We start from the raw sequence: 57671 nt of genomic DNA, 5'->3' as shown, positions 1-57671 counted from the left end.
GGGGGCGTACTATGTGACAAATTAGGCGCTAAACCAATGATTTGTTTTGGCGTGCTAGTTAGAGCGCTCGGTTTTGCTAGTCTCGCTTGGGCACACGAACCGACTTGGTTATTTATCGCAATGATATTATCTGCTGTTGGGGGCGCATTATTTGAAGCACCGTATCAAGCAACGATTTTTGCGCTTACAACAAGCGAAGACCGTTCACATTATTACGTAGTGAGTAATTGGGTGGGTGGTGTTGCAACAACCATAGGGCCATTGATAGGTATTTTTTTGCTGCAATTTGATTTTGCCACCGTTTGTTTTGGTGCTGCGGCCTGTTTTTTACTTAATAGTCTTATTGCCCTGTTTTTACTACCTTCACTTAATACGTCAACTGAAAAAGGCTCGTCGTTGTCAAAACTAGCGCGTGTCTGTCAAAACAAGCGTTTTGTTTTCTTTACGGCGTTAATGATGGGCTACTGGTTTACCTCGGTTCAATTTAATTTAAGTTTTCCGTTGTGGGCTGAAAAGCTCAGTGGCTACCAAGAAAGTGTCGGGGTGATGTATGCGCTCAGTGCGTTTATTACCATTGCATTGCAATATCACTTAGTTAAGTACTGTGAACGCTGGCTTGACACTCGGCAAATCTTTTTAATCGGTATGTTGTTGATGTCGATTAGCAGTGCAGCGATTGGTTTTGTCCCCAGTTTTGAAAGCTTTCTGGCATGTGTCGTGTTTTTTAGTCTGGGTGTTCTTCTAACGCGTCCAACTCAACAGGCGTTAACTGCCGCACTTGCTGATGCTAAAGCCTTAGGCAGTTTTATCGGCTTTAGTTACTTAGGCTTAGCCTTTGGTGGTGGGCTAGGTAATTGGTTGGGCGGTTTACTTATTGACTATGCTAACCATCAACAATTGCCTGCTTTACCTTGGCTTGTCTATGGCATGGTTGGCATCACCAGTACATTCGCACTTGCACGTTTACTTAAAACCCCAAACGCTGACGTACAACCAAGTCATGTAGCCACTTAATAAACATAATTTTGAAAACAATATATACCTTCTTAAGGAGAAACATAATGCGACCACGTAAAAGGATTGCACCGCAAATTAGCGCACTGTGTATAGCACTGTCATCGGCGATGGCAAATTTTGCCTATGCCAATACTGACGGTCAGGTGAAGGCCATTGATGAGAAAGGCAACCAACAGGGCAGTGAAGAAAAAAAACGATCAGGGCAAGCGACCGAACGTTTAGTCGTACTTGGTAGCTCTATTGGCACACTAGGACTCAATGATAGCTCAAGCACTGCCAGTAGACTTGGCTTAACTGCGATGGAGACACCTGCGACAATTGAAGTTATTGATGCGCAATTAATGCGAGCCCGAGGTTATACCAAGCTATCGGATTCATTACAAAACTTGCCAGGTGTGGTAACGGGCAACCACCCAACAGCGCCCTCGACCTTTTCAATGCGCGGTTTTAGCCGTGGTCAAATTACCGTATTACGTGATGGTTTATGGATTGGTCCTAGCACTATGGTTATGCGTCCGCAGAATACCTTTAACCTCGAACGTGTGGAAGTATTGCGCGGAACCGCGTCCGTACTAAATGGTGTAGGGTCGGTTGGTGGTACCGTTAATGCAATCACTAAAACGGCTAAGCCTGGAATACAAAATAATACCAATGTGCAAATGGGTTACGGTAGTTTTAATTCAAGCCATGTGGGGTTGGGTAGTCAAGGTGAACTAAGTGAAAACCTATGGTATACCCTTGATTTAAGCCGTTACGCCAGCGATGGTTATGTTGATGATACCGATTCAGATTCTAATAACTTTACCGCAAGCTTGTATTGGCAAGCATCTGATGATCTGGGTCTTAAATTCAGTGCTGATTATTTGGAAGATAATGTCGGTAGCTATTATGGCACACCGCTAGTACCAGCAACTGTCGCTAAAGACCCACTGAAGGTGATCAAAACCGCACGAGGTGAAGTGATTGATGGCGCAATGCGCGATATAAATTACAACGTCGATGATGCTTACGCAAAGTCTGATCAATTGTTTTTACGGGCCGATGCGTATTGGCAACTGTCGGACAATGCTCGTTTAGAATACAGTGTCTTTAATTTTGGCGCTGATCGCGCTTGGCAAAACGCCGAGGGCTATGTTTACTGTGCGGAAGTGGTTGGCACCTGCACACAAGAGGGTGAAATACAACGCTATTATGGTTACTTTATCTTAGATCATGAACAAGATGTTTTAGGTCATAGAGCTACCATCAATATCAACAATGATATTGGCAATATGGAAAATCGCTTTGTCGCTGGTATTGAAGCGATTGATCTTGATTTTGTCCGTAGCCGAGGATTCAGACGACAGGTAGCGCAAGTCACTGGTGATGGTATCGATCCTTACCAACCTATCTCAGGTACTTATGGAGAGCGGGAATTGCGAGGTGTTAGCCCAACAGATATTAAAACCAGAGCCGCCTTTTTTGGCGATGCACTTAAGGTAACGCCTGATTTAACGCTTGTTGCCAATGCGCGTTATGAAGAAATGGCGCTGGTCCGAGAAAACTTCAACGCCGAAGGTGTTAATGAGAATAATGGTTTTGAGCGAGACTATGACTGGGTAAGTTGGAGAGTTGGTGGCGTATATAATGTCAATGAAGAAGTCATGGCGTATATGCAATACAGTGATGCCAAAGATCCGATTAACTCGAATATTTTATTGGTTAACGCCAATCAAGATTTCGACTTAACCGATGCTACCCAGTTTGAAGTAGGTCTTAAAGGCAGTTGGTTAAATGGCAGAGTAGAATCAACTTTCGCGTATTTTGATATTGAACGCGACGATATACTCGAGCGCTTTGCGCTAGACAGCGTGACCAATGTCGGTGGTCGAAGCTCTCAAGGTATAGAAGTGTCGAGTTCATTTTGGTTAAATGACGATTGGCGTTTGAGTGTCAATGCTGCGTATACTGACGCAGAATTTCAACGTTCAGCGAACTTTGAATCGTTTGCAGAAAATACGCCTCCTAATGTGCCAGAGTTGACCGCTAATTTATTCACCAGTGTTAATAATATTGCTGGTTTGCCAGTAGAAATAGGTGCCTCAATGCACTTTGTTGATGATCGGTTTGGTGATAATGCGAATACGGTGACCTTAAACTCGTACACATTAACCAACTTATTCGCGGTATATCGTGGTGACAATTACCGCCTGACATTAAACGTAGATAATGTTTTTGATCAGAACTACGTGCCATGGTCAGATGTTTTCTATTTGCATCAGGATAGCCCAGGGTTTATTTATGCTAATCAATTATTGTTGGGTGCACCGAGAAGTGCACGTTTAATGTTTGATTATCAGTTTTAGTTGTACAAGGAGATAGTACATGAAGGCCATTAATCGTTATCCCCGACAATTGTTAAATTTATCGCTGTTTGCAGCGCTGGTCAGCTCTCCTTTGCAGGTAAGCGCCAAAGCGACCACTCTTGAGCAAATAGGAGCAGAAACTTATAAACCTTTGTTTTTTAGTCAATACAGTCCGCAAACGGCACTGGATATGGTAACGCAATTGCCTGGCTTTTCCTTAATTGAAACCGATGATGATATTCGTGGCTTTGCTTCTGGAGCAGGTAATGTGTTGATTGATGGTCGAAGACCAACAACCAAATCTGGCGGTATACGAGATGCATTGTCGCGTATACCTGCCAGTCAGGTTGCTTATATTGAAATTATTCGAGGAACATCAGGAACGTCAGATGCAGCAGGGCAAGCGGTTGTTGCCAACATTATTCAGCATAAAAAAAACGCGGCTAAGCGTTGGGAGTTTGGTGTCGGTCAGGCAAGTAACGTAGAGCTTTCACCAAGCGCTGAACTATTAATATCAACACAGCTTGGTCGTTGGGAGAGTTCATTTAAGCTAAATGTTAGTCAGGAAAATCAACCGCGAACCGCGACAATCGACAATTATTCAGCCGATGGCCAGTTAAAAAGCCTGCAAATTGAAGATAGACCGAGCCAGTTAAATAATGTGTTTTTATCAAGTGATGCCGTTAAACAGTTTACTGATGGGCAGCGTTTAAGTATCAACGCTCGCCTTGGTTGGAGCCAGTTTATGCCAGAAACTGAACGAAAAATGTATGCAGGTGATGCGAATGAAAACCAAGCACCATTAAGCTTGTTTGGTAATCAGCGCGACAGTCAATACTATGCGGGGGAGTTGGGGATTGAATGGCAACAAGATTTAACTCCAGAATGGCAATGGCGAGTGCTTAGCATTAATAATGCGCAAAACTGGTTTGTTGATTCTAGCTCTCAGACAGTTATGCCATTAGATACTATGCCAAATGTATCAAGTTTACGCTTCGATGAACATAAATCTGAGCATGTTGTTCGCTCATTAGTCAGCCATGCAAGTGATAATGACATTGGGTTAATGCGACAAGAGTATGGCATTGAAATAGCGCTTAACCAGCTCGATAGTTGGCTTAAACTTTGGGATGGTGATAGCGCATTATCAAGCTCTGCAAGTCGTAATAGCTATTCTAATGCAAGAGAATTGCGCAGTGAAATGTTTGCTAACTTTGCCTGGCAATACGATAAGGTAACGTTAGAGACAGGACTTGCTGGCGAATATTCAAAAATTGAAGTCGATGGTGATAGTGTTAGTGAGCAGTCGCTTACCTACTTTAAGCCATCTCTAGCTGTAATTTATAATTTAAATGACAACACCCAATATCGCTGGGACATTAGGCGTTCTGTGGGGCAGTTGGATTTTAGTGACTTCGCAGCCAGTGCTGATCTCGTCGATGATCGTGAGTTTTCTGGTAATGCTCGTCTTAAACCTGACAGTAAAATACGTACCGCATTGGCTATTGATCATCGCTTTTCAGATAAAGGTGCGGCGACGTTGGTGGCTTACTATGAATGGCGACAAGATGTATTAGAACAAGTTATTTTACCGTCGGGGGATTATTCGTTGGGTAACGCAGGCGATGCAAAAGTAAAAGGGCTTGAGGGGGCTGTGAAAGTGCCTCTATTTACGTATATCAAAGGTGCTCAAGTTAATGTCGTCGCAAAGTTTATCGATGCCGAGTTTAACGACCCTTTGACGGGAGAATCTCGTGCTTTAAGTAACATCAATGACCCGACAATTAAAGCTGATTTTCGTCAGGATCTAGAAGATTATCGCATTTCTTGGGGGGTTGGTTATCAGGCTAACAGTGAGTATGAATCTTTCTACGTGAATGAATATAGTTACTTTAAAAATCAAGGACGGTGGAGCGTGTTTATTGAAGGATTTTTATTCAATGACTTCAAGATAAACCTTTCGATAACTAACCTTGGTGATGAAAATCAGCTTTGGAACCGCACCTTGTTTAACGGAACACGCAATGGTGCCATCGCAAGCCGCCAAGTCACTAAGCGCACTCGAACACCTTATCTTAGCCTTTCTATCAGTCAAGCGTTTTAGGTAGTAGTGGTAGTGCTCAGTAGGTTGCTTTCATTTACTGAGCACTGTGTTAGCATGTGACTAAAATAATAAAGAGAGAGTCAATAGATGATTTATGCTATGGCGGCCATGGTGCTGTTAACGACGTTAGTTGGGATTGTAACTGTAAAAGCTAGGTTTGCGAGCGTTAAACGCAAACAGGTTAGTGTGAAGTATTTTCAATTAATGGAAGGGCAAGAAGTCCCTGAATTAGTGGCAAAATCAACGCGTAGTTTTAACAATCAATTTGAGTTACCTGTCTTGTTTTATGTGGTATGTACGCTTTTTGTCAGCTTAGGGATTGAAAGTCAGTTTGCGTTAATCGTCTCATGGGTGTTTGTCGCATCACGTTACTTACATGCATACATCCATTTAACCTATAACAATGTTTTACATCGACTTTGGTCTTTTTGGGTTGGGTTTGCTTGTACGCTGATATTGTGGGTTGCGTTATTAGTTAATATCACTTAATTGCTTTATGATGAGAAAGGCGTCATAGACGCCTTTCTAAGAAAGACTAATGCCCAGAGCTTCCCGTTTCTTGGCTTAAATCGATGCCAGCAGCTCGAGTGACCGGGTAACCTAGATTTTGCCAACCAAAAATACCTTCCCAAAGGACAACAGTATTGTGGTAACCTCTGGCGTTTAGTTTACTGATCAGGTAGTCGGCTGCGGCTCGCGGACAAGAGCAGTAAGCAACAATTTGCACATCTTTTGGTAGGTTTTTTTCGAGCTTATCGAGATCGGTGTAATAGGGCAATGGGAATGATCCTTCAATATGAGCGGTTTGCCATACAGACGGAACTCGGGTATCGAGTAAGACCATACGCTTTTTCGCTTTTAGCTCAGCAAACAAACTTTTTGCAGTGACATAGCCTTCGTCATTTAAGGTAAAATTAGCATCCTCATTATCGGGGTTAATGACATATTCTTGAGGCGTTGGTAGCTTGTTTCGAATCGCTTTATTTTGCTTCCAGCCACTGGCTTTCGAACGAATAAACGCGGTGACATTATCGATGTCCTGCGCAGAGAGTTTATTAGCAAAGGCTTCCATTGGTGTGCCATCACGGCCATTCTCTATGGCATAGCGAATAAACTCATCGGTGTTGTGAGCTAAGGCACTTTGGTTCCCTAAAGCTGGCGCTGTTATACCTTCACCTTGCTTGCCATGACAACTTGCGCAATGTTGCTGATAGACAATTTCACCACGCTTAATGTCACCCTCGACAGGTTTCGTTGATAATTTCACGCGTTCAACACCCGATTGCCAGAACAACCAGTAGGTTAGATCCCATGTTTCATCGAGGGTCATAGGGCCACCGACTTCATCTAAGTAGCCCGCCATTGCTGTTCCTTGGCGCCCGTATGACATCGGTCTTAATATCGCGTGAGGAACTCCTGACTCAAACAAGCTTTTACTGCGCAGAGATGGCGCGTGATCATTGGCGTGCCCTTCACGATCTTTTCCATGGCATAAGGCGCAATATTTCTGATAATTGCTTGCGGCCACACGTTCCTGTTCAGGGGTGAGTTTACGTGGCGGCGGAAGTTTCTCTCTTTCGGTAGCGAAAGTTGAAGCGCTAAAACTTAGCAGTATCGCAGCGAAAAGGCTAACGGCCACAAGTAATCGATGCATCATCATTTTCCTTAAAAGCATTTACTTTTCAGATAAGTCTAGTCTATGAGTTACCATCTGATTAAGTAAGTAGAAATTTGTAACGAAAGTTAGCCTTGCTGGCAATTGAAACGAACCTTGCTTAAAGTAACGGGATGAGATCGTTAACCTAATTGATATCACCGTGCACGGTTTTGTTAATGCTAACCCTTGTGACTTGGATTAAAATCCAATAATGTCTGTGCACCAATTCCAGCGAAGTGATAAAAATAATGGATAAAAGAAGTTTCTTAAAAACATCGATGGTAACGCTTGCAGGTGGGTCAATCGCCGCAATACCGACAGTTAGTGCTATCGCAAAAGAAAGTGATTCTGTATTACCCCGCGTCCATATGAATGTTGAGGCAATTACCGTTGTTGAGCGTCAGCAACGTATTGCTAAGGCGCAAAAATTGATGCAAGAGCATGGCTTTTCGGCATTAATTTTGGAACCAGGTGCAGCCATGGATTACTTTAGTGGTATTCAATGGTGGCGGAGTGAGCGCTTAACCTGTGTGGTGATCCCAAAAGAAGGTGATATTATTGCTATTTGCCCATTCTTTGAAGAGCCAAGTGTACGAGAATCACTAGCCCTTAAAAGTGATATTCGCGTGTGGCAAGAGCATGAAAGCCCTTTTACATTGATCGCTCAGTTTTTGAAAGATAAAGGGCTTGATCAAGGGAAGCTGGGTTTTGAAAATTCGGTTCGTTATTTTGTGCTGGAACAGACGATGGCGCTATTGCCTAATGCCAGACATACTAGCGCAGAGCCGATAACCTTAGGTTGCAGAATGTATAAAACGGCCAATGAGTTACGTTTACTTCACAAAGCTAACGAAGTGACGCTGGCCGCTTATGGGTATGTGTTTTCACAACTTAAACAAGGCATGACTCAACAACAAGTTAAGTCATTAATGAAGTCAACTCAAGCAAAACTCGGTGGCAGTGGTGCGTGGTGTTTAGCATTGTTTAACGACGCTAGTGCCTATCCTCATGGCACCAAACAGCCACAAACGATTAAAGAAGGTTCTGTTGTGCTAATGGACTCAGGTTGCAGTGTCCATGGCTACCAATCAGATATCAGCCGAACCTTTGTTTTTGGTAAAGCAAGTAAAAAACAACAACAGGTGTGGGAAACGGTTCGTGATGGTCAACTGATCGCGTTTGAGAAAGCTAAAGTTGGCGTTAGTGCTGGCGCAGTCGATGATGCCGTCAGAGCCCATTATCAAACTTTGGGATATGGCCCTGAATATCAATTACCGGGACTATCGCATCGAACTGGCCATGGCATTGGGATGGAAGGACATGAAAGTGTTAATTTTGTTCATGGTGAACAACAGTTACTCGCGCCAGGAATGTGTTTTTCCAATGAACCCGGTATTTACCTGCCCGGTCAATTTGGCGTGCGTTTAGAAGATTGTCTTTATATCGGGCAAGAGCGTGCCCATTGGTTTACCAAGCCACCAGAGAGTTTAGCGCAACCGCTAGGCACACTTAATCCTTTAGTTGTGTAGTTATAGGTCAAAAAGACCACAGGAATGGAAGTAAAAAATGACCACTTATTTTAGTGAAGAATTTAACCCAAGATTTAGTGATACTGATGCGTTGGGACATATTAATAATACGATGGTGCCCGTTTGGTTTGAAGGGGCGCGTGATCCAGTGTTTCGTTGGTTTACCCCTGATTTAGATACCAATAATTGGCGTCTTATTCTTGCCAAAATAGACGTGAATTTTCATGACCAAATGTATTATGGTCAGCCAATGGAAATTCGCACCTATATTGGCCGCATTGGCGGGTCATCTTTTGATGTTTATCAAGAGCTTTGGCAGCACGATAAGTTGTGTGCTTCGGGCACCGCGGTTATGGTTCACTTTGATTATCTGGATAAAAAAGCGGTTAAATTACCTGAAGATATTGTCGTTAAAATGCAAGAGTATCTAAAAAAACAATGATTGATTCTGTCATAACCTTAAAAGCCTTTGGGCAGGAGCTTGTTGTTAATCCTGCTCTTGGTGGTAGCATCGTTGGTTATCATGTCGATATTGATGGAACTTCATACCCGATTTTACGCGATGCTAAAACTGCCGAACACGTTTCTCAAGTTAGTAGCTTTCCTTTGGTGCCCTATTCAAATCGTATTAAATACGGTAAGTTTGGTTGGCAAGACAAGACAATAGCGTTGTCGCTCAACTTTCCCCCTGAAACTGGCACTATTCATGGTCATGGTTGGCAAATGCCTTGGCAGGTAGAGCGTAAAGCTGAAAATGAGCTTGTCTTAAGTTATCTTCATCAGGCAAATGATTGGCCATTTAGTTATCGAGTGCTACAAACGTTTACGCTGAGTGAAAGTGGCTTAACAGTGTCGATGTCGGTGGAGAACCTTTCCAATGAAAATATGCCAATTGGCTTAGGTTTTCATCCATATTTTACCCGTACTGAACAATGTTGCTTATCATTGCAAGCGCAACAAATGTGGGCGGTGGATGAACAGTGTTTACCGACAAAACTCGAAGACGTACCACCTGAGCTGACAGAACATACAGGTACAAAGGTTAATGACCTAGTCCTTGATAATTGCTTAACCAAGTTTGGTCAACAAGCGACAATTCATTGGCCTGAATGGCAAGTAGAGACACAGTTAAACGCCTCGACACTTTGTGATTTTGTCGTTGTGTATTCACCTAAAGGAGAATCATTTTTCTGTGTTGAACCAGTGACGCATATCACGGACGCATTTAACCTATTACATCAAGGCAGGTTGGATACTGGCGCGAGAAGTTTAGCGCCTCATCAAACAATGGCTATTGAAATGCAATTAGCCACTAAAAAACGATAAAAACTGGGGCTGTTTGTAGTGAACAGCCCCTTGTCGCTTAACCTTCGCCAGCCAACATGACTTAGCGACTTTGTGCTAAAAAGTAATTGAGCAGGCCCAGTGTTGAACTGTCATGTTTGGGATTTATTTGACCTGTTTTTATTTCACTTTCTATCTTATTTGCTAAGCCCTTGCCAAGCTCGACACCCCATTGATCAAACGAACAAATTTGCAAAATAATCCCTTGAACAAATATTTTGTGTTCATATAAGGCAATCAGGCTCCCTAACGATTTAGGTGATATTCTCTCTAACAGCATAGTATTGGTCGGTCGGTTACCTTTATGAACTTTGTGAGGAGCGACTTTGTCGATATAAGTGTCAGTTCGGCCAACCGCTTTTAGATCCGCTCTAACTTGCTTTTCATTTACCCCTTTCATTAACGCTTCGGTTTGTGCAAAAAAGTTTGCCATCAAGGTTTCATGGTGGCCAATAACGGGTGTAATGCTTGCTACAGAACCAATAAAGTCAGCAGGGACGATGTTATTGCTCTGATGTAGGTATTGGTAAAAGGCATGCTGGCCATTAATCCCTAATTCGCCCCAAATAGAGGGCACTGTCGCGTAGTCGATATCTTCACCGAGCCAGTTGACTGATTTTCCGTTACTTTCCATTTCTGCCTGTTGCAGATAAGCGCTGAGCATGTGCAAAGGTTGATCATAAGGTAGAATTGCCTGAGATTGTGCGCCAAGAAAAGTGCAATTCCAAACACTGAGTAACGCGAGCATCACTGGTGCGTTTTCGGCTAATGGTGCCTGTTGAAAGTGCTGGTCCATTTCACGGGCTCCTTCGAGCAAGGCAAGAAATTGCTCAAAGCCAATATCAAGTGCAATAGGAAGACCGATTGCAGACCATAATGAAAAGCGACCACCAACCCAATCCCACATGGCAAAAATGTTTTCTTCATCAATGCCAAATTTAGTCGCATTCTCGACATTTGCGGTTACCGCAACAAAGTGTTTCTTCACCGCGTTTTGGTCAAATGACGCTGCCGTTAACCACTTCATTGCTGTGTTAGCATTTGTCATGGTCTCAATGGTAGTAAACGTTTTACTGGAAACAACAAATAATACTTTTTCTGGATTTAAGGGTTTTAGCACGTTAGCGATTTGCGTGCCATCGACATTAGACACATAGTGAACATTAATACTATTGTCACTGTATTGTTTTAACGCTTCAGTGACCATTTGCGGGCCAAGGTTAGAGCCACCGACACCAATACTCACAACGTCTGTAATGCGCTTGCCTGAATAGCCTCGCCAATGTCCTTGGCGAACTTTATCAGTGAAGGTTTTCATTTTATTGAGCGTTTGTTTAACTAACTCGCTAATGTTTTCACCGTCAACCCAAATGGCTTCGTCTTCAATTGCTCTTAGGGCGACATGCAAGACGGCGCGCTCTTCTGTGGTATTAATTTTTTCCCCGGCAAACATTTTCGCTCGCCATTGCGCTAGTTCACATTCTTTAGCAAGTTCGATCAGTAATTGTTTCGTTTCGTCAGTGATTAAGTTTTTGGAATAGTCGAGTAGCAATTGCGGCAACTTGATTGAAAACTTCTCAAATCGTTGAGGATCGGCTGCAAACAAATCGTTCATATGTTGTGACTTCATTGCTTGTGCGTGTCTAATTAAATTTTGCCAACTGGTAAGTGAGGTTCTGTTTCCCATGAATGATCCTGCTTAGGCGTCGATGAGGCGTTGTTGCCTGAGTACGTACTTGAATATTGTCATTATACTCATTTTCTATCAATACGCATGAACTCGCTGATTATCTAATGTATTTATTAAACTTTCGTGAATTGGAAATAACTCGTATATTACCGCTATTAGCTATCACTGGGATGGCCAAAAAAAACGGAGCGAGTATGGTCAACGAGCTTAACATTGTTAGCAGCCAAGACCGTGATGCATTTTCACAAGCATTAAAGGTTCGCAGAGCTGTTTTTGTGGTTGAACAAAGGATCCCTCGCCATCTTGACTTTGATGGGTACGACCAATATTCATGGCATATTCTTGCAAAATCTAACCAAGGAGATCTGATGGGATGCGCGCGAATTACACCTCATGATGGTATGGCTATTTTAGCGAGAATAGCGGTGGTTAAAGCGTTTCGCGGCAAAGGGATCGCAAGTGTATTAGTCAATGAAGCATTAACTTTAGCCAGTAAACTAAAGCTAACCAAAGTGGAGATTCATGCTCACGAGTATTTATTTAATTACTATCGTCAGTTTGGTTTTGAATATATAAAACCGGTGGAGGTCGTTGGAGGTCACCAATTAATCGCAATGGAAAAAGCAATTTCTTAGAAATCGCAAATTACCCTCAATTTTTTAGTGGTAGTACTGTCACAAAAAATATCAGGGTGATAGAATAACTCTCTTAACTGTAATTTGATAACGTCCTTTTTACGAATATTTTGTCGTACAGGGTAGGGACGAAGTCAGTAACTTCGGTTGCTGCAAGACTTTAGTAGGAAAATTTCATGGCCAGTCGTGGTATAAATAAAGTTATTATCGTTGGAAACTTAGGGCAAGATCCGGAAGTTCGTTTTATGCCAAATGGCGGTGCAGTGGCTAACTTTACCGTTGCAACATCTGAAACATGGAAAGATAAGCAAACGGGTGAGCAAAAAGAAAAAACAGAATGGCATCGCATTGTTATGTATCAACGTCTTGCTGAGATTGCTGGTGAATACTTGAAAAAGGGCTCTAAAGTTTATTTAGAAGGTCGACTGCAAACGCGTAAATGGCAAAACCAACAAGGTGCTGATCAGTACACCACAGAAATTATTGTTAATGATATGCAAATGCTAGACTCTCGAGCTCAAGGTGCTCAGTCAGGTGGCTTTGCGCCGCAAGGTCAACATAACCAGAGTAGCGGACAAGGGCAGGGTGGGTTTAATCAACCAATGCAACAGCAGGCATATCAACAAAGTGCTACGCCACAACAACCTGCTCAGCAAGGTGGCTTTCAGCAGCAACCGGCGCAGCAGCAAGGTGGTTTTCAGCAACAACCTGCGCAACAAGGTGGCTTTCAACAGCAATCACCCCAACAAGGTTACAACAACCCGCAGTCAGGTGGACAATCTTCAGCGAAGGTAAACCCACAAGAGCCAACTATCGATTTTGATGACGATATTCCGTTCTAGCAGTTAGCGACCATTATAACGAATATTAAAAAAGGGCTAGTGTAAACAAGCCCTTTTTTAATGTCATAATTACCAGCAAGTGTGTCTTGGCCAGACATTCATTTTATCGTGGGGGATCGATTTTATTGTCTATTGAGGTGTTGATCCGAAACCAACCGGCAATGGAGTAACGGTCTCGTGCAGCTGGCAGCACTTCATGTGGAAATTCTTCACTGAGAAAAACCACGACGGTACCTAATAGGGGCACAACTTTGATACCTTCTCTGTCTCGCTCATTAGTGTATAAAACCAACTCACCACCATCATTTGCCGTCCAACCCGAATTTAAATAGGTTACCACCGACAAGACACGGTTGGACTCCCCTTTAAAAGCATCATAATGTCTTTTGTAATAATCACCAGGTGCATAATGAGCAAAGTGACTTTCAAAGGAAAACAATCCTAGGAATAAGCGTTTATTTAAGTAACTTTGTAAATGAGCGGTCCAATCGAGCCATTGTTGGCCCGCATTTGAATCACCATTTATCCAACAAATTTCATCTGTTCGAACAAATTCATTATGTAAATAGTCATCTCCGCGCCCTATACCCGCAATGCTATATTTGTGTTCGCTGAGTTCATATTGGTGAGCAAGCAAACGGTCTGCTAGCGGTTCTGGTAGTGCATTAGGACGAATGCTGTAGCCTTGAGATTCTAAATCTTTGGCTATCAGGCTAAATAATGTTTCGTCGACAGTATGTCCGCCATCGGTTACGAATTTGAGAGAAGTATTCACTTAGGTAGTTCCTAGCTATATTCAAAAAATCAACATAGAGTGCTATGTCTAACAAGCTAGTGATAGTGCAGTAACCTAGTCTTAAGGTGCACCGCATCAAAAGCGGCTAAGTATCGTGCCAAAGCCGCTATCTGGCAAGCGTTTTTATTCAATTAAACGCTCAATTGTCGAGTGTCTAAATAGTTTATGAGTTAAGCGCCTCGATAAACTGTTCAAGCGTTGCAGGCATTTCAGCATATTGTCGGCCAACATCTTTACTAAGCGCATCCCAAGGGGCTTTCGAGTTGCAGCACAAATGCAGCTTTATACTAATGTCAATTGGGTTATCTATTAAGCCCATTGGCACCCAAAAATAAGGGAGCCCTCTTAATTGATTTGGCACAGGGCAACCACAATGCTGGCAAAAGTGAGCGGTAAAACCTGATGTTTTTTGCCAATGGCTAATGGCGTGCTCTTCTGATAACCAAATGAAACCAGTTTCCGTGACTATGGTAGCAGTATTTGACGTTGTACCTGACTGCTTTTGACATAGGGTACAATGGCATTGATACAGAGCTGATATTGGTTCAGTGATTTCAAAACGGATTTCTCCGCATAGGCAGCTTCCTTTCATATATTCTTTGTTTCAATGAGTTAACGAACTGCTATTTTCTGATCAGTAGCCTTATATTAGCAAGTATATTTTGATGTCGATAAAGGCTAGATCATCTAAATAACAGACCCTAGCGATACGAGATACTTAAGTTGAGATACGTAAGGCAAGATAGAAAAGCAAAGCCCCTGCTCAGTTAAGCAAGGGCTTTATAGAATGAGATTATAATAACTGACTAATAATAAGCGTCTTGTTGATTGTGCGCTTGAGGGTCTTCGATAATTTCGTCAAATTGTACTTCAAAATTATTATTGTCAGCGGTATTGGCCATATAAATTGTTCTGGTAGAGCCATCTATCCAGGTAACCGTTCCACTGCCTTTTTTACTGCCGCATTTCATACCTATGTGTATATCTTTAAACTCCATAGAGCCCCCTTACGTACGTCGAGTACTTCATTATAGACATAGCCCAATAGCTTAGATTTATTATTTTTAGATTAGTTCAAAATCTTGGCAAAAAGAGCACGTTTTTTCTACAGCGAACCATCCATTATAAGGACAAAACTGGGAATGACTAGCATAGAAAAGTGATTTTTTGATGCAGATTAAGGTAAAGTTCACCAAAGCCTTAACCTGGCTATCGTTGGGAAATAGAATTTTTTTTTATAAGCAGTTTGGTGATAAGTGAATTACCCGATTTTATTCGTGAATAAAATCGGGTGGTTGCGATGTTAACTTTTTGATTTGTATAGATATAACAAAATATCTTTTTAATACGATATTGAAAGGTTATTCAGATTAATTGTATAAAATATGTTTTTGTTTACATTGTCGCTTTAACAGAGGTATCACCAGTCGCGGCAATAAGCGCTTTTCGTGATCCTGATAATTCTTTCAGTCGCTGTGCAGCAATGGTAGTAAACTCAGCTTTGTATTTTTTAGCAATAGGCTCTGCGTCCGGTAACTTAACTGTGCGAGGATTTCGGTGCACACCATTAAGTAAGAATTCGTAATGTAAATGTGGCGCTTGCGACATACCCGTTGAGCCAACATAGCCAATTACTTGCCCTTGTTTAACCCGTTGACCTTTTTTCACCGCACGCTTTGAAAAGTGTAAATACTTGGTGACAATGCCATTGCCGTGTTGAATAAAGACGTAATGACCATTGTATTTGTTGTAGGTAGAGTGGGTGACTTTACCGTCTCCAGAGGCGACAACTGGCGTTCCGGTTGCAGCTCGGTAGTCCGTACCGCGATGGGCCTTCCAGCGCTTTTGAATAGGATGAAAACGCTTAGGCTTAAAGTTTGAACTAATATATTTGAAGTTAACCGGGGCTCTTAAGAATGCTTTGCGCATGCTATTGCCATCTGGTGTGTAATATTCGCCATCGGAAAAGCGAATTGCTTGGAATACTTCATCTTGGTTAACAAACTCTGCGGCAAGTATATTACCAGTGCCAATAAATTCGCCATCGACATACTTGTTTTCGTAAACTACGTGGAAGCTATCGCCTTTCCTTAAATCAATCGCAAAATCAATATCCCAACCAAAGACGTTGGCTAGGTTGATAATTTGATTATCGTTAAGGCCTGCTTCTATGCCAGCGTTCCAGAAGTTATTTTTTACGACACCATGAGCGATGCTTTCTCTGATCTCGACAGGTTTTTCTTCGAAACGAGATTGATAACCTTGGTCGGTTTTATCGATAAATAGCGTCTTGGTTTTAGAGAGCGGGTACTCTAACGTGACAATCTCATTGTCGTCGTTCGCCCCTATGTTCAGGGTATCACCCACTTGCAGCTTGACAAGTTGTTTACTGCCTTCGCCTTTAGCTTGACTAACCTTATAGGTGGTTTGGGCACTGTAGCCTAATCGTTTAAAAATTTTTGCGAGTGAATCACCGTTTCTAACTTTCGCTGTTTGCCAGTTAAGCTTGTCTTGAGCATCGGTTTGAAGATCTTCTACAGGCTCTATATGACTATTCGTTTGGGTGATGTGGTCGCTTTCTTGCGGAACAGGTAACTGATAACGTTGACCCACTTTCAATGCTTCGTCAGTGGTTTGACGGCTTGCGGTCGCTTTTTCAGAAGGAAATAAGATCAGCAAAAGCAGTATAATGCTGATTACACTAATAAAAATCCTATGTTGCTTTGGTAACTGTATGTATAAATTCTTTATATTATTCAAAAAGTTACTACCTTTACTGCGAAATTATCTACGAGGCCTATCGTTCACTATAACAAATTATTATGTAAACAAACAATATTAGGGTTTTAACCGCAGTAAAAATTACAGTAGAATTCGCGCTTAAACTGAAAATTTGTATTAGTGGAGCTAAGTAAATGACAGATGTCAGCCAAGCGTTTGCCGAATTAAAACGGGGTGCAGAAGAAATCTTGTTAGAAGATGAGTTACTAGAAAAACTCAAGCAAGGTAAACCGTTAAAAATTAAAGCTGGCTTTGATCCAACGGCTCCAGATCTGCATTTAGGGCATACGGTACTGATCAATAAGTTACGTCAATTTCAACAACTTGGTCATGAGGTTATTTTCTTGATCGGTGATTTCACCGGTATGATTGGCGATCCCACAGGTAAGAATGTCACACGTAAGCCGTTAACGAAAGAAGATGTTCTTGCAAATGCACAAACTTACAAAGAGCAAGTGTTTAAAATTTTAGACCCTGAAAAAACGACTGTTGCTTTTAATTCAACTTGGATGGAAAAACTTGGCGCTGCTGGTATGCTCAAGCTTGCATCTCGCCAAACGGTAGCGCGTATGATGGAACGTGATGACTTTAAAAAGCGTTATGCCAGCGGCCAATCTATTGCCATTCATGAGTTTATGTACCCATTAGTGCAAGGCTGGGATTCTGTCGCTTTAGAGGCTGATGTTGAATTAGGTGGTACTGACCAAAAGTTTAACTTACTTATGGGGCGTGAATTACAGAAAGGCGAAGGACAACGTCCGCAAACGGTGTTAATGATGCCGTTGCTTGAAGGTTTAGATGGTGTTCAAAAAATGTCTAAATCGCTAGGTAATTATATTGGTATTACCGATAGTCCATCAGATATGTTTGGTAAAGTGATGTCGATTTCTGATGATTTAATGTGGCGATATTACGAATTATTAAGCTTTAAACCTTTAGCGCAAATTGTCGACTACAAAGAGCAAGTTGCTGGTGGAGCTAACCCACGCGATATTAAAATAGCGCTTGCTAAAGAGTTGATTGAACGCTTTCATGATCAAGCCGCTGCTGATGCTGCTCATCAAGAATTTATCAATCGATTCCAAAAAGGTGCTATGCCAGATGAAATGCCAGAAATTGAATTAGAAAGCGTAGACGGTGAGTTGGCGATTGCTAACTTGTTGAAGGAGGCTGGTTTGGTTAATAGTACTTCTGATGCAATGCGAATGATCAAGCAAGGGGCAGCGAAGATAGATGGAGAAAAGATTTCTGATCCGAAACTAAGGCTGCCTTCTGGAACGAATGCCGTATTTCAAGTAGGTAAGCGCAAGTTTGCTAAAGTCACCGTGAAGTAGTTTGCATTTCTCGGTACAAAAAAATAAGGTAAGAGCCAACTTCGTCAGTTGGCTTTTTTATTCATAGCAATTGAAATAAATGGTTAACCAGAGCATAACGATGTCAGGATTGTAAGAACAAAACCAATTGATGCCGTTGAAGCATTGCCCATCAAAGAAATGATATTAAAATACCCGAAGAGGAAGGCGACATGATTAAATGGTTAGTGATCACAACAGTTGCGCTTAGCTTCTTCTTATCGATTATTATAGGTCTTGGCTATTTATTAGAAAATAATGAACAACAAACGCGGGCGTTAGTCACTGAATTAAACCAGCAACAATCCAGCAATTTGGCAAATGAAAGGCAAGATAATGTCACAAAGGTTGTTAGGGAGTCTGCGGTGTTAGCTGATAATTCGATTACCAATGAGAAAGTTAATCAATTAATATTGGATAACCTGACGTGTATCAGTGACAACCAATGTAAAGTTATTTATGTTGACAGCCAACATTGTCAAGTCGCGGTTAATTTAATCGGCGCGAGCCTAGTGAAAAAGTATCGTAATGAAAGCCGTCAAGCCAATATTTGTCAGCAATTACAATCAGCCACTCAAGCAGTTTGCCAAGATAATCTGTGCCAAATTAAACCAAGCTCGCTATAATGGCATTTTTCAGACTACGTGAATAAATCGATGAACTTTCCAAGTGATGATACAGGGCAGGTACTTGCAGAGATGCATGCCGCGGGTATTGATTTAACAAAATTACACCAAGTGGTGTTTTTTCAACTATTTGAATCAGAGCAACAGGCAAAAGCTTTAGTGGCGCATCTAGCGGATAAGGTGCCGGAAATGAAAGTAAGTATTCACCCTGATCAAACACCAAATGTTTGGGATGTAGATTGCACCGTGTCGATGATCCCAGATTATGATGCTATCGTTGCTCAAGAAGCTGAGTTTGAGCAGTTGGCAGCCAAATTTAATGGATACAACGACGGCTGGGGTATCGAAGCCTAAGGGCAGCTTTTATAATGTTCTTCTACTTGGTTATTGCTGACTCATGTGTAATAACCACATCGCATCAGCGCTGTATTGTATAAAAAACATCTTAAATTACTGCTAAAACAGCCTGTTGCAGAAAAAATAAAGATCAACAGATCCTAGCAACTTCCGTTATTTTGATGACTCTTCGTCGGCAATTTGAAAAGCCGGTAGCGACACCTTCCAGTAAATTGCCGCTAGGCGTAAGACAAGCGCACCGATAATAGCCAAGACAGAAGAGAGATTTTGCGCCAAACCAACATAGGTAAATAGCACGAATAAAGCTCCTCCTAACACCGCAGCCGTTGCGTAAATCTCTTGCCTCAAAATCATCGGAATGACATTACAAAGTACGTCGCGGATCATGCCGCCAGCAACGCCAGTGATCATGCCCATTAAAATCGCTACCGTCGTTGGTGCTCCCAAAGCGATAGCTTTTTGTGTGCCTAGTACAGCAAAGAGGGCTAACCCAAAAGCATCAGCCACTAACAAAAATCGCTTGGGTATGCGTTTCGGGCAGCGAATTAGAATAATGGTTAATACGGCCGTTGCCGTGATCACGTATAAATAAATTGGATTAATAGTCCAAAAGACGGGTGTATCAAGAATAATATCGCGAATAGTGCCACCACCAATGGCAGTGACAGCAGACAGCACGATCACCCCAAATGGATCAAGCTGATATCGGCCGGCCATCAATGCGCCTGAAAACGCAAAGACAATTACCCCAAAAAGATCGAGCCAGTAGAACAATTCAGGCATAGAATGATGTTTGCGCTTTACTAATTGTTTACGGTTGGCAAGTCTGCCTTTAACCAGCCTTTCATATCACCTTCAAGGTGTTTAACATTACTAAAACCATTGCTTAGTAAAATTTCCTCAGCGACTTGTGCACGACGTCCAGAGCGACAATGAACAATAACCAGCTTATCTTTATATGCGTCTAAGGTACCAAGTTTGTCGCCAATAGTGTCGTGACTAATATTGATAGCACCTTCAAGGTGCCGTTCGTTAAACTCTTCAGCACTTCGCACATCAACGATAACAAAGTCTTGTGACTGTGGCGCTTGGATTAAACTTAACACTTGCTGCTGCGATATTGTCGGTACATCACTAGCCAATGCAGAACAAGCAAAAATAACCAATAAATAAATGCTTTTGTATACTTGTTTGAGTAAATTTTTCATAGTAGTTCTCGTGGTTTAGCGGTTCAGTATGACTTTTGTACAATAGCATAGCGTGGTTTAACTCATATTGTTAGCGTAAGCGTCTTTTTTACAACAACTTATTGAGATAATAACTGAGGTAGTACGGCGCTAATAGCAACGAATACTAATAATATGCCACTGAAAATATTAATCTTTTTAAGTGATTGAGCACTGTTCAGGGTGTCGCTTGCTTCTGGTGCTCTTCCTGCTGCATTAAAGCTGACGCGTCTAAGCTTTTCTTGACCGTAAATTGCGACACCGCCAAGCTGTACGTTTAATACTAAGGCATGCAATGCTAGGAGAATGTTACTGGTTAACGAGAAAAAAGCAGAACGTGTTAATCGCCAATACAAACCAAGGGTATTGCCACTAATAGAAATTAGGTAGATAAGGTAGAATAGTCGACCAGGTAGCCAATTTAAGTACTGATAACAAAGAGCTGATGCTTTGCCAAATTCGCGATACTGTTCACGTTTACTATTCCAACTGTAATGCATTTCTAGTGTTAATCGATACGTTAGCGCGGCAATAGGTCCTAAAAGGATAAACCAAAAACCAACCGCATAAAGCCACTGTAAATTTTTCAATAGTTGCATTTCAATTGTTGCTTTATAAATACCCATAGGAGAAAGGGTTGATACGTCGCGTAGGACGAATGGTTTAAGCAAAGCCCTAGCGCCAAGCTTATCTTGTTGCTGACATGCAAGGACGATAGATTTGATATGCTTTGATAACGACATATCGCCTAAAGCAAAATACAATAAAACCGCTTGCCAAAGCCACTCGATAGCAATAAAGGCTTCAAATAACCCAATAATAGTGACTAATGGTAGCAGAGTAATTAAGAAGGCGATTAAGCCCGAAAGTTGTTGTTGATAGCGCGAGTTTTCAGCTTTATTGACCTTGTCAGAGAGGCGCTGACAATAAAAACGAAAATAAACCATGGTGTTATCTGGCCATGCCGCGCTGAGCAAATATTTGAGCAGCACGACACAGAGCAAAATAATAATGCTTTCAGTTAACGGCGGTAATTCGGTGATTAAAGTCATCAATAATTATGCGGTTAATTGCTTTCCTTTAAGACTTGCTAACATTTGGCAAACCAGCGCTGAAGAATTGACAGATGCGGTTTCTAAATAGGCTTCAAAAGACGTCGGTGATTCTTTACCGGCAATATCTGATAATGACCTGATAATGACAAAAGGGACATCAAATTGATGACAAGTATGGGCGATGGCAGCACCTTCCATTTCAACTGCACTCATTGTCGGAAAGTTTGCTCTTGCTTTGGCGATATCATCATCTGTAGTCATGAAGGTGTCACCGGTGGTGATCAATCCTTCGATGGTCTTTATATTTTCTAGCGATTGCGCACTTGATATTGCGGCTTCCACTAATGTCCGATGAGGAACATAAGCTGCTGGATTACCCGGTAACTGACCGATTTCATAGCCAAAAGCAGTTACATCAACGTCGTGATAACGAACCTCATTACTAACGACAATATCACCTACTTGTAATGATTGCTCAAAACCACCGGCAGAGCCTGTGTTGATAACATAATCAGGAGCAAAACGGTCAAGTAAGATGGCGGTAGCAAGTGCTGCGGCTACTTTGCCTATGCCTGATTGAACAATAACTACGTCATTACCGTCGATTTTACCACTGTAGAAGGTAAAACTTGCATGTTGTTCACTGTGAAGATCGGTAAGTTTGTCTTTTAAAATGGCGACTTCTGGCTCCATTGCGCCGATAATACCTGCTTTCATGAAAGCATCTCATGTTAGAAATATGTGGTACGCATTATAGCGAGGGCAAGATTAAAAATCTTGCCCTGTTCTAAATAAATTAATGGGGAAGTGCAGGCATTTTGGGGGCGGCTATCTTCGCATTTGCTCGTCTTGGAGTGGATAACGGCTTGGTTTTAATTGCTGTAGAGGGTAAAACACCGACGTCACTGTCTGTTGGACGAGGCCTTGCTTTCGTCATCATTGCTGGGATAACACGGCCTTTTATTTGGGGTTCAGGCGTTGGGGCAGGCCCAAACAGACGAGTTGCGATACAGTTTTTTATTTCATCAAGACTATAATTTGCTTTAATTTTGATACGGATATGGGGAATTCCAGCAGCTTCTAGGGCGCCACTGACAAACCAATCTTTCTTTACTTTATAACCTTTTCCTTGGGTATCGACTAGGTCGATAACACCGAGTAGTTTCATTGAGTTACGTTCACAGATGGCAAAATCCAAATATTTTGATTTGGCATTTGCAGCGGCACTTTGTCCTGCTCGAGTTGAAACACCATTTCGAATAGTGACGATATCTGAGAGTTTAACGCGGTTAACAACGCGATAATCTTCACCTAAAGCTTTTTCAACGAGGTTTTGAAAGTTCTTTTCTGCCGGAGTAAAAATGGTCGCTTTACGATCGAAGGGAAAAGGAAAGCTGTTATCGTTAAGCCTACTTGCAAGCAGAGCAACAACAACAATAAGGCTGATCATGGCAAATAAGATTAATTCCATAGTCATCTCCACAAGTTCAAATTATTGACAACATTTATCGTTGACTTGAAATAAGCAGAATTTATGCCATAGCTAAGAGAAATGGGATAATAAAAAAGTAAAAGATGGGGTGAGGAGTAGTCAGCGCTGCTCCTCTTATGTTTATAAGATTAGCTTGGGTAGTGATCTACTAAGCGTTGATAGAGTTGCTGTTGAAAATCATCAGCACTGGCATCAAGTTGATGAACAACTTCAGCGAGTACTTCATTGTCTTCTTTTCCGTGCCATATTTTGATATAGGTACCTTCTTTATAGCCATGATCTTGACGGAAAAAATTTAAAGTATTCTTGCCAACATATTGACGAAACAGTTCGTCCAAATCCATATTGATTAATCGTAAACAATCTGCAAAAGCCTGACCATTAAAGCTTTTTTCTGTAACTGCACTTGATGCTAATGATTCTAACGCAACCTTAAAGTCGCTTTCGGTAGAGTGCTTGTTAAGCTCGTTGGCCAATTGCTTAGCAATATCGTCAACACTTGCTCCAGTCATTAGACGTAAACTTAAGCCAAAGTGGAATATGTCGACCAACTCAAGTTGCACTTGCGCTACATCAATTTCCTGATGCTTCCACCATTTCCAGCCATAATGATCGAGCATTTCCGCACACTCAACCCAAATGGCCCGATACCATTCGTAGTTGTTTTCGCGCCACGTATCACTGACCCGAGAATTCATCGCATCTTGCAGGGTTAACATTTGTTGAATTTGATTGATGGCGGTGGATAATTGACTCATGAGCTTCCTAAATTCAAGTGTTATGAAAAATACGCTATAGTTTGCCCTTCACAGCAGGCACTGACAAGTGTTTAATAGTGACAGTTGCAAATAAATCACATAATCAACATAGGAGCGTTAACGCAGTTTAATGAAGCATTTATCTAGCGCGATCCTCTTGATGTTGTTATCTGCCTGCGCTAGGCAGGTCAGCATCACTAATGCGAATGTTGGTGAGTCGTTACATACCGAAATAAGGGAAGATGGCTCAAAAATATTTGAATTTTCTGCTTTTCTATTAGATGCTCCGAAACCCATCGCAGGAGAGTTATCAAATAAGATTCAACGAGTGATTGCATCGCAGCGGGGGCGAGGTTCAATAAATCGTTTAGATCGACAATCACGCCTTACGCTTCAAAACACACTGTCGAATTACTTTGAACAGCGCTTGGCAGAGTTGTCGATTCTTGAACTTTTTTGTCGTGATGGCTACTTTGTTTTAGAGCAGTTCGATACGGCTAACGAAAAGCGCATTAAAGCAGAATGTCATGATGGCGCATCAGCGGATGATTACCAACGTTTTAAATCAAAAAGTTAAAACTTTTCCAACTGTTAGACAATCGCGTTAAGCAAAGGATAAAAAATGGCTGTTGCCCAACGCTGCTCCATCGTCTTTAGTGGTCTATTTGATACTTTTTCTGCTCTTTGACAAGAGCGATAATGGGGACAACAGATATTACCGTTAGTAAAAGTGCAAACGCGATATAGCCGATAATGCCAACATATAAAAGAGCTGAAATAATCAAGAAGGCTACACCTGTATTAATCAGGCTTCGCCCTATTGCTTTGATAAATGCTTCAGGGTTAGACAATGATGAAAAATCGACGCCATTGATCCAATGTTTTTTTTGATTGACCGAGAGTTGGTAACCAAGAAAGATAAATACAATGGCAGTTACAACTGATATTGCTAAACAAAATAGTAATGTTTCACTTGGTGACATGATGACTCCTTCAATGTTTGAATCGATATTCTTTAAGGCTCTGCTAGTTTTTACCTTACTTCGACTGTGTCCTTACTTTGCAATGCCGCGATAAGTAATGTTGGGACAGCGGCACATAGCAACGGGTTGAGTGCAAAACTCATGGATAAGACTGAAACCAGTAAAAACAGCATGATTGGCAGCGTCAAATAAATGCAATTTTGTTTAGTGAATAGGGTAAAACCCTTTTGCATAACCCATAAAATAACGAGCGCTAACATACTTGAAAATAAGACAATTAGCGTATTTGAATAGTATGAAATTACCAACTCGCTATAAGGTTGAAGAAATTCAGGTACAGGTATTGCTGCAACAATACCTGTTAGCCATACAAATAGATAAATTAAACAGCAGCCTATCATAAACGAAATAATATTTTTATGAACATTGGTCACTAGAGATCCCTTCCTTGTCAACACGTGATTTCTTATCGTAAAAGCTAACTGAATTGATGATAAATCTATTACAATAGCTATTTTGGTATATTGTATTTTATGTGGTGTTTTTTTATTTATCAAGGACTGACGAACTAAAAACTAAGTGCAATAAGTCGCGTGGTTAACTCAAAGACTGAGTGCTAAAGAGAAAGTCAATGATGTTTCCTCTTTAGTCAGTCGAAAGTTGTCATATAAGGCCGGCTAATTTCTCGCTGTTCTATCGACAAGTAGGGGTTACATTAACCATTTTGCTCTTAACCAAACATTACTATTGTCTTGATGTTGACCAAAGAAAGAGTAACCTTTATCACCAAAAAAGACGTTAGCACCAGCGGCAAATTGTAACTTATCGCTGTAACGGTAACTCACCGACGGTTTGATATAACCATCTTTATCACTGGGTGAATAGAAACTAAACCATGAGTAGATCAGCTTTTGTTGCATTGCCATATAGGTTAAACGAACAGTTAATAACTGACGAGTTTCATCAACTGCCTGCTCAGCAAATGGATGACGTGCAATAAAGTTTGAATAATTACCGGTTTTTTCAAGATAGAGTTGGCCACTGGCTGTTAAGTTTTTAATGATTTCGGTTTCATAACCGAGTAAAAGTCGTTGCTGATCATTGGCAATTAACGGGTTGCTGCCGTTACTATCATCAACACTGTTGTAGCGGGAATATTCAGCGTTGAACAAGCCTCCTGCCAATGGCATTCTAATACTTGCTCCCCAAGAGTTTAGCTTCGGAAAGTATGCTTGTCCGGTAGGTGTCATACCAACAGGGGTTGTCCAAAAGCCTTTATATCCGTATAGCGCATATTCAATACCGTCTTTATTGGTGGCGATACGTGTTGCCCATTGAGCATCTTTGGTTTTTATCACAGCAAAGTCGTTTGCTGGCGCTACCTGTTGTTGTGCTAGCGGTGAAAAAAAAGAAAATCGCTCACCAGTGATATACTGATCACTAGTAAACTCGGGGGTATAAGCAAGATCTATTGACAATCCATAACCATACCATGTTGTTCTAATGCTGTCAGAAGGTGCTTTTAGGTATTCATCATCTCGACCAGAAAAAAACGCTTGCCAGTCTTTAGGGAAGAGATCATTTAAAAATAGATAATCTCCTGTACCCCATGTTAGTACCTGTCGCCCCAATTTGACGTCAAGACTTGTGATTGGACTAAAGGCTATATTTAGTTCGCGGGTATCCCAAAGCGATTTTTCTAAAACATCGTCGTAGCGAAGGTCACCTTTGGCTGAAATATCAAAGTGGTCATGTTGATAGTCTGCTCCCAAGCGCAGCGTAACCTCACTTAATGACGTTGTCGATTGCACGATATTATCGTGCGAAAACTTGCCAAAGCCAACTTCAAGGTGATGACTGAAGCGCCAAGGTGATGGCTTAATTTCGGTATCCCAATCATCACCCCATAAATCGGTTTCATCGGCTGACTGCTGTGATTTTACTTTGCTGCCCTCTTGCTGCTCAGCATGTTCCTGAGCGAAAACAGCGGGAAAAGCAGTAAACGCTATGCTAAGCAATAACCACCGAGGTAAGAATGTGTTCACCATATTATCTTCCTATTGCTAAGGCTTACTTACGCTAAAACTTAGTTTAACCATTGTCTAGGAGGTGTTCTCAAGCTGCGCTCGGAGAAAATATCTTCTGGCAAGCCGATATTGTATTGCACACCGCGAAATTGCATTTCGGTAAAACTGTTATCGTTCAAATCACTGATTTTAGAGTGGATCACCGTGGTAAATCCATCAATCACTTGTGTTTTTAATACTTCCATTTCACGAATGGCTTGGTTTTGTTGATTAAAATAGGTGACCTTCATTGGTAAGAAGGTTTCTTGGTCGATATGCACTCGATACCAGCTAAACTCAACGGTATTTGGATCTTTAGGTGTTGCTTTTATTTGGTAATGGCCGTTGTCACTATTTTCTAGGACAAAGTTGTCTTCATTTGGGTTACGACCTGAAACATCTTCATAGAAAAAATGCGCACCAACAAACGAAGTACGTTTATCACCGGCGGAAATGCGTTTAACTAAATCAAGTGCCGGCAAATACAACCAACGGTCATCATCACTGGTAATTTTCTTAGTGACACGAAACACCGTGCCACTAACATCACTCGGGCGAGAGAAAAAGACGAGCATTTGTTGGTCACCCAAATCCTCGGTGTCTTTACGTAGAATGGTAAACTGTCGCATTTGCTTATTACCTTGGCTATCGACAATAACCATTCGCGCTTGGGCACGACCGTCATCGCCGGCGTAATAGGATGCCAAATTCGATTTTTCGATAATTTGGTTTACATCGGTTAGCTTATCAGCTGCATATGTACTCGCTGAAGTAAGCAAAGCGATAATTAAACTGTTTAATAAAACTTTCATAAGTCTCTCCTAGCTGACTTCTTATTAAGAAGCCTTTGACAATGACGTTAGTAAACTCGGTAACAAAACCAAAGTGACAATTGCCGATAGTGCCATAATTGAAGCTAAGAAAAAGCCAACGGTGATATAAGGTACTAACGGAGAAAGTAACAGTGGGGTAAAACCAATGGCAATAACGATAGCATTTCGAGCAATCGCTCGGCTTGGCTCTTGAAACATCAAGGTTAATGCTTGCTTTAGGCTATTGGTTTCTTTTTCAAGTTCGCGTGCACGTTGTAAAAAATGAATGGCAAAGTCTATTGATAAACCTAAAGTTAATGCAGACAATACGGCTATCGGCATGTCGTAGGCTTTGCCCGTCCAGCCAATTAAGCCGTAAATAACGGTGATGGTGAGGGTTAATGGCAGCATTGCCAAAATGCCGTATTTAAATGAGCGAAATAAGGCAATCATCATGATAAATACAATGACGAATGAAGACATTAAGCTGCTCATCATGCCGTTAACCATAGCGTCCTGCCAAATAATATTTAAGTATGATTTTCCGGCCCACTCAACCTCAATTTCTTGCGGCGCAGGGTGCTTGGCTAAATAATCATTGACCCATTCAACAACTTTAGTGGTATGTTGATTGTCGCCACTGGTCATTTGTAACCAAATTAATGATTGTTGATAGTCTTTACTAACAAAGTGCCACAAATCATCTGGTCGATGTGATGATTGATATTGTAAAAGCGTTTGAGCAACGCCACGAGCTGATTCGGGAATAACAAAATCTTTTGCTTCGCCTGAGTTAAGTTCACGGTTAACCGTTTTAACAATATCAGCAAGGCCATTAGATTTGCCAACAAACTCGGTTTGGTTCATTGCGGTTTGTAAGTTGGACAACCAATTTAGCATTGCTGGTTGAATAAACAGTTTATTTTCATTAAAACGCTGCTCAACAAACTCATAAAGAGCAACAAGTTCATCTTGATGCTTAGCGTCAGCTGCAAAGCTCAAGTCATCGAGTAAAATTAGCAATTCTTGACTAAAAATAGCTTGCTCATTGGCAACATTACCGATGTGTTTTTCTATGGTTGATGTATCAAAACCTTGCGCTTTAAGCTGTGCTAGTTTTTCTTTAAGTGTTTGGTTGTGCGCGTTAGCCGTTTTATTTGAGCTATTTAACACCAACCAAATATCATAGGTGCCGGCAAAGTGATTGTTTAATGCCTTATCGGCGATGCGTATCTCGTGATCTGCTTTGAACCAGTTAACGGGGTTATCGTTAATGATAATTTTGCTTACACCATATGCACTGACAGCAAATAAAGCGAGGGCGCTAATTAAAATGAATTTAGTACGTGTTGTAGCGAAGACACCCATTTTTTCTAATGCATTGGCTAAACGGCCTTTTTGTTCCATGCGAGCAATAGCAGCTTGTAACTTAGTTAAATTACTCTCGCTTAAACGCGATAGGTAAACGGGCAAGTAAGTTACTGTTAATATAAAGGCTAACAAAATACCACTGCCAATAAATGCACCAAACACTTTAACAGGGGGAATGGGTGTTAGTAATAACGAGAAAAAGCCAACAGCAGAAGTTATCGAGGTAAATAACATCGGTGTATATAGGTGCTTCATCACTTTGCGAACTACTGCTTTTGGATCATCTCCAGGTTTGTAGGTTTCTGCAAACTCAGACAGAATATGCACCGAATCAACGACAGCAATCGGCATTAAGAAAATTGCAATCATTGACGACATAATGTGAACAGTAAAGCCCATACCAATAAGACTACCCATGATAATTATAACGGTAGCCATGGCGACAATCATCGGTGCAATAATCAATGATAAGTTTCTGAAAAAATACCACAGTAATAAAAAGATGGCTAAGCCTGCAAGTGGCGCCGCAACGCCCATTTGTACAAACATTTCATAGCCAAATTGGTCTTCTGCAATAGGAAGGCCGGTGATATGAAAATCAAGGTTAACCGATAGGCTAGCGGTGATTTCTCGGATCCTTTCGGCAACATTATAGCTAAGGTCTTTTTGAGTTAAAGGGACGTAAATGGCGATAGCTTTACCATCGCCAGATACTAAAGTATTTTCTAACATCGGCAGGCGATTAATTGCTTGCTGTAACGCTAAACTTGCTTCTAATGTTTGTGGCGCCTGTTTCATTAAATATTCAAAACGTATGCCGCCGTTTGGTTCTTGCGTTATATTGTCAACTTCACTAAGTGATAATAAGTCTTTTGTGATCACGCCCTCGATCGTGAGGATTTGGTCAGAAAGTATTTTGAGTGAATTGAGGTTTTCAGGAGTGAAGATAGAATCGTTACTTACCGCACCAACGACGATCATATCGTGCATATTAAATGCAGCTTTAGTTTGGTTGTGAAATACCCGAGCATGATTATCACTGCTCAACATGTTTTCAGGATCGGTATCGATCAACAAGTTAGGTATCATCGCGATACTTGTTAGCGTCATCAACAACACAATTGCATAAATGAATTTTGGTCGATTTAATGCAAAAGTTAATAGTTTTGTGTAATTCACACCACACCTCATGTTATATTTTAATATTAGTGTTATCTAATTTATAATTATATTAGCACTTGCTAATATATATGCAAGTGAATTTTTAGTTGAGCAAGCTTATGAAAGAACAAGTTGATATAGATATAGCCGAGATGCGCCAACATGCAACTAAAGCCGCAGAAATGCTAAAAGCGATGAGTAATGAAAACCGCTTGTTAATTTTATGCCATTTAGGAAAACAAGAGATGTCGGTGACGGAGCTAAATGAACAAATTGATTTAAGTCAATCGAGTTTGTCTCAACATTTAGCGAGATTACGCAGTGATGGCTTAGTGGAAACAAGACGTGAATCTCAAACAATTTACTATCGTATTGGTAACCCTTCAGTCTTAACACTCATTAATTGTTTGCAAAAAGAATTTTGTCAGTAAATGTCGAGTTTAGCGATTAATATAAATCATGACGACTATTGGATTAAACAAAAAACAGCGGCGCTAAAGCATGTCGTTAGTCGCTACTAAACAGCTTTTTTCTTACCGTTGCGCGATAGTCACGAGGAGTCACATCAAGCTCTTGCTTAAATAGACGCGTGAGCTGCCCTTGATCTTGATAACCGACTTGAAAGGCAATTTCTTGAATAGATAAGTTACTTGAAGACAGTAGTTCTTTTGCTTGTTGAATTTTTAGACGCTGCCAATAGGTTATCGCGGTCACTCCTGTCGCTGCTTTAAAGCGACGAGTCAAGGTACGCAAACTAATACCAAATTGCTTGGCAAGCTCAGCCATGGATACTTCAGCATTTAGGTTCGTTCTCATCCAAAATTGTATTTGACTGATCAATTCATCCGGATGACGGTCAACCGCTCCTTCTAGATATCGTTGTTGTTCGTAAGGCTTTCTAATTTCATGAGAGAAGTTACGTTCTACGTGTTGTGCAGCGTTCTTGCCGTAAATTTGAAAGATGATATGAACGACGATATCAGCCAAGGCATTTAAACTTGCTGCGCAGTAGATGCGATCTGATTGGGTAATAAAGAAATCTGGCTTTAATTCAACTTTTGGGTAGCTTCGTCTGAACTGATCGACGTAATGCCAGTGGGTTGTGGCACTGTGATGGTCTAAAATACCTGACTCTGCTAAAAAACACACTCCTGTGCCGCTGCCGATAATGGTGGCTCCTTGATACCAAATATCACTTAGCCAACCTATAAGCTTGGGATTGCTGACAATCGCTGGCCTAGGATTGCGCCAAAGACTCGGGATAAAGGCATAATCTGGCGTAGTCGCATGAGCAATGTCACTATCAGGAAGCAGTTTAATAAGTGAACGGGTTGAAACGGCTTGTTGTCTTTCTGCGACCATTTGAATGGATAGCCGAGGTGCGTGTTTATTTTCTTGGATCGCTAAAGCTTCTCCCGCCCGCAACATCTCAACGGGTAGGCTAACACTTGTTGCCAGCATATGGTCATAAAGAACCAAAGCGATGGTTATTCTGTTTCGTTGAGCTTTCATGACGTCATCCCAAACGGCTTGAATTACATATTTGGCTATAATGGCATAATTTTTGGCTTTTTATAACAATAAAATATCAGCTGTTAAGCATAAACTAGCCTTAATATTGAGTTTTTATGAAAGAGATATCTAAATGACAGCATTACCAGTAATTGTTGGTATGGGTGGCGTCAACGCTGCAGGCCGCACATCATTCCATCAAGGGTTTCGTCGTGTAGTAATTGATAAGCTAAATGCCGAAGCCAGAGAAGAGACCTTCGTCGGTTTAGCGACATTAATGAATTTGGTTCGTAGTGAAAATGGTCAGTTACTCGATCAAAACGATAATGTTTATAGTCGTTCACAAATTGAATCTGTTTTTGGTGAGCAGATTATTGCTGGTACCTTAATTCGTAAAATAGAAAATGAGCATTTTGATCCTGATGCTACGCCATGGCAGCAAACGCTCAATATGGAAGCAAGTGATTCAAATATCTGCTTTGAAGCGTTGAAAAAAGAATTACCTACGCCGTTACCAAGAACATGGCATCTCACTGAACTTGATGAAAAAAGAGTTAAAGTTGAAATCGCCGGAACAGTGCAGGTTAAGCATGACAGTGTTAGAAATAATCCGATTAAAAGTGCAGGCCAGTTTCCGACAGGCTTTGAACCCGCTAAGCTATATAACTCTCGTTACCAACCTCGAGGCTTGCAAGCGACAATTTTCGGTGCTGCAGACGCTATTCATTCAACTGGTTTTAGCTGGCAAGAGTTAGCCAGTAAAGTGAGTCCTGACGAAATTGGTACTTATTCCGCATCGGTTTTCGGTCAAACACAAGCTGAGGGTGTTGGTGGTATGATGCAAAACCGCCTTAAAGGTGAACGCGTGTCAACGAAAAACCTCGCCTTAGGTTTAAATACTATGTCGACAGACTTTATAAATGCCTATGTAACAGGTAGTGTTGGGACGACATTTACCTCAACTGGAGCCTGTGCAACTTTTCTTTATAATTTAAAAGCGGCAGTTAACGATATTCAAGCTGGACGTATTCGTTTAGCGATTGTCGGTAGTAATGATTGTGCAATCACGCCGGAAGTCGTTGAAGGCTTTGGCAATATGAGCGCCTTAGCAAATGAAGAAGGTCTTAAAAAGCTTGATAACAGCGAAACGGTTGACTTTCGCCGTACCAGTCGCCCATTCGGCCAAAACTGCGGTTTTACTATCGGTGAAGCGGCACAATTTTTAGTACTGATGGATGACAGCCTCGCTTTAGAGCTAGGTGCTGATATTTTAGGTGCTGTCGCTGATGTTTATACCAACGCAGATGGTATTAAAAAATCAATTACTGCACCAGGTCCGGGTAACTATATTACCATGGCGAAATCGGTAGCGTTAGCAACACGTATTTTAGGTGAAGAAGCGGTGCAAAAGCGGAGCTTTATATTAGCTCATGGTTCAAGTACTCCACAAAACCGTGTGACTGAGTCTTTAATTTATCATCGTATTGCAGAAAGCTTTGATATCACGTCATGGCCTGTTGCAGCGCCCAAAGCCTACTTAGGCCATACTATTGGCCCAGCTAGTGGTGACCAAGTCGCATGGGCTTTAGGTGTTTTTTCACACAATATTATGCCGGGAATAACAACAATTGATAAGGTTGCCGACGACGTTTATGCCGAGCGTTTAAATATTGCTACTGAGCATTGGCAATGCCCTGATATGGATGTGGCCTTTATCAACTCTAAAGGGTTTGGCGGTAATAACGCCACGGCAACGGTATTCTCTGGTAAAGTTTGCTTAAACATGATGGAAAAGCGTTATGGCAAATCAGCAATGACTGCTTACTTAGACAAACATGAGCAAGTTAAAATTGCTCAACAGCGTTACCAAGAACAAGCCGATTTAGGTAATTTTGAGTTAATTTACCGTTTTGGTGATGGTCTTGTTGAAGAAAGTGAAATCGAAATCAGCAAAGAAAAGATTTCTTTACCAACATTTGCTCACAGCATCGATTTACCAACCCATAACCCTTTTGAAGATATGGTTTAACCTTTTTTCGGGTTAATTCGACAACGATAAATGGTGGCTGATAATTGCCACCATTTTGTTGATTAAACGTTTACTTGCCTTCTTCTTTGTGATGCTAAAGGGCTTACTTTTACCCAGTAGAATAAGTACATCATCACAATTTTGGTTATCGCGCTAGTCGTAGCCAATATTATTAAAGGCCATCCTTGGGCGAATCCCATGGATAGGGCAAAGGCGAGAGTCGAAAGATCCATTAGGAAAATGAACTGACTCATTTTCAAATTGACGGCGCCAGTCTCTCCTGCTTTTAAAATGAGTTTTGCTTGATGAAAGTAACCTTGCGCAATAAAAGCAGAAACCACCAAGATAATTATTGTCGAGATGTTTTTTCCATGATCGGTGTGGACGTCTGCGAGCACTAAACCAATTAGACTTACGATTAGTGACAGTAAGGTCAGAATAAACACGGATAATGTTAAAAGGGATTTTCGATCTTTCCATATCTCCCAAATAATCAAAAATACGAGTAAAGCGGCAATCAAGCGTGGCCAAACAATATAGTGATTAAACGGTGCGATAGAATAACCATATATAAAGAATGCTAAGTAGGCAAAGAAACTGACACTAAATTGGTTCACAGATAACAGCGCTGTATGCCCGTTATTGCCAAGAACTTGCAGCTTTCGCTTATAAATAGTTTTTAGCTGAGCATAGATACCCAGCAAGCTAATAAAAATAAATAGGGTGTTTATCGTGCCAAAAATATTGTAGTAAGCCATTAGTTGCTTTAATTGTTGATTATTGTCGACAATTATAAGCACTTTCTTGTGGTTTTAATATTTTATCTGGTTATTTCTGTTATTATTGTCGACAATGGGGGTTAGAATATATTCCACTTCTTCTTTAATGTCGCTAAGGTGCCATTATTGACCAGTACATTGAACGCTTGGCGATATTTATTAACGAGAGCATCATCTGTTGTTAAGCTAAAAGCAATACTGAGATTATTATTTAACTCGGTCGCTTCGTTAAGTTTGATCAATTGATTAAAGTCGAGGTTAAGACGTTTAGCCCGCGTTTTAACAGTAAGCTCGGTAGCTACAAGCATGTCGACCCTGCCATTAAAAAGCATTTGCATATTTTGAGCTTCTTTAATCAAAATATGCACGTTTGGAAATCCTTTCTGCGCTAAATAATCAGCAACATTAGAGCGCCTTGATGCAGCAATGGAGTATTGCTTTAATTGTTCTAGATTATTGATGCTTTTGGGAAAGCGATTCTTTAGTGCCCAAAAATAAAGTTTTTCTTCGGTTAAATTACCTATCCATTTGAATTTGGATAACCGCTCTGGTGTTTGGGCCATAGAAAAAATCATCACATTCGGCTCGGTTAAAGCAATTTGGTAGGCTCTCGCCCATGACATCACCTCAATATTAGCCGTTTCATTTAGTTGTTCGAACATGGCATTGACGACATCAATAGAAAAACCGCTTAGGTGGCCACCTAAGGTTTGCATTTGATAGGGCTCTAAAACTTCAGTGACAACGGTAATTGATGCTTTACTGAAACAGTTTGCGCTTAACGTAAGGTAAAGTATGGCGGCGAGCAGATATTTTGAACATGAATTTAACATCGAATATCTTGCCTTCCTTTATTTCAATTGGTACAAGTGTCGTATGAACTATCGGCAATTATAACAAATTTAAAACAAGCGACCATCTATTTAATGGCGTCTTTATGAGTTTTGATAATGCGCATTTTTTTAGAGAATTTGATATCTATTTTATCATAAAAATCAACTGCTTTGCTGAAGATATTATACTGTCATCGAGTTCATGAATATCAGCGCTGGTCTTTTCAATGAAAACGTTTTCTAACCATGTCTGTAAGTCTAATACCAAGGAGTAAACGATTTGTTTAGCAAAACCTTGTTCAAGTAGTTCGGGAGATTGTTTTAATGACGACACCAATTGCCCGAGCACGGTTGAGATATCAATAAATTCGTCAATAAAAAAGACCACATTAGCAAACTCTTGTATGTCTGCAAGTGCCAAAAGCATATACTTTGAGCCTTCGTTATTTACTTGTCTTGCTAGCTCTATGTGTGATACGCACTCATCGATAATGTCTTTTAAATTATCGATATCATCGGTATTTGTGACGCCTAACTTGGAATACTCTAGCGCTGAAATTTTAGTACGAGTATGATGAACTGGCATAACGCCCATTGGCTCATCATCACAAAAGAATAATTCATCGTCGTATATTTCCTTATGTTGCTCGCTTCTCAAGCTTTCTGAAAACAAGGCCATATTGGACAGCTCTTGCTGAGTCAATACATTTGTTTGTTGCTTAACGTTATTACTAACCTGCTTATACTCTTTGTTATGTAGAAACTCATTGAGAAACTCTCTAAATGAGTGAGTTGTTTTTGATAAACGTAAGAGTAAATTTTTTAAAAAGGTTAAATCCATCTGTACAGATAGGTAGCCTATAACATTTCCTCGTTGATTTACGATCGGATTTATTTTCCATTCAACATGATACTCACTGCCATCTTTTCGATAATTTACTGTAGCGCCAATAAAGGAATTACCAGCGCCTAGACACTCGCGTAGTCGATTAATTATATGCGGGTTGGTTTTATCGCCCTGCAGGATTTTAGGGGTTTTACCCAGCAACTCTTCTAAGCTATAACCAGTTAACTGGCAAAACTTAGGGTTAGCATATTGAATTTTGGGGGAGCTTATAGTGGCAGAAGTGATAATCACAGCGTCAAAGCTATCACGAAATAACAATTCAGCGTTTTTCACTATCGGGTGATGAGGTGTGTCAATGTTATCGTGCTCACTAATTTCTATCATCGGGAAATAAGCTTTTCACTTTAATTTCAATGTTATTGGTTAGTATAGACAAGGATTTGAACAAGGGAGAAATTAAGATAAGTAAAGCCCGATAAGTTGCTTTAATAGTTATCGGGCGATAACGTTTTACACGCCTTCGTCTGCTTAGGCTTGGGTAACAAAATCTAAAATGCCAAGCGCAGCTTTACGTCCTTGATCAATAGCGGTAACGACAAGATCTGAACCTAAGACCATATCACCACCAGCAAAGACATTGTTTTTACTGGTTTGAAGAGCAAAGTTAGATTGCTCTGATGCAATAACTCGTCCTTTAGCGTCTATTTCAACTCCCGCGTCAATCATCCATTTTGGGGGGCTCGGTAAAAATCCAAACGCGATAACGACTGCATCGGCAGGCATAATAAACTCAGAGTCAGGGATAACTTCAGGGTTTCTTCTGCCATTTACATCGGCATCGCCTAATGTAGTTTTGACAAATTTTACACCAACCGTCTTGCCACTATCATCAACAGCGATGTCGAGAGGTTGTAAGTTAAATTCAAAATTTACTCCTTCCTCTTTAGCGTTTTGCACTTCTCTTGGTGAGCCAGGCATATTGGCTTCATCACGACGATAAGCACAAGTGACATGTGCGGCTTGTTGACGAATTGAGGTTCTAACACAATCCATCGCGGTATCGCCGCCGCCGAGTACAATGACGTTTCTACCTTCAAAATTGACATAGGGTTTGGCATTGTCGGTTATGCCCATTAACTGTTGGGTGTTACCGATAAGAAAGTCTAAGGCGTTGTATACGCCTGGGGCATTTTCATGTTCAAACCCTCCCGTCATATCTTGATAGGTTCCCATTGCTAAAAAAACCGCATCAAAGTCTTGGCTTAACTTATCAAAGCTAATATCTTGACCAACATTGATATTTAAACGGAACTCGATGCCCATACCTTCGAAAATAGCTCTTCGGCGTTTAATCACCTCTTTTTCGAGCTTAAATGACGGAATGCCAAAAGTTAATAGACCACCAATTTCAGCATGTTTGTCGAATACAACAGCATCAACACCATGACGAGTTAACACGTCCGCACATGCTAAGCCGGCAGGTCCTGCACCGATAATTGCGACGCGTTTACCCAACTTAGTCACTTGTGAAAGATCCGGTGTCCAACCTTGGGCAAAAGCGGTATCGGTAATGTATTTTTCGATATTGCCTATGGTGACCGCGCCGAATTCATCATTTAAGGTGCAGGCCGATTCGCATAGTCTATCCTGAGGGCAGACACGACCGCACATTTCAGGCAAGCTATTGGTTTGATGACATAGCTCTGCTGCCTCGAATATTTTACCTTCAGTGACTAATTCTAGCCACTGAGGGATGTAATTGTGTACCGGGCATTTCCATTCACAATAGGGGTTACCACAATCAAGGCAACGATCGGCTTGCCCAGTACTTTGGACATTACTCATCGGTTGATATATTTCAACAAACTCAATTTTTCGCGTATCAATCGGCTTCTTTGGCGGATCAATACGTTCGACATCGATAAATTGATAAACATTCTTACTCATTGTTTACATCCTCAATTCGCATTCAATTTTACTATTGTGCTTGAACGCGAAGTTCAGCAGATGAACGACTACGATGACCTAACAAGGTTTTAACATCAGTCGCTGTTGGTTTGACCAGCTTAAATTTACTGGCGTACTCATCGAAATTGGCGAGAATATGTTGAGCTCTTAAACTGCCAGTTTCTTCAAAGTGTTGATTAATGATCCCGCGCAGATGCTCTTGATGTATGACCAGCTCAGTTATATCGATACTTTCGATAGACGAGTTGTTGAGTCGTACCTCGAGATCATCAGATTCATCAAGTATGTAAGCAAAACCGCCAGTCATGCCTGCACCTACGTTAACACCAACTTGCCCTAAGATAGTTACAATACCACCGGTCATGTACTCGCAGGCATGATCGCCTGTACCTTCAACGACTGCATGACACCCAGAGTTTCTTACCGCAAAGCGTTCACCTGCTCGACCACTGGCAAACAGTTTTCCGCCGGTCGCGCCGTACAAACAAGTATTGCCAATTATCATGGTGTGATGGCTTTGATAAGCAACGCCTTTTGGTGGCATGATGGTAATTTTTCCGCCCGTCATTCCTTTACCGACGTAGTCATTGGCATCACCAGTTAAGGTTAGCTCTAAACCACCAGCATTCCATACACCAAAGCTTTGGCCAGCGGTGCCTGAAAAGTTCATTTTGATAGGTGAGCTACTCATGCCTTGGTCTCCATGATGACGAGCAATTTCACCTGATAATGCCGCCCCGACGGAGCGGTCAGTGTTGTGAATACTAAAACGATAACTGCCACCAGTGCTGTGTAATACTGCCTCTTGTGCAGCCGACAACATTTTCTGATTCAGTTCACCTTGATCGAAAGGGTGATTGTTTTCTGTTTGATAAAGCGCTGTATCATCACCTGCGATAACAGGGGCAATAATCGGGGATAAATCAAGTTTTTGCTGTTTTGCGCTGATCCCTGCAAGCGGCTCTAATAAATCGGTACGACCAATTAAGTCGGTTAAACTTTTAACACCGAGTTGAGCTAATATCTCCCTGACGTCATGCGCAATAAATTTAAAATAATTCATGACTTGATCAGGCAGACCTTTGAAAAACTTCTCTCTTAATACTTCGTCTTGAGTTGCGACACCTGTAGCGCAATTATTTAGGTGGCAAATACGTAAAAACTTGCAGCCTAAAGTTACCATTGGAGCGGTACCAAAACCGAAGCTTTCTGCCCCTAAAATGGCCGCTTTGACAATATCCAACCCGGTTTTTAAGCCACCATCAACTTGCAGACGGACTTTATGACGCAGACCATTTTCTACTAGCGATTGATGAGCTTCAGCTAAACCAAGCTCCCATGGGCATCCAGCGTATTTAACTGATGTTAGCGGGCTCGCGCCCGTTCCGCCGTCATAACCTGAGATAGTGATAAAATCAGCATATGCTTTTGCAACACCAGAAGCGATAGTGCCAACGCCTGGCCCAGAAACCAGTTTTACTGATATTACCGCAGTTGGATTAATTTGTTTTAAATCGAAGATAAGCTGGGCTAAATCCTCGATTGAATAAATATCATGATGAGGTGGTGGCGAAATTAAGGTCACCCCTGGTACTGAGAATCTTAATTTTGCTATCAGGGGGGTTACTTTATCGCCAGGTAACTGCCCACCTTCGCCGGGCTTAGCGCCTTGAGCTACTTTAATTTGCAATACGTCGGCATTGACTAAGTAGTGGGGGGTTACACCAAATCGACCCGAAGCGATTTGCTTAATTCGAGAGTTTTTGACGGTACCGAAACGACGCTCGTCTTCTCCGCCTTCACCTGAATTCGAAAAACCGCCCAACCGGTTCATGGCAATGGCTAGGGCTTCATGAGCTTCTGGGCTTAATGCGCCGATAGACATTGCCGCACTATCAAATCGCTTAAACAATTCGCTATCGGACTCTACGTTATCAATTGAAATCGGTTGCGTGTCAGACTTTAGTTTCAGTAAATCGCGAAGTGCAGCGATAGGACGGTTATTTACCTCATTGGCAAACACGCGATAGTCACTATACGCTCCAGAGCGCACCGCTTTTTGAAGGCTTGTTACGACATCAGGATTGTACGCGTGGTATTCGCCACCATGGACATATTTTAGTAAACCACCATGATTAAGTTTCTGATGAGGCAAATAGGCTTTACGCGCTAAGTTAATATTGTCTTGCTCAATATCTTCAAAGTCTGCGCCTTGAATACGGCTAGGAATATCAGGAAAACACAATTGCATGATATTTTGGTGTAAGCCGATAACTTCAAATAGGCCTGCACAACGGTAACTGGCAATTGTTGAAATCCCCATTTTTGACAATATTTTCAGCAAACCTTTATTAATACCATTTCGATAATTTAATACCGCTTGTCGTGCTGTTAAGTTAATTTGGCCTTGCTCTACTAATTGTTCAACAGTCTCGTAGGCAAGATAAGGATAAACAGCGGTTGCTCCTAAACCAAATAAAACTGCAAATTGATGTGAATCCCGTGCAGAAGCAGTTTCAACAATAATGTTAGAATCACAACGCAGACGGTTGTTGACTAAATGTTGTTGGACGGCACCAACCGCCATCGCTGCTGGAATCGTTAGTAATCCCTTGTCGATATTACGATCAGATAAGACCAGTATGACGGTATTTCTATCTTTAATGCTTGTTTCTGCTTCTTGGCATAAATTTATGATCGCCTGCTTTAGTCCAACATCTGCTTGATAATGTAGACTTAGTGTTTCACTTCGGTAATGCTCAGGATCGAGCTCTCTGAGCTGCTTCAGCCCGGTATACATTAATATCGGTGTTTCAAAAAGAATGCGATCAGCATGCCCGGTCGTTTCATTGAATACGTTATGCTCCCGGCCGATACAAGTGCCAAGTGACATAACATATCGTTCACGCAAAGGGTCTATTGGGGGGTTGGTGACTTGTGCAAATTGTTGTCTGAAATAGTCATATAAGGTTCTGGGCTGGCTTGATAATACTGCCATCGGCGTATCATCACCCATCGAGCCCGTCGCTTCTTGGCCATTTTCAGCCATGGTTTTGATGACTTGCTGTATTTCTTCATAGCTATAGTTAAATAGTTTGTGATACTGAGCAATGGCGTTATCGTCAAAAATTCTCTGGCCGATAAGCTCAGCATCAAGCTGCTCAAATGGCACTAATCGACGTATATTATTGTTAAGCCATTCGCGATAAGGATGACGTATTTTAAGATCATTATCGATATCGCACGAGTGAAATACTTTTCCTGTATAGGTATCTATGGCAAGCATTTCCCCTGGGCCAACTCGACCTTTTTCTACAACTTCATCTTCGCCATAATCCCAAATACCAACTTCTGAGGCCAAAGTGATAAAACCATCTCGGGTGATAACGTAGCGAGCAGGGCGCAAGCCATTGCGATCTAAGTTACACGCTACGTGTCGACCGTTGGTCATGACAACACCAGCGGGGCCGTCCCATGGTTCCATATGCATTGAGTTAAACTCGTAAAAGGCTTTTAAGTCATCATCCATTAACGGACTATTTTGCCATGCCGGCGGCATTAGCAAGCGCATCGCGCGAAATAAGTCCATGCCTCCAGCTAAGAATAGCTCGAGCATATTATCGAGCGACGATGAATCAGATCCAGACTCATTAACGAAAGGTGCTGCGTCTTGCAAATCTGGTAACAGTGGTGATTTAAAACGATAAGTACGAGCTCTGCTCCATTGACGGTTTCCTTTAATGGTATTGATTTCACCGTTGTGCGCCAAGTAACGAAATGGTTGTGCAAGATGCCATTGGGGAGAAGTATTCGTTGAAAAACGTTGATGAAAAACACAGATCGCGGTTTGCATACGAATATCCGCCAAATCTAAATAAAAGTTTGGCAGATCCACCGGCATCATCAACCCTTTGTATATCGTTACTAAACAGGAAAGTGATGCGACATAGAACCGTGGGTCGTCAATACGTTTTTCTGCTCGACGTCTTGCCATATATAGACGACGCTCTAAATCTTTATTTCGCCAACCTGGAGGAGCATCGACAAAGACTTGCTCTATTTTGGGTAAGTTTGCTTGGGCAATCGGCCCTAAAATGGTTTGGTTAATCGGAACATCGCGCCAGCCGATCAGCGTTAGCGTTTCATTAGCAAGTTCTTCTTCTAGTATTTTTTTGCTTAACGTGGCTAGTGCTGGATCAGGATTGAGGAAAATCATGCCGACGGCATATTTTTTACCTAAGTTCCACTGGTTTTCTTGCGCAATCGCTCGGAAAAATGAATCGGGCTTTTGCATAAGTAAGCCACAACCATCACCTGTTTTACCATCGGCGGCAATACCACCGCGGTGTTGCATTCTATCTAAGGCTGAAATTGCTGTTTTTACCAGCTTATGACTGGTTTCACCTTGCTGGTGTGCAATTAAACCGAAACCACAGTTGTCTTTTTGATAATTATGATCATAAAGCTGCATTGATGCTCTCCAAGTAACTAGGCCACATAATTGAAAGAATAAATCCATGCTTTTAGTGCATAAATAATCTATTTTCAGGCCAAGAGGAACAATCAACTCTAACGACATATCTGATAAAGGTCAATCAAAATAGAGTATTTGCTCGTAATAAAATTACATTTTTTTTGCGTGTTAAAATGTCTGTAATGGGAATGCGCCCATATAATAAGCTATTCTTCTTAAAATATAGGGTGATTTAAGCCTAATACACGACTTATATCAAATGATTTCTTGTAATTAATTTACATTATGTTGAGTATAGTTAAAATTTATGAGTAAAAGTTACATTCAATTTTTATTCATCTTTGTTGAAGAGGAGGGATAATATGTTTAATTAAAAAAGGCCGATAATGATCGGCCTTTACACTAGTTACATTGTATCGGGCTAGGGTTGATAACCACCAGCGATCCCTTTAGTAGCGACGCTAACGGCATCATGAGCATGAAGAGATTCTAAGTGATTTATTTTAAGCCAAAAATCTTCGAAATCATGATTAATTAGCATGATGTGTTGCAGTCGTCTGGCAGCATCTTCACAGAACATTAGGTTTTGACCATTTAAACGAGCAAACTCTTGCTCGTCTTCACGTTTAACTGCTGCTTGGACCGGAGTTTGTAATGCAGCTTCTATTGCGTCAATAATGTCAGTAATGGGTAGCTCATTCACGTTTTTTGCGAGCATCACCTTGACCTCTGCTACTGAACGCTGACTGTGAGGGGTTGCAACTATACCATCTGTAGTACCAAGCCATTCGTGGACATCACTTAGGTTCACAGTATCTTGTTCAGTAAACTTTTCCTTGAAAGCTTGTTGAATGAGTTGGCGAGCCAGTGCAGCAGAGCAAGGGCAAGTCGATGAATAACGAACATCAACGGATAATTCAATGTTTAAGAGCCCTTTGTTTAGGCGACCTGTTATAGTGACCGGATAGGCTTTCCAGCCTTGTTTACCACTAATTAACGATTTTCTGCGCAAATGATAATCAAATGTAAATTTGACCATAGCGTTGTCACTTAAATCTTGGTGTGAGCTAATAAAGTTATCAAGCAAACTTACTAAGCTGTCATAATTGAGCACTGAGCTGGTAGATAATTCGTCTAATAATAAATATAGACGAGACATATGAATGCCTTTGGCTTGTGGTTCTTTTAAATTCACAAATGCGTCAACATAAGCTGAAACCATGCGCTCTGATTCGCCTTTTGCTGCAAGCATAATTGGCATTTCGATATTGCTCATACCTACCCAATCTAAGGTGCCTTCAGTTTGCGCTGTGGTATGATTAGCGATATCTGGCATTAATGTTGACATTATTACTCCACTCTAAAGTTGGCGCGACATCATTTCAATAACTAAAAGTTGATGTTTGCCTACCGTATAACTTGATATTGAGGACTTTACGTAGCTAGCTTGAAAACGGATTACAGAAAAGTCTCTTCAGGGTCTATTTTTAAGGGCGTGTATTTTGAATGAAAAGTGCTCGAAAATCAATATTTCTAAGGTCTGCAAATAAAGTTGTTAATCTTTGCTTTACCTCCGGGGCTAATGACATCTAAAATGACTTTGTTACAACGAAGTATAAGATAAAGGAATAGGGGAAAGTTTTGAGCGAAAATAATCAGTTAGATATTAGCTTATTGCAAGGGTACTTAGATAACCTAGGTAAGGATGTTGTTCAACAGATGCTTGACTTATATAAACAGCAATCTGTTGTTTATCTTCAAGATATTGATTCCGCTTTGCAAGAAGAGTCTCAGGTTAACTGGCAAGAGTCCTGTCACAAAATGAAAGGAGCGACAGGTAGTGTTGGTTTGATTGCGGTTCATCGTCATTTAGTAGAAATTGAAAAATCTACTGCTCCATGGTCTGAAAAAACGCTGGCGTTAAAGGAACTGAAAGCGTTAAATGAGCAGGCTAAAAACGAATTTACGCAATGGTTAGTGCAGCAATAAAAAAAGCCGCAAATTTTGCGGCTTTTTTAGTAAATTCTCTGATCAGTAATGTAAAATCGTAACGATTAACGGTTGCGCATTGTTTACTAAACTAGCTATCTACAGAGCCAATGAAACGATAGCCTTCACCGTGAATTGTATTAATAAGCTCTGGCGAGTCAGCAACAGATTCAAAATGTTTGCGTAAACGACGAATAGTGACATCTACGGTTCTATCATTAGAGCGTAAATCTCGCCCGGTCATTTCTTTAATTAGTTGTTGACGAGTAACAATTTGACCAGCATTGGCAATCAGTAAGCGCAATGCACGATACTCACCACGTGGAATTGATATAACTTGTCCATCAGGTGCGGTCATTTTACGAGAGTTGCCATCCAGTACCCAGCCATTAAACTTAACAATAGCATCATCTTTTTCATTAGCGCCGCTATTGATACGATTGAGGATGTTTCTCGCTCTAATCGTTAGTTCTCGAGGATTAAAAGGTTTTGTTAGGTAATCATCTGCACCGATTTCTAAGCCAAGGATTTTGTCAATATCACTGTCTCGGCCCGTTAAAAAGATTAAGCCTAGCTCGCTATTGTTGGTGAGCTCTCGAGCCAAAAGAAGTCCGTTTTTACCAGGTAAATTGATATCCATAATCACTAGATTTATCGCATTGTTTTGCAATTGTTGATCCATGCTAGCACCATCAATTGCCTCAGATACGTTATAGCCTTCAGCTTCAAACAAATTGCGTAGGTTAAAACGTGTTACATCTTCGTCTTCTACGATCAGTATGTGAGGTTTCTGCATGTCAGATTATCCAATATTTCTGTTTTGATATTAATAACGTCCTAATTCTTTATACACAACAACTAAAAGGCCGATTATTTTTTGTTTACATTTGTTAATATAAGATGTTGTTATGTTATATATCAAGAAAATAAAGCGTTTTTATCAAATTTTTACGACTTTCGCCTATTTTATTCGCTAAATGCTATGACTTCCAGAGCTAAGCGGAAATTTAATTTCAAATTTTGTTCCAATATTCTGCTTACTTTCTATTTCTATATTGCCACCGAGCGCCTGAGTCACCAAGTTATAGACAAGGTGCAGCCCTAAACCACTACCGCCGGAGCCTCTTTTCGTGGTGGTAAAAGGTTCAAAGATCTTATTTCTGATCGCTTTATCTATGCCTTTGCCATCATCCTGGTAATTAATGTTCACGATATTCTCTATAAGTTCGACATCAATAGTAATCACACCAGTCTCTCTGCCTTCAAAGGCATGAAGCATCGAATTTAGAATTAAGTTAATCAATATTTGGTTGATTGGCCCAGGCTTGCTCCAGATAAGCAGATTTTCCGGGCAATGTACGTTAATTTGATAAGGACTATTTTTGATTTGAGGCGCTAAGGTAAGCAGTACTTCATTAACCAACTCATTCATATCAAATTGTCTAATGTCTTCACTGCTTTGGTCGACTGCGACTTTTTTAAAACTTGAGATTAATTCAGCAGCACGTTTTAGATTTCGATAAATAATACCAACGTTTTCTTGTCCTTCGTTGAAAAACTTTTTCAACTGGCTAGATCTCAGAGTTTTATTATCGAAATGCTCCTTCATTTCATTTAGCCTATCAGCGAGCAGTGTTGATGCTGTTACGCCCAAGCCAATAGGGGTGTTAACCTCATGAGCTACACCCGCAACCATATCACCTAAAGAGGCCATCTTGCCACTTTCAACCAGCTGGTCTTGAAATTGATGTAGCTTTTCTAATGTAGAGAGTAGTTCTTGGTTGGACTCTTTTAATGCTGCTGTTCTGTTGGTAATTTTTTGTTCGAGTTCTTGGTTGCGTTTTTCACTTTGCTCCTCCGCTTGTTGTAGCTTAGCGATATGCTTTTCTAAGCGATTGAGCAAGGTGTTTAGGTTTCGCGCAATTACATCGGCTTCTTGATAGGCCATTACCGGCAAGCGTTTAGTGAAATTTTTACTTTTCGATATCTCTTGAATATGAGCCGTTATCAGCTTTAGTGGTGAACTTATTTGAACTTCTAATCGACTGAGCACCACCCAAATGACAATAAACATGAGCATAAAAATAATCGAAATGGTGATCAGAAGTTGGTTATTCTGGCTTAAGCCTGAATATCTGTTTGCTTGCAGATAAATATTACCAACTTTTTCTTTGTTGCTATTTAGAATAGGCAAAAATACTTCAGCATAATTATCGGTGATACGAGGAGATGCTAGTTTAATTCGCTCTTCTGTTGTTAATTGGACTTCAGGTATTGAATTATTAAAGTTAAAGGTACCTTCATGTTCATAACTTAAATATAGTGTTTCAACTTTATCTTTGGGGCTATATGTGTAGATATCGACAACGCGAATCAATCTTAATGGTGAAAGTTGCTCGAGCTTTTCGTAAAGGTCACTTTTTAATTTTAGATCACTTTGGGTCGTTTCAACGAGATAAGGGCTACTTAAAATTGAAATGTACTGAGCCCAGTACATTAAATTTCGCTCTGTTTGACGATCGCTATCATCAATGAATGTTTTACTGATATAGAGGGAAGATAAGATAAAGAAAAAGAAGATGACACCCATGACTAACGCCAAAAGAATGCGCTTTAACGATTTTACGTTGGTCACTGTCATCATTATGTCAATCTGATCCGCAAGTGAATAAATGCTCTTGTATTGATAATTGTAGAATTTGGCCAAGATTGCAATACATGAGTTGGCTTTTAATCATTTATTTATGCGCTCTATAAACCGTAAAGCCATTCTGCTGGCAAATACTTTCAATCGCTTTAAAGTGATTCTCCATCAGTGGGCGATATTGTAAAAAGCTATTGGCAACCAGTAATAAACTGCCGTTCGTTGCAATGTGATGGTGAATACCACTTAAAAATTGCTCTGTCGCCTGATAGTTTGTTTTGATGCCTTGATGAAAAGGAGGGTTAGATACCACATGCTGATAGGTTTTATCGATATGAGATAGACTGTCAGTAGCAAAAACATCACCGCTCAAATGGTTTAACGCTAAGGTTTTTTTCGCCGATGCCAATGCCATGGCGCTAACATCAGTTAATGACACGGTAACGTCTTGGTACTTTTTTGCAAGTAATGTCGCGATAACTCCCGCGCCACAGCCAAAATCCAAACATGACCCTGACAGATCATCCGGTAGGTGATTAAGTAGTACTTTAGTGCCAATATCGAGCTTGTTTTGACTAAAAACGCCAGGCAACGCAGCAACCGTTATTGATGTATTACCGATATCTAATGGATAGAAAGTAAACCAGTCATCAACAGAAAACGAAGTATCGGTATTTTTTAATGATACATCAAACAAAATACAGTGTCTGGCAGCGTCGATCTTTTCACAATAATTCAATAGCGATTTGGCTTGCTTGGCTAGTGATTTAATGCCGCCATTGTTTTCACCGACGATTAAAACTCTTGAATCGGGCGTGATATTTCTATTAATCATTGCCAAGGTGTAACGTAATTCTTGTTTGCTTTTAGGGAAGTAAATGATCACCAAATCGTGAATTTTTTCTGATTGATAATAATGACTAAATTGACAATCTGCGTCGTCATTAGCTAATGATAAATGGGCACGGTGTTGGGCAAAATTATTATCAAAAAAACTTAGCTGACAACTTGGGTTAATGGTTTGTAAGTGTTTTGCGAAATCATCGCTGGGCATATTGACCAATAAGGGTGCCTGGGCACTGAGAAAATCTTCGTTGCGCATCAGCAACTGACATATATTTGTTAAGTACATACGTGTTGATACGCCCTGTGCCTAAGCCAAAAAATTTTCGATATTGTACTTGAACAACCCCTTGTTGACCAAAAAAAGTGTCTTCGCTTTGATAAAAATAGTTCAATTTGACAATAGCGGCTCTATTTCTAAGCCGTTTGCGTTTTGATGAGTTGTGGGCTGAAGTCAGGTAATTAGGGGAATTGTTGAGGGGGTAAATGTCGAAAAAATTGTTGATGATATTGCTTCTGGTTAGAATAAATGTTCTAATAGCGTCGTCCCTTATTCCAGTTATTCGATTTATAGCGTTTATTCAAAGCAAAATCGAATAACTAAAAGGGCCAGAAGAGGAGCGTTAACTAGGTAGCTAACTGGAAGAGATCAAACTCTGATGAAAGTTAGTGATGGAGATTAACGCCGAGGCGATTACTTTTTTGGTGAAGTAATTGTCGGTTGTTTAGGTTGAATCCTAGCAATTGTCACCTGTGCTTAACATATAGTTAAGTGAACGTTATGGTGGAGAGCTTCTGGCCTTTGCGAGTTGCTCCCCATGTCTAGGGCTGTAGCTATCGCAAATGCCTATAAGTTCTCCGAACGAAATGAGTTCGAGAGACATGAATCAATCAACGTCATCTATAAATGAATATCAAGTCTGGACAGCGTTAGTTACGCCGCTGCACCCTGATGGTACCGTCGACTTTGATAGCCTGCGCGAAAATGCCTTGCTTCAGAACAAAGTCGGCAATGGTATATTGTTGTTGGGTAGCACTGGTGAGGGGTTAGCGTTAAGTCAGGCTGAACACAAAGCTATTGTCGATTTTGTCTGTCAATTGGCGTTAACTTCTCCGATAATGGTTGCTGTAGGCGGCTATCAACTCAGTGAGCAAATCGCCTGGATAAATTATTGCAATAGCCTCTCTATCAATGGTTATCTTTTAGGTACACCTATTTACGCTAAACCAGGTCCTGCTGGGCAAACTCAGTGGTTTAAAGCGTTACTCGATCAAGCTAAGTTCCCATGCATGCTATACAACGTGCCATCGCGCAGCGGTGTTGGCCTATCTGTGACAACTTTAGAGCAGCTTAAAGATCATCCCAATTGTTGGGCATTGAAAGAAGCCAGCGGTGACTTAACAACATTTCTAGCGTTTAAACAACGCTGCCCGAATGTTCGTTTATATAGTGGCGAAGATGCAATGATGCCCTATTTAGCAGGTGCAGGAGTATGCGGTTTAGTATCGGTGTCGAGTAATGTTTGGCCTGAAGCTGCAAAACGCTATGTAGAGCTTGCCATCGCTGGTCAACCGCAAGGATTATTTCCATTATGGCAAAACGCCGTTGATGCGCTATTTCAAGTTGCTAGTCCGATACCTGTTAAGGTTTTGATGGCGAGTAAAGGAATGATTGCTCATTCAACTCTGCGTCCCCCTCTTACAGAACAAGAATTGGCTGCCAATGATGGTTTAGCCGAACAAGACAATCTTATTTCTCAATGGCTGCAACGTCAGTCTCAAGCATTATCTGGAGCAAATTAATTATGAATTGGCAAGAAGTTTTAGATCAATTAGAAGCAGGTACTATTCGCGCGGCAAATCAGGATCAACACGGTAACTGGCAGGCAAATGTAGAAGTCAAAGAAGCGATATTAGCCGCTTTTAAAGCCGGTGAAAATGAAGAGTTTGATGGTATCTATCAAGGGTTTGTTGATAAGCATAATTTACCAGCACGGGCGTTCACTCGCGATGATGCCGTGCGTTTAGTGCCCGGCGGTTCTTCTGTTCGTCGAGGTGCTCATGTCGCTCGAGGTGTCATTATTATGCCACCAGCCTATATTAATGTTGGCGCGTTCGTTGACACTGGTACCATGGTTGACAGTCATGCGTTGATCGGTTCTTGCGCGCAAATCGGTAAAAATGTCCACGTATCTGCTGCCGTACAAATTGGTGGCGTACTTGAACCTATTGGCGCAAGCCCTGTGATTATTGAAGACGATGCTTTTTTGAGTGCGGGGGTAGTCATCGTTGAAGGTATCGTTGTTAAGAAAGGTGCCGTGTTAGCACCTGGCGTATTTTTATCTGCGTCGGTACCGGTTTATGACTGTGTAAACCAAGTCATGTTAGAAAAAGGTGCGGATATCCCTGAGCGTGCAGTGGTTGTGCCTGGTACTCGTCCTGTCGCGGGTGACTGGGCAAAGGCACAAGGCTTAAATATGGCTTGTGCCTTGATTGTTAAATATCGCGATGAAAAAAGCGATGCATCGTTAGCCTTAGAATCTGTTTTACGTTAAGGCAATGTGATGAAAAATACCTGTTTAACTGAACCTTGGTTGCCGCCTCAATTATCTTCGCTCTTTGAGCAGCACGTTTCAGCCAATAAAGATGAAATGGCTTATTTTGCTTATGATTTAGATGCATTGAAACATCACCTTAGTGATTTGCAAGATCAACAAATTATAAAGTTATGGTATGCGGTTAAGGCCAATCCATTATCACGGGTCATTCAATGCTTAGATCAGGCAAGTTTTAACTTTGATGTCGCAAGCTCGGGTGAACTTGAACAGGTACTTGCTCAGGGGGTTACACCTGAACGCATTTTAAACACTGGGCCTGCCAAGTCACGCCAGCAATTACAGGAATTTTTAGAAAAAGGCGTTAATATTTTTGTCGTTGAAAGCTTGAACCAATTAACTTGGTTAAATGAGTTAGCTCAACAATTAGGTAAATGCCCCAAAGTGTTGCTGCGCGTACAATTACAATGGCAGGAGGGCGAAAAAAACCCATTAGGTGGAAATACCTTAACGCCATTTGGGTTGTCGGTAGCACAGTGGCAGTCGATTCAGGTATCAGAATTTACCGGCTTAGATATATGTGGTCTGCATATTTTTCAATGGGGCAATATGCTCAGCAATGAAAAAATGTACCAACTATGGCAGCAAATGGTGCCGCCACTACTGGCAATGGCTTCAAGTATTGGCATGCAGGTAAAAATACTCGATCTTGGTGGTGGCCTTGGTATTGATTATTTGGAGCAAGGACAAAAGCTATCTTGGCGACAAATTATTGATGATCTGGCAACTATCAAAGCTCAAGCTGGTGCAGAAGAGTTGTGGTTAGAACTCGGGCGTTTTGCCGTTGCTCAATGTGGCTATTATGTCGCAGAAGTGATTGATCGAAAAACCAACTACCAACAAGAGCAATTGGTCATGTCGGCGGGTATTAATCATCTGCTTCGCCCTGCAATAACTGAGCAGCCTTTTCCAGTGCGTCTAGCGCGACACTCTCAAGCTGAATTCGTCCCGTTCGATATTCATGGCCCTTTGTGCACTAGCATGGACAAACTTGGCCATTTGGCGCTACCTAGTGACGTTAATGTTGGTGATAAACTCGTGTTCGGTTACGCGGGAGCCTATGGCTTCACTGAGAGTATGCCGTTCTTTTTATGTCATCAAATTGCAGCTGAATATGTTATTGAAAACCAGCGACTGGTAGAGGTCCGTTCTGCTCGGCCTGCAGCTTGGTATTTAGCGTAAAGTTCTATTGTTGTGAGTATGAAAAATGAGTAATTTTACCAAAGAAGTTATGCATGTTGGCGAGATGGCCAGTGGCGCAAAATTAACCGTACCTGTATATCGCTTAAAAGGACACGGCAATGCGCCGAGTGTTTATATTCAAGCAAACATGCATGGAGCAGAAGTACAAGGCAACGCGGTTATTTTTCAATTGTTAGAGCTGCTTAAAGACACTAAACCGTTGGGCGACATTACTTTAGTGCCTTATGCAAACCCCGTTGGCTGTAATCATAAAAATGGTGAATACACACTGGGCCGATTTGATCCTATTACAGGGGTGAATTGGAATCGGATGTATCATTTCGATGCGTCATTGATTAAACCATTTGTGCGCGAAAGTATTGGTAAAGACAATGAAACTATCGAAAACAATTTCAAGCAGTTAATGATCGAAACCATTGATAGGAAGCTAGAGCACAATGCGTTTGGTTTGACGACAGGACAACGCATTGCCTATCAATTACAACGTTTGGCACATCAAGCGGACTTAGTGTTAGATTTACATACAGGACCTATATCGAGCAAGCACTTATATTGCCCTGAATATGCAAAAGACAGTGCCAGATTTTTTGATATTGAACATACCCTGTTGATCCCTAATCAGTTTGATGGTGCACTTGATGAAGCGACATTTTGTCCATGGTGGCATTTACAAGAAGCATTTGCAGAACTCGGCATTGAGTTTTCCATTCGTGATAAAAGCTTAAATAAAGAGAGCTTCACGGTTGAGTTAGGCTCTCAAGAGCAGATAGATCTCGATGTTGCTTTAGAGGATGCCAAAAGCATAATGTGTTATCTGCAACACAAAGGGGTTATTGATGCTAACGAGTATTTTCCTAAAGATATCACTCGTTATGCGTGTTATTTGAAAGACTACAAAGCCTATTATTCGCCAATGGGTGGGATGGTAGATTATCTTGCCGACTTTGGTAAGCCGTTAGCGCCCGGCCAACCCTTAGCAAGGATATTAAGAATGGATAACTATGGTGATGGCGATCCTTTGCATTATTTGTCGTTAGATATCGAAGTTTTACCAATACTTCATTTTGCCTCAGCTAGCGTAAATCAAGGTACTGAGTTATATAAAGTGTTTACTAATTTCTTCAAATTATAAGGACCTTGATATTTAAGCCGTAATTTGTTTTTCGCTATTAACAATTTTATAACGAAAAAGTTTTTCAAGATATTACGAAGTTATTGACTGAGCTTGCTATTTCTAGCAAGCTCTTTTTTTAAGACTAAAATAATAACTTCTAATAAGGGAAGAATATGGCGACCAAGAAAACTTTAATCAGTTGTTGCTTAATGGCAGCATTGCTCGGGGGGTGTGGTCAACCACAACAAACTGAGCAAGCTTCATCTGCCGCGAATGACGCAACACAGGTTGTTGATAGTGCAGTAAAAACATTGTCAGCAGCAAAAAATAGCGAAGAGCAGGCCATCGCCAGCTTTAATGTGCCAATTGAGTACTTTACATTAGACAATGGTTTACAAGTGGTATTGTCGCCGGATAGCACCTCACCGACCGTGACGGTAGCGGTTTACTATAATATCGGCTTTCGTAATGAGCCTAAAGACCGTACTGGTTTTGCTCATCTTTTCGAGCACATGATGTTTCAGGGTTCTGAAAACCTAGGTAAGATGGAGTTCATTAAGCTCGTTAATGCTAATGGAGGGGTTTTAAACGGCTCAACTCGCTTTGATTTTACTAACTATTTTGAAATTGTTCCGTCTCACAAGCTAGAGACTTTTTTATGGGCAGAAGCTGATCGCATGAAAGGTCTGCAAATTACCCAAGAAAACCTAACCAATCAGCAAGGTGTGGTAAAAAACGAGGTGAAAGTTAATGTGCTTAACCAGCCGTATGGTGGTTTCCCTTGGTTGGATATGCCTCAATACGCGTTTAGTAATTGGTATAACTCTCACAACTTTTACGGTGACTTAAAAGATCTCGACGCGGCGAATTTGAAAGATGTCGATGACTTTTTCAACATGTATTATTCACCGAATAATGCCGCTTTAGTGGTGGTCGGTGATATTGATGTTGAAGAAGCTAAAGCGATGGTAAACAAATATTTTGCGGATATCCCATCAGCAGAAATTGCCCCAGCGCCTGATTTAACTGAACTGCGTCAAGAAAAAGAACTCAGTTTTAATAAGTTTGATAAATTAGCGCCCAAACCCGCTTATGCTTTCGCTTATAAAATGCCAGAAAGAGATACCCCTGAGTATTTTGCCATGGGCATTATTGACCAAATTTTGGTGCAAGGCGAGGATAGCTTGTTGTATCAAGAGTTAGTGAAGAACAAACAAATTACCGGCAGTGTCAGCGGTGGTATTAATTATCTTTTAGGGAATATGTTTAATTACAATGGCCCAATGCTATGGATGAGTTCGTTTACCCACGATGATTCAGTATCTAAAGCCCAAATCACCGAAGCGATTGATAGTGTTATTACCCGATTGCAAGAGCAACCTCTGACAAAGGAAGAAATGAGCCGAGCAATTGTTAAAATACGTTCTGACTTGTTTGATTCTATGGACGGCATGTATGGCTTTGGTAAAGCTGATTTATTAGCAAGCTTTACGTTGTTTGATAAAAATCCTGAAAAAATTAATACGCTAGAGGCTTCTTTCAAGCAAGTAACCCCTGAGCTGATTATGGAGACGGCAAAGGAATACTTACGTAAAACCAACCGCACCATTTTAACGGTTACACCTGGAGAAGATCCTACTAAAGCAAGTAATTCAGCGAATGAGAAGGAATAAGTGATGAAAGTATTTAAGTATAGTGCGTTATTGCTGACGACTTTATTCGTTGTTAATGTCAATGCCGCTAAAGAACTGCCGCCAGAGGGTAAAAAACCGGCGGATTTTCAATTACCCCAAACCAGCCAAATGGTGTTGGATAACGGCTTAAAAGTAACCTTTATACCTTACGGTAAAACACCCAAAGCAACGATTCGTCTGATCACTAATACGGGTAATGTTGATGATGGCGAGTTACCGTGGCTTGCTGATTTAAGCTATGAAATGCTCAAGCAAGGTACGAAGGAGTTGTCAGCCAAAGAAATTGCTGAAAAAGCGGCAAGTATGGGGGGACAAATTAATACGTCAGTCGCTATGGATAGAAGTTGGATTGGTGCCGATGTATTAAGTGAGTTTGCTGGCGAGACTATCAGCGTTATTGCACAAATGTTATTGTCGTCTAATTATGCAGAGAGTGACCTAGCGCTGCTAAAAACTAACCGTGACCGTTCATTAAAAGTCGCGCTATCGCAACCAGGAAATCAAGCTAACCAAGCTTTTTATAAAGAAATTTTTGGTAATCATGCCTACGGTAATATTTTTCCAACAGAGCAAAGTTTAGCGAAAATTAGCGTGAGCGATGTTAAGCAATATGTCAGTGAAAATATTGTGCCTAATCGAAGTCATTTATATATATCAGGTGTGTTCGATGCAGAACGGTTAACGCCACAAATTAAACAGGCTTTTGCTAACTGGCAAAAAGGACAGCCTCGAAATAATGGCACTGTGCTCACGCAAACCGGTCCCAAAATTGTAATGTTAGAGCGTGAAAATGCGCCGCAATCGACGATTCGATTGGGGTTGGCGACGATATCACCAGCTCACCAAGATGCGATGAAAATGACCATGACCAACAGCTTGTTAGGGGGCTCTTTTTCAAGCCGCATCACCAGCAATATTCGTGAAGATAAGGGCTATACTTATTCTCCTTCATCGAGTGTTGTCAACCGCGTCAACGCGGGTTTATGGTATCAATCAGCTGACATTACCGCAGAATCGACTGGTCCGGCGTTAACAGAAATATTTAAAGAGATTAATACCTTAGCAAATGAAGCACCTTCAACGGAAGAATTGACGGGCATTCAAAATTACATGGCGGGTATCTTTGTTCTGCAAAACTCTTCACGTAGTGCGATCATTAATCAGCTAGCATTTATGGAGTTGCACCAGCTAAACGATAATTACCTAAAAGATTATGTGAGTAACATTTATAAAGTAGCCCCTAAGGACATTAGTGAAACGGTGAAAACGTATTTAACACCTGAAAAGATGACCTTAGTTGTGGTTGGCGATAAAGAACAAATTACGCCACAACTTAAACAGGTAGATGCCTTAAAGGGTTACTGGAAGTAATCTTAATTAACGAATAAAAAAATGCTCCGTTAAGGAGCATTTTTTATGCAGAAACAAACATTAAATTTATTGAGCGTTTAAAACTTGCTCTTGTTTTCTATTTAACCAGCTAGCGCTCGGTTTTTGCAATAAAACCGGCGCGGGGTTACTGTTGACCGTGGTGCGAGGCTTTAGGGTAAAGAAAGTGATAGTATCCGAATAAACACGATCAGTATCAGTGACCATAGAGCGCATATGAACAAAAAGCATATCATCAATTTTGCGTAAAGGCTTTATTTCGTACTTCTGATACGGTTCAGCTTGCCACTCGATAAACCCCTCTGATACCAATAGGTTACCCCCATCACTGAGTTGCCATTCTTGGTAGTAATAGGTTTCGGCTAGGTTGCTTTCAAAGGAGCCTTTATCTTCATTTGGGTAATACTCTATGCCAACACCAGTGTTATAAAACCAAAACGCAAGTGGTTGTTTGGTGCCATCGCTAAAAACGTCATCGGTAAAAGTCCGTTGTCTTCTAGCATCCCAAAGATCACTGTAAAAAATCGTGTAGTATTCGCGGCCACTATCAGTCCAGTTATACCAATAGCTATAGTGAGAGTTTAACAACCCTGAAAAATCTAAATCACCACCAATATCAATGCCTTCATCAAGAAAATGCCAATAATTTGAAGTCAGATCAGATTCTGTAATTGCCACATCCGCTTGTTTGGAAACCATAATATCAGCATAGGCAAAATCTACATCACCGCTCGCATTATAGCGGGTTACTTGCACGCGATTGACACCCTCATAAAGCGTTTGCACTTTCTGGTACTTAATTTTTTCATTGTTCGCTAATGTTAACACTAAGTCACCATTTTCTAGTGACCACATAGCACCAGTGACTTGTGAAGACGTAACGGTTCTATCGCCGTTTAACGTGATAACATCTGCTACTATGATAGAAGTGTTGTTATCTTCTGTAATGTAAGGTACCGCAAACGTTGCATTATCGGCGGTTAATTCCTCTTCCGTAAATGTCAGTACAGGATCTTGATGATAAGCTGTTGCTGTTAGGCTAAAGCTGTCACCTGAACGGTTGTACTGGCTATTTTCATATTCCGCTTTATAGGTTGCCTGTACGATATAGCTGCTGCTCGTTGCAGACGTATGTACTTGCTGCATTCGCAATTGCGTTAGCGTTTGCACTCCGGGAACATTTACCCTTGCTCCGTTGATCCATTCACCCATCGTAATACTTTGAGTAGGTGGTTCGTCGAAAGTGATGATTTGGCTGCCACTGTCGTCAACAGTCCAGGTAAAGAATAGTTTATTGAGCGGGCTAGTTTTATGAGTGATTAACTGGCCAACGTTATCTTCAGTATTGAGCTCTAGTATCCAGCCATTATCAGGGTTGCCACCATAATAATTGCTAAATTGCTGCTTGGAGAAATTAACTCTTACTTGTTCTGGTATCACTTCGGCATCTAGCGGTGCGACTAATTCCGGGTCGCTTGCCATTTCTGCAAAAAGGGCTTGTAATTCACTCTCACTCAATGCTTCAATTGCAGCGTTTGCTTGCTCTTCATCAAGTGCTAAGTCTAAAACACTGTCAACACCGTCAGGGAGTGTCGCATTTTCATCATCAACGATGCTTTTGATCGCAGCAGCCAGTTCTAATAACGCTTGACCGTCAAGGTTAGCTTCAAGTTGGTTAAGTTCAGCTTGATTTGTGGCGGGCTGGCCTTCGTTAGCTCGCGTGGCAAGGGCATAAGCAG

General features: G+C 41.1%; 50 protein-coding genes and 1 riboswitch (1 of these 51 running past the window's edge). Of the genes, 22 read left to right on the top strand and 28 right to left on the bottom strand.

All coding sequences use genetic code 11. From position 1 onward, the window contains the following. From ACSLUH_RS11570 to ACSLUH_RS11555, 4 genes are all read left to right on the top strand, one after another. Positions 1-1014, top strand: partial view of an MFS transporter gene (locus ACSLUH_RS11570; RefSeq protein ID WP_448567124.1) — the 3' portion only. The gene continues 216 nt to the left of window position 1, outside the view; the window shows 1014 of its 1230 coding nt (coding positions 217-1230); its start codon lies off the left edge, out of view; it ends in the stop codon at positions 1012-1014. A 47-nt stretch (positions 1015-1061) separates the two neighbouring features. Beyond that, complete coding sequence (locus ACSLUH_RS11565; RefSeq protein WP_448567122.1) at positions 1062-3362, top strand: TonB-dependent receptor; 2301 nt, start codon at positions 1062-1064, stop codon at positions 3360-3362. Positions 3363-3381: 19 nt separating this feature from the next. Continuing rightward, positions 3382-5466, top strand: coding sequence for a TonB-dependent receptor plug domain-containing protein (locus ACSLUH_RS11560; protein ID WP_448567120.1), 2085 nt, complete (start codon positions 3382-3384; stop codon positions 5464-5466). A gap of 87 nt (positions 5467-5553) precedes the next feature. Then, positions 5554-5955 (top strand): MAPEG family protein, encoded by a 402-nt coding sequence (locus tag ACSLUH_RS11555; RefSeq protein WP_448567118.1) that lies wholly within the window; start codon positions 5554-5556, stop codon positions 5953-5955. 46 nt (positions 5956-6001) lie between these two features. On the opposite strand, the gene ACSLUH_RS11550 is transcribed toward ACSLUH_RS11555, so the two are convergent. Beyond that, positions 6002-7126 (bottom strand): c-type cytochrome, encoded by a 1125-nt coding sequence (locus ACSLUH_RS11550; protein WP_448567116.1) that lies wholly within the window; start codon positions 7124-7126, stop codon positions 6002-6004. Positions 7127-7371: 245 nt separating this feature from the next. Here ACSLUH_RS11550 and ACSLUH_RS11545 point away from each other — a divergent pair, with 245 nt between their 5' ends. The 3 genes from ACSLUH_RS11545 to ACSLUH_RS11535 are packed head-to-tail and all read left to right on the top strand — an operon-like array spanning position 7372 to position 9978. Then, the gene (locus ACSLUH_RS11545; protein ID WP_448567114.1) at positions 7372-8652 is read left to right on the top strand and encodes a M24 family metallopeptidase; all 1281 of its coding nucleotides are present in this window, start codon (positions 7372-7374) and stop codon (positions 8650-8652) included. Between the two features lie 37 nt (positions 8653-8689). Continuing rightward, complete coding sequence (locus tag ACSLUH_RS11540) at positions 8690-9094, top strand: acyl-CoA thioesterase (RefSeq protein WP_448567112.1); 405 nt, start codon at positions 8690-8692, stop codon at positions 9092-9094. Further along, a complete protein-coding gene (locus ACSLUH_RS11535; RefSeq protein ID WP_448567110.1) occupies positions 9091-9978 on the top strand; it encodes an aldose 1-epimerase in 888 nt (295 codons plus the stop codon). Before ACSLUH_RS11540 ends, ACSLUH_RS11535 begins: the two co-directional genes overlap by 4 nt. A gap of 61 nt (positions 9979-10039) precedes the next feature. On the opposite strand, the gene pgi is transcribed toward ACSLUH_RS11535, so the two are convergent. Beyond that, positions 10040-11683, bottom strand: coding sequence for a glucose-6-phosphate isomerase (gene pgi / locus ACSLUH_RS11530; protein ID WP_448567108.1), 1644 nt, complete (start codon positions 11681-11683; stop codon positions 10040-10042). 56 nt (positions 11684-11739) lie between these two features. On the opposite strand from pgi, the gene ACSLUH_RS11525 reads away from it, so the two are divergent. After that, positions 11740-12321, top strand: a complete 582-nt coding sequence (locus ACSLUH_RS11525) for a GNAT family N-acetyltransferase (RefSeq protein WP_448567106.1) — start codon at positions 11740-11742, stop codon at positions 12319-12321. A gap of 176 nt (positions 12322-12497) precedes the next feature. Then, the gene (locus tag ACSLUH_RS11520; protein WP_448567104.1) at positions 12498-13163 is read left to right on the top strand and encodes a single-stranded DNA-binding protein; all 666 of its coding nucleotides are present in this window, start codon (positions 12498-12500) and stop codon (positions 13161-13163) included. 103 nt (positions 13164-13266) lie between these two features. On the opposite strand, the gene ACSLUH_RS11515 is transcribed toward ACSLUH_RS11520, so the two are convergent. The 4 genes from ACSLUH_RS11515 to ACSLUH_RS11500 all read right to left on the bottom strand — a co-directional run bounded on the left by ACSLUH_RS11515 (position 13267) and on the right by ACSLUH_RS11500 (position 16719). Further along, the gene (locus tag ACSLUH_RS11515; protein ID WP_448567102.1) at positions 13267-13938 is read right to left on the bottom strand and encodes a 2OG-Fe(II) oxygenase; all 672 of its coding nucleotides are present in this window, start codon (positions 13936-13938) and stop codon (positions 13267-13269) included. A 184-nt stretch (positions 13939-14122) separates the two neighbouring features. Beyond that, positions 14123-14551, bottom strand: coding sequence for a GFA family protein (locus tag ACSLUH_RS11510; protein WP_448567100.1), 429 nt, complete (start codon positions 14549-14551; stop codon positions 14123-14125). Between the two features lie 214 nt (positions 14552-14765). Further along, positions 14766-14957 (bottom strand): hypothetical protein, encoded by a 192-nt coding sequence (locus ACSLUH_RS11505; protein WP_448567098.1) that lies wholly within the window; start codon positions 14955-14957, stop codon positions 14766-14768. 397 nt (positions 14958-15354) lie between these two features. Next, the gene (locus tag ACSLUH_RS11500; RefSeq protein WP_527252154.1) at positions 15355-16719 is read right to left on the bottom strand and encodes an OapA family protein; all 1365 of its coding nucleotides are present in this window, start codon (positions 16717-16719) and stop codon (positions 15355-15357) included. A gap of 155 nt (positions 16720-16874) precedes the next feature. Here ACSLUH_RS11500 and tyrS point away from each other — a divergent pair, with 155 nt between their 5' ends. The 3 genes from tyrS to ACSLUH_RS11485 all read left to right on the top strand — a co-directional run bounded on the left by tyrS (position 16875) and on the right by ACSLUH_RS11485 (position 19072). Continuing rightward, positions 16875-18074 carry a tyrosine--tRNA ligase gene (tyrS, locus tag ACSLUH_RS11495; RefSeq protein ID WP_448567096.1) on the top strand — a complete coding sequence of 400 codons (1200 nt, stop codon included), beginning with the start codon at positions 16875-16877 and terminating at the stop codon, positions 18072-18074. A gap of 191 nt (positions 18075-18265) precedes the next feature. Then, the gene (locus ACSLUH_RS11490; protein ID WP_448567094.1) at positions 18266-18718 is read left to right on the top strand and encodes a hypothetical protein; all 453 of its coding nucleotides are present in this window, start codon (positions 18266-18268) and stop codon (positions 18716-18718) included. A gap of 30 nt (positions 18719-18748) precedes the next feature. Further along, a complete protein-coding gene (locus ACSLUH_RS11485; RefSeq protein ID WP_448567092.1) occupies positions 18749-19072 on the top strand; it encodes a ribonuclease E inhibitor RraB in 324 nt (107 codons plus the stop codon). Positions 19073-19228: 156 nt separating this feature from the next. Here the strand turns inward: ACSLUH_RS11485 and ACSLUH_RS11480 are convergent, their stop codons facing one another. The 6 genes from ACSLUH_RS11480 to ACSLUH_RS11455 all read right to left on the bottom strand — a co-directional run bounded on the left by ACSLUH_RS11480 (position 19229) and on the right by ACSLUH_RS11455 (position 23606). After that, positions 19229-19858: a trimeric intracellular cation channel family protein gene (locus ACSLUH_RS11480; protein ID WP_448567090.1), complete on the bottom strand. Its 630-nt coding sequence runs from the start codon at positions 19856-19858 to the stop codon at positions 19229-19231. Positions 19859-19878: 20 nt separating this feature from the next. Further along, the gene (locus ACSLUH_RS11475; protein ID WP_448567088.1) at positions 19879-20283 is read right to left on the bottom strand and encodes a rhodanese-like domain-containing protein; all 405 of its coding nucleotides are present in this window, start codon (positions 20281-20283) and stop codon (positions 19879-19881) included. Positions 20284-20381: 98 nt separating this feature from the next. Then, positions 20382-21353: a cobalamin biosynthesis protein CobD/CbiB gene (locus ACSLUH_RS11470; RefSeq protein WP_448567293.1), complete on the bottom strand. Its 972-nt coding sequence runs from the start codon at positions 21351-21353 to the stop codon at positions 20382-20384. A gap of 6 nt (positions 21354-21359) precedes the next feature. Beyond that, on the bottom strand, positions 21360-22073 hold the full coding sequence (gene mtnN / locus ACSLUH_RS11465) for a 5'-methylthioadenosine/S-adenosylhomocysteine nucleosidase (RefSeq protein WP_448567086.1): 714 nt from the start codon (positions 22071-22073) through the stop codon (positions 21360-21362). Positions 22074-22152: 79 nt separating this feature from the next. Continuing rightward, a complete protein-coding gene (locus ACSLUH_RS11460) occupies positions 22153-22827 on the bottom strand; it encodes a DUF2726 domain-containing protein (protein ID WP_448567084.1) in 675 nt (224 codons plus the stop codon). Positions 22828-22976: 149 nt separating this feature from the next. Continuing rightward, on the bottom strand, positions 22977-23606 hold the full coding sequence (locus tag ACSLUH_RS11455; RefSeq protein WP_448567082.1) for a dUTP diphosphatase: 630 nt from the start codon (positions 23604-23606) through the stop codon (positions 22977-22979). A gap of 130 nt (positions 23607-23736) precedes the next feature. Here ACSLUH_RS11455 and ACSLUH_RS11450 point away from each other — a divergent pair, with 130 nt between their 5' ends. Beyond that, positions 23737-24183, top strand: coding sequence for a hypothetical protein (locus tag ACSLUH_RS11450; RefSeq protein WP_448567080.1), 447 nt, complete (start codon positions 23737-23739; stop codon positions 24181-24183). Between the two features lie 76 nt (positions 24184-24259). On the opposite strand, the gene ACSLUH_RS11445 is transcribed toward ACSLUH_RS11450, so the two are convergent. From ACSLUH_RS11445 to ACSLUH_RS11425, 5 genes are all read right to left on the bottom strand, one after another. Continuing rightward, the gene (locus ACSLUH_RS11445; protein WP_448567078.1) at positions 24260-24589 is read right to left on the bottom strand and encodes a hypothetical protein; all 330 of its coding nucleotides are present in this window, start codon (positions 24587-24589) and stop codon (positions 24260-24262) included. A 50-nt stretch (positions 24590-24639) separates the two neighbouring features. Further along, complete coding sequence (locus ACSLUH_RS11440) at positions 24640-25023, bottom strand: hypothetical protein (protein WP_448567076.1); 384 nt, start codon at positions 25021-25023, stop codon at positions 24640-24642. 276 nt (positions 25024-25299) lie between these two features. After that, complete coding sequence (locus tag ACSLUH_RS11435; RefSeq protein ID WP_448567074.1) at positions 25300-26637, bottom strand: hypothetical protein; 1338 nt, start codon at positions 26635-26637, stop codon at positions 25300-25302. A gap of 38 nt (positions 26638-26675) precedes the next feature. Then, complete coding sequence (locus ACSLUH_RS11430) at positions 26676-27467, bottom strand: outer membrane lipoprotein-sorting protein (RefSeq protein ID WP_448567072.1); 792 nt, start codon at positions 27465-27467, stop codon at positions 26676-26678. 24 nt (positions 27468-27491) lie between these two features. Next, positions 27492-30017, bottom strand: a complete 2526-nt coding sequence (locus tag ACSLUH_RS11425) for an efflux RND transporter permease subunit (protein WP_448567070.1) — start codon at positions 30015-30017, stop codon at positions 27492-27494. A gap of 101 nt (positions 30018-30118) precedes the next feature. On the opposite strand from ACSLUH_RS11425, the gene ACSLUH_RS11420 reads away from it, so the two are divergent. Beyond that, positions 30119-30430, top strand: a complete 312-nt coding sequence (locus ACSLUH_RS11420; protein ID WP_448567068.1) for an ArsR/SmtB family transcription factor — start codon at positions 30119-30121, stop codon at positions 30428-30430. Between the two features lie 76 nt (positions 30431-30506). Here the strand turns inward: ACSLUH_RS11420 and ACSLUH_RS11415 are convergent, their stop codons facing one another. Next, on the bottom strand, positions 30507-31511 hold the full coding sequence (locus tag ACSLUH_RS11415) for a GlxA family transcriptional regulator (RefSeq protein WP_448567066.1): 1005 nt from the start codon (positions 31509-31511) through the stop codon (positions 30507-30509). A 133-nt stretch (positions 31512-31644) separates the two neighbouring features. On the opposite strand from ACSLUH_RS11415, the gene ACSLUH_RS11410 reads away from it, so the two are divergent. Beyond that, positions 31645-33540, top strand: a complete 1896-nt coding sequence (locus ACSLUH_RS11410) for a beta-ketoacyl synthase (protein WP_448567064.1) — start codon at positions 31645-31647, stop codon at positions 33538-33540. 62 nt (positions 33541-33602) lie between these two features. Here the strand turns inward: ACSLUH_RS11410 and ACSLUH_RS11405 are convergent, their stop codons facing one another. The 6 genes from ACSLUH_RS11405 to folE2 form a co-directional block, all read right to left on the bottom strand. Beyond that, entirely contained in the window at positions 33603-34298 is a 696-nt protein-coding gene (locus ACSLUH_RS11405) for a hypothetical protein (protein ID WP_448567062.1), read from the bottom strand. 101 nt (positions 34299-34399) lie between these two features. Next, positions 34400-35152, bottom strand: a complete 753-nt coding sequence (locus tag ACSLUH_RS11400) for a substrate-binding periplasmic protein (RefSeq protein WP_448567060.1) — start codon at positions 35150-35152, stop codon at positions 34400-34402. Positions 35153-35297: 145 nt separating this feature from the next. Beyond that, positions 35298-36383, bottom strand: a complete 1086-nt coding sequence (locus tag ACSLUH_RS11395) for a PAS domain-containing protein (RefSeq protein ID WP_448567058.1) — start codon at positions 36381-36383, stop codon at positions 35298-35300. 144 nt (positions 36384-36527) lie between these two features. Continuing rightward, on the bottom strand, positions 36528-37946 hold the full coding sequence (locus tag ACSLUH_RS11390; protein WP_448567056.1) for a glutamate synthase small subunit GltD family protein: 1419 nt from the start codon (positions 37944-37946) through the stop codon (positions 36528-36530). Positions 37947-37977: 31 nt separating this feature from the next. Then, the gene (gltB, locus tag ACSLUH_RS11385; protein WP_448567054.1) at positions 37978-42438 is read right to left on the bottom strand and encodes a glutamate synthase large subunit; all 4461 of its coding nucleotides are present in this window, start codon (positions 42436-42438) and stop codon (positions 37978-37980) included. Between the two features lie 424 nt (positions 42439-42862). Continuing rightward, on the bottom strand, positions 42863-43789 hold the full coding sequence (gene folE2 / locus ACSLUH_RS11380) for a GTP cyclohydrolase FolE2 (RefSeq protein WP_448567052.1): 927 nt from the start codon (positions 43787-43789) through the stop codon (positions 42863-42865). Positions 43790-44082: 293 nt separating this feature from the next. On the opposite strand from folE2, the gene ACSLUH_RS11375 reads away from it, so the two are divergent. After that, complete coding sequence (locus ACSLUH_RS11375; protein WP_448567050.1) at positions 44083-44430, top strand: Hpt domain-containing protein; 348 nt, start codon at positions 44083-44085, stop codon at positions 44428-44430. Between the two features lie 91 nt (positions 44431-44521). Here ACSLUH_RS11375 and arcA read toward each other — a convergent pair whose 3' ends face one another. The 3 genes from arcA to ACSLUH_RS11360 form a co-directional block, all read right to left on the bottom strand. Beyond that, on the bottom strand, positions 44522-45226 hold the full coding sequence (gene arcA, locus ACSLUH_RS11370; RefSeq protein ID WP_448567048.1) for a two-component system response regulator ArcA: 705 nt from the start codon (positions 45224-45226) through the stop codon (positions 44522-44524). 177 nt (positions 45227-45403) lie between these two features. Then, on the bottom strand, positions 45404-47074 hold the full coding sequence (locus tag ACSLUH_RS11365) for a sensor histidine kinase (RefSeq protein WP_448567046.1): 1671 nt from the start codon (positions 47072-47074) through the stop codon (positions 45404-45406). A gap of 94 nt (positions 47075-47168) precedes the next feature. Continuing rightward, the gene (locus ACSLUH_RS11360; RefSeq protein WP_448567044.1) at positions 47169-48206 is read right to left on the bottom strand and encodes a methyltransferase; all 1038 of its coding nucleotides are present in this window, start codon (positions 48204-48206) and stop codon (positions 47169-47171) included. Positions 48207-48522: 316 nt separating this feature from the next. Further along, positions 48523-48720, top strand: a riboswitch (Lysine riboswitch). Positions 48721-48799: 79 nt separating this feature from the next. Here ACSLUH_RS11360 and dapA point away from each other — a divergent pair. From dapA to ACSLUH_RS11330, 6 genes are all read left to right on the top strand, one after another. After that, positions 48800-49720: a 4-hydroxy-tetrahydrodipicolinate synthase gene (gene dapA / locus ACSLUH_RS11355; protein WP_448567042.1), complete on the top strand. Its 921-nt coding sequence runs from the start codon at positions 48800-48802 to the stop codon at positions 49718-49720. Between the two features lie 2 nt (positions 49721-49722). Then, positions 49723-50472: a 2,3,4,5-tetrahydropyridine-2,6-dicarboxylate N-succinyltransferase gene (locus tag ACSLUH_RS11350; RefSeq protein ID WP_448567040.1), complete on the top strand. Its 750-nt coding sequence runs from the start codon at positions 49723-49725 to the stop codon at positions 50470-50472. Positions 50473-50481: 9 nt separating this feature from the next. Next, the gene (locus ACSLUH_RS11345) at positions 50482-51714 is read left to right on the top strand and encodes a PLP-dependent decarboxylase (RefSeq protein ID WP_448567038.1); all 1233 of its coding nucleotides are present in this window, start codon (positions 50482-50484) and stop codon (positions 51712-51714) included. Positions 51715-51739: 25 nt separating this feature from the next. After that, the gene (locus ACSLUH_RS11340) at positions 51740-52867 is read left to right on the top strand and encodes a succinylglutamate desuccinylase/aspartoacylase family protein (RefSeq protein ID WP_448567036.1); all 1128 of its coding nucleotides are present in this window, start codon (positions 51740-51742) and stop codon (positions 52865-52867) included. A gap of 155 nt (positions 52868-53022) precedes the next feature. Continuing rightward, positions 53023-54522 carry a M16 family metallopeptidase gene (locus ACSLUH_RS11335; protein ID WP_448567034.1) on the top strand — a complete coding sequence of 500 codons (1500 nt, stop codon included), beginning with the start codon at positions 53023-53025 and terminating at the stop codon, positions 54520-54522. A gap of 3 nt (positions 54523-54525) precedes the next feature. Then, the gene (locus ACSLUH_RS11330; protein ID WP_448567032.1) at positions 54526-55914 is read left to right on the top strand and encodes a M16 family metallopeptidase; all 1389 of its coding nucleotides are present in this window, start codon (positions 54526-54528) and stop codon (positions 55912-55914) included. A 66-nt stretch (positions 55915-55980) separates the two neighbouring features. Here the strand turns inward: ACSLUH_RS11330 and ACSLUH_RS11325 are convergent. Further along, on the bottom strand, positions 55981-57671 hold a 1691-nt coding region (locus ACSLUH_RS11325; RefSeq protein WP_448567030.1), incomplete at its 5' end, for a hypothetical protein.

It is taken from the genome of Thalassotalea ganghwensis, from assembly GCF_053485795.1.
Note: the sequence above shows the minus strand (reverse complement) of the source record. Positions and strands in the feature narration are given on the sequence as shown.

Excerpts from the sequence above, each read along its gene's own strand:
- ACSLUH_RS11565 (WP_448567122.1), top strand. The coding sequence starts at position 1,062 with ATGCGACCACGTAAAAGGATTGCACCGCAAATTAGCGCACTGTGTATA.
- ACSLUH_RS11560 (WP_448567120.1), top strand. The coding sequence starts at position 3,382 with ATGAAGGCCATTAATCGTTATCCCCGACAATTGTTAAATTTATCGCTG.
- ACSLUH_RS11555 (WP_448567118.1), top strand. The coding sequence starts at position 5,554 with ATGATTTATGCTATGGCGGCCATGGTGCTGTTAACGACGTTAGTTGGG.
- ACSLUH_RS11550 (WP_448567116.1), bottom strand. The coding sequence starts at position 7,126 with ATGATGATGCATCGATTACTTGTGGCCGTTAGCCTTTTCGCTGCGATA.
- ACSLUH_RS11545 (WP_448567114.1), top strand. The coding sequence starts at position 7,372 with ATGGATAAAAGAAGTTTCTTAAAAACATCGATGGTAACGCTTGCAGGT.
- ACSLUH_RS11540 (WP_448567112.1), top strand. The coding sequence starts at position 8,690 with ATGACCACTTATTTTAGTGAAGAATTTAACCCAAGATTTAGTGATACT.
- ACSLUH_RS11535 (WP_448567110.1), top strand. The coding sequence starts at position 9,091 with ATGATTGATTCTGTCATAACCTTAAAAGCCTTTGGGCAGGAGCTTGTT.
- pgi (WP_448567108.1), bottom strand. The coding sequence starts at position 11,683 with ATGGGAAACAGAACCTCACTTACCAGTTGGCAAAATTTAATTAGACAC.
- ACSLUH_RS11520 (WP_448567104.1), top strand. The coding sequence starts at position 12,498 with ATGGCCAGTCGTGGTATAAATAAAGTTATTATCGTTGGAAACTTAGGG.
- ACSLUH_RS11510 (WP_448567100.1), bottom strand. The coding sequence starts at position 14,551 with ATGAAAGGAAGCTGCCTATGCGGAGAAATCCGTTTTGAAATCACTGAA.
- ACSLUH_RS11505 (WP_448567098.1), bottom strand. The coding sequence starts at position 14,957 with ATGGAGTTTAAAGATATACACATAGGTATGAAATGCGGCAGTAAAAAA.
- tyrS (WP_448567096.1), top strand. The coding sequence starts at position 16,875 with ATGACAGATGTCAGCCAAGCGTTTGCCGAATTAAAACGGGGTGCAGAA.
- ACSLUH_RS11490 (WP_448567094.1), top strand. The coding sequence starts at position 18,266 with ATGATTAAATGGTTAGTGATCACAACAGTTGCGCTTAGCTTCTTCTTA.
- ACSLUH_RS11485 (WP_448567092.1), top strand. The coding sequence starts at position 18,749 with ATGAACTTTCCAAGTGATGATACAGGGCAGGTACTTGCAGAGATGCAT.
- ACSLUH_RS11480 (WP_448567090.1), bottom strand. The coding sequence starts at position 19,858 with ATGCCTGAATTGTTCTACTGGCTCGATCTTTTTGGGGTAATTGTCTTT.
- ACSLUH_RS11475 (WP_448567088.1), bottom strand. The coding sequence starts at position 20,283 with ATGAAAAATTTACTCAAACAAGTATACAAAAGCATTTATTTATTGGTT.
- ACSLUH_RS11470 (WP_448567293.1), bottom strand. The coding sequence starts at position 21,353 with ATGACTTTAATCACCGAATTACCGCCGTTAACTGAAAGCATTATTATT.
- mtnN (WP_448567086.1), bottom strand. The coding sequence starts at position 22,073 with ATGAAAGCAGGTATTATCGGCGCAATGGAGCCAGAAGTCGCCATTTTA.
- ACSLUH_RS11460 (WP_448567084.1), bottom strand. The coding sequence starts at position 22,827 with ATGGAATTAATCTTATTTGCCATGATCAGCCTTATTGTTGTTGTTGCT.
- ACSLUH_RS11455 (WP_448567082.1), bottom strand. The coding sequence starts at position 23,606 with ATGAGTCAATTATCCACCGCCATCAATCAAATTCAACAAATGTTAACC.
- ACSLUH_RS11450 (WP_448567080.1), top strand. The coding sequence starts at position 23,737 with ATGAAGCATTTATCTAGCGCGATCCTCTTGATGTTGTTATCTGCCTGC.
- ACSLUH_RS11445 (WP_448567078.1), bottom strand. The coding sequence starts at position 24,589 with ATGTCACCAAGTGAAACATTACTATTTTGTTTAGCAATATCAGTTGTA.
- ACSLUH_RS11435 (WP_448567074.1), bottom strand. The coding sequence starts at position 26,637 with ATGGTGAACACATTCTTACCTCGGTGGTTATTGCTTAGCATAGCGTTT.
- ACSLUH_RS11430 (WP_448567072.1), bottom strand. The coding sequence starts at position 27,467 with ATGAAAGTTTTATTAAACAGTTTAATTATCGCTTTGCTTACTTCAGCG.
- ACSLUH_RS11420 (WP_448567068.1), top strand. The coding sequence starts at position 30,119 with ATGAAAGAACAAGTTGATATAGATATAGCCGAGATGCGCCAACATGCA.
- ACSLUH_RS11415 (WP_448567066.1), bottom strand. The coding sequence starts at position 31,511 with ATGAAAGCTCAACGAAACAGAATAACCATCGCTTTGGTTCTTTATGAC.
- ACSLUH_RS11410 (WP_448567064.1), top strand. The coding sequence starts at position 31,645 with ATGACAGCATTACCAGTAATTGTTGGTATGGGTGGCGTCAACGCTGCA.
- ACSLUH_RS11405 (WP_448567062.1), bottom strand. The coding sequence starts at position 34,298 with ATGGCTTACTACAATATTTTTGGCACGATAAACACCCTATTTATTTTT.
- ACSLUH_RS11400 (WP_448567060.1), bottom strand. The coding sequence starts at position 35,152 with ATGTTAAATTCATGTTCAAAATATCTGCTCGCCGCCATACTTTACCTT.
- ACSLUH_RS11395 (WP_448567058.1), bottom strand. The coding sequence starts at position 36,383 with ATGATAGAAATTAGTGAGCACGATAACATTGACACACCTCATCACCCG.
- ACSLUH_RS11390 (WP_448567056.1), bottom strand. The coding sequence starts at position 37,946 with ATGAGTAAGAATGTTTATCAATTTATCGATGTCGAACGTATTGATCCG.
- gltB (WP_448567054.1), bottom strand. The coding sequence starts at position 42,438 with ATGCAGCTTTATGATCATAATTATCAAAAAGACAACTGTGGTTTCGGT.
- folE2 (WP_448567052.1), bottom strand. The coding sequence starts at position 43,789 with ATGTCAACATTAATGCCAGATATCGCTAATCATACCACAGCGCAAACT.
- arcA (WP_448567048.1), bottom strand. The coding sequence starts at position 45,226 with ATGCAGAAACCTCACATACTGATCGTAGAAGACGAAGATGTAACACGT.
- ACSLUH_RS11365 (WP_448567046.1), bottom strand. The coding sequence starts at position 47,074 with ATGATGACAGTGACCAACGTAAAATCGTTAAAGCGCATTCTTTTGGCG.
- ACSLUH_RS11360 (WP_448567044.1), bottom strand. The coding sequence starts at position 48,206 with ATGTACTTAACAAATATATGTCAGTTGCTGATGCGCAACGAAGATTTT.
- dapA (WP_448567042.1), top strand. The coding sequence starts at position 48,800 with ATGAATCAATCAACGTCATCTATAAATGAATATCAAGTCTGGACAGCG.
- ACSLUH_RS11350 (WP_448567040.1), top strand. The coding sequence starts at position 49,723 with ATGAATTGGCAAGAAGTTTTAGATCAATTAGAAGCAGGTACTATTCGC.
- ACSLUH_RS11345 (WP_448567038.1), top strand. The coding sequence starts at position 50,482 with ATGAAAAATACCTGTTTAACTGAACCTTGGTTGCCGCCTCAATTATCT.
- ACSLUH_RS11340 (WP_448567036.1), top strand. The coding sequence starts at position 51,740 with ATGAGTAATTTTACCAAAGAAGTTATGCATGTTGGCGAGATGGCCAGT.
- ACSLUH_RS11335 (WP_448567034.1), top strand. The coding sequence starts at position 53,023 with ATGGCGACCAAGAAAACTTTAATCAGTTGTTGCTTAATGGCAGCATTG.
- ACSLUH_RS11330 (WP_448567032.1), top strand. The coding sequence starts at position 54,526 with ATGAAAGTATTTAAGTATAGTGCGTTATTGCTGACGACTTTATTCGTT.